This is a genomic window from Streptomyces sp. NPDC059373, assembly GCF_042751495.1.
Taxonomy (GTDB): Bacteria; Actinomycetota; Actinomycetes; order Streptomycetales; family Streptomycetaceae; genus Actinacidiphila.
Map to the genome: position 1 here is coordinate 1 of NZ_JBHYXC010000037.1, position 56,350 is coordinate 56,350.

Annotated in this window: 52 protein-coding genes (1 of these 52 cut by a window edge); 32 read left to right on the forward strand and 20 right to left on the reverse strand. The window is 71.6% G+C overall.

The genetic code is table 11. The features are described from left to right. Positions 1–304: 304 nt before the first annotated feature. Positions 305–1,135 carry an RNA polymerase sigma factor gene (locus tag ACFXJ5_RS32775; protein WP_384639270.1) on the forward strand — a complete coding sequence of 277 codons (831 nt, stop codon included), beginning with the start codon at positions 305–307 and terminating at the stop codon, positions 1,133–1,135. A gap of 16 nt (positions 1,136–1,151) precedes the next feature. Here the strand turns inward: ACFXJ5_RS32775 and ACFXJ5_RS32780 are convergent, their stop codons facing one another. Further along, positions 1,152–2,069, reverse strand: a complete 918-nt coding sequence (locus ACFXJ5_RS32780) for a LysR family transcriptional regulator (RefSeq protein WP_384639273.1) — start codon at positions 2,067–2,069, stop codon at positions 1,152–1,154. Positions 2,070–2,141: 72 nt separating this feature from the next. Between ACFXJ5_RS32780 and ACFXJ5_RS32785 the strand changes: the two genes are divergently transcribed. Next, positions 2,142–3,092: a DMT family transporter gene (locus tag ACFXJ5_RS32785; protein ID WP_384639275.1), complete on the forward strand. Its 951-nt coding sequence runs from the start codon at positions 2,142–2,144 to the stop codon at positions 3,090–3,092. Here ACFXJ5_RS32785 and ACFXJ5_RS32790 read toward each other — a convergent pair. Together ACFXJ5_RS32790 and ACFXJ5_RS32795 are read right to left on the reverse strand one after the other, a co-directional pair. Beyond that, a complete protein-coding gene (locus tag ACFXJ5_RS32790) occupies positions 3,040–3,852 on the reverse strand; it encodes a GH12 family glycosyl hydrolase domain-containing protein (protein WP_384639278.1) in 813 nt (270 codons plus the stop codon). The genes ACFXJ5_RS32785 and ACFXJ5_RS32790 overlap by 53 nt on opposite strands. Positions 3,853–3,973: 121 nt before the next feature. Beyond that, positions 3,974–5,104: a winged helix DNA-binding domain-containing protein gene (locus ACFXJ5_RS32795; RefSeq protein WP_384639437.1), complete on the reverse strand. Its 1,131-nt coding sequence runs from the start codon at positions 5,102–5,104 to the stop codon at positions 3,974–3,976. 140 nt (positions 5,105–5,244) lie between these two features. Here ACFXJ5_RS32795 and ACFXJ5_RS32800 point away from each other — a divergent pair, with 140 nt between their 5' ends. Further along, a complete protein-coding gene (locus ACFXJ5_RS32800) occupies positions 5,245–5,376 on the forward strand; it encodes a hypothetical protein (protein WP_384639280.1) in 132 nt (43 codons plus the stop codon). A gap of 27 nt (positions 5,377–5,403) precedes the next feature. Here ACFXJ5_RS32800 and ACFXJ5_RS32805 read toward each other — a convergent pair whose 3' ends face one another. Further along, entirely contained in the window at positions 5,404–5,808 is a 405-nt protein-coding gene (locus tag ACFXJ5_RS32805) for a hypothetical protein (RefSeq protein WP_384639283.1), read from the reverse strand. 157 nt (positions 5,809–5,965) lie between these two features. Between ACFXJ5_RS32805 and ACFXJ5_RS32810 the strand changes: the two genes are divergently transcribed. Next, entirely contained in the window at positions 5,966–10,399 is a 4,434-nt protein-coding gene (locus ACFXJ5_RS32810; protein ID WP_384639286.1) for an HAD-IC family P-type ATPase, read from the forward strand. On the opposite strand, the gene ACFXJ5_RS32815 is transcribed toward ACFXJ5_RS32810, so the two are convergent. Then, positions 10,380–11,132 (reverse strand): enoyl-CoA hydratase/isomerase family protein, encoded by a 753-nt coding sequence (locus tag ACFXJ5_RS32815; RefSeq protein ID WP_384639289.1) that lies wholly within the window; start codon positions 11,130–11,132, stop codon positions 10,380–10,382. The two genes, ACFXJ5_RS32810 and ACFXJ5_RS32815, sit on opposite strands and share 20 nt — an antisense overlap. A 137-nt stretch (positions 11,133–11,269) precedes the next feature. Here ACFXJ5_RS32815 and ACFXJ5_RS32820 point away from each other — a divergent pair, with 137 nt between their 5' ends. Continuing rightward, positions 11,270–11,917 carry an HdeD family acid-resistance protein gene (locus tag ACFXJ5_RS32820; RefSeq protein ID WP_384639291.1) on the forward strand — a complete coding sequence of 216 codons (648 nt, stop codon included), beginning with the start codon at positions 11,270–11,272 and terminating at the stop codon, positions 11,915–11,917. Positions 11,918–12,093: 176 nt separating this feature from the next. Then, positions 12,094–12,582: an ATP-binding protein gene (locus ACFXJ5_RS32825; RefSeq protein WP_384639294.1), complete on the forward strand. Its 489-nt coding sequence runs from the start codon at positions 12,094–12,096 to the stop codon at positions 12,580–12,582. Between the two features lie 11 nt (positions 12,583–12,593). Here the strand turns inward: ACFXJ5_RS32825 and idi are convergent, their stop codons facing one another. The 3 genes from idi to galE form a co-directional block, all read right to left on the reverse strand. Then, on the reverse strand, positions 12,594–13,202 hold the full coding sequence (idi, locus tag ACFXJ5_RS32830) for an isopentenyl-diphosphate Delta-isomerase (RefSeq protein WP_384639296.1): 609 nt from the start codon (positions 13,200–13,202) through the stop codon (positions 12,594–12,596). Positions 13,203–13,254: 52 nt separating this feature from the next. Continuing rightward, positions 13,255–14,193: a cation diffusion facilitator family transporter gene (locus ACFXJ5_RS32835; RefSeq protein ID WP_384639299.1), complete on the reverse strand. Its 939-nt coding sequence runs from the start codon at positions 14,191–14,193 to the stop codon at positions 13,255–13,257. Positions 14,194–14,345: 152 nt separating this feature from the next. Beyond that, positions 14,346–15,341 (reverse strand): UDP-glucose 4-epimerase GalE, encoded by a 996-nt coding sequence (gene galE, locus ACFXJ5_RS32840; RefSeq protein WP_384639302.1) that lies wholly within the window; start codon positions 15,339–15,341, stop codon positions 14,346–14,348. A gap of 191 nt (positions 15,342–15,532) precedes the next feature. On the opposite strand from galE, the gene ACFXJ5_RS32845 reads away from it, so the two are divergent. The 7 genes from ACFXJ5_RS32845 to ACFXJ5_RS32875 all read left to right on the forward strand — a co-directional run bounded on the left by ACFXJ5_RS32845 (position 15,533) and on the right by ACFXJ5_RS32875 (position 22,563). Further along, a complete protein-coding gene (locus tag ACFXJ5_RS32845; protein WP_384639440.1) occupies positions 15,533–17,335 on the forward strand; it encodes a DUF5941 domain-containing protein in 1,803 nt (600 codons plus the stop codon). Then, on the forward strand, positions 17,332–18,081 hold the full coding sequence (locus tag ACFXJ5_RS32850; RefSeq protein ID WP_384639305.1) for a sugar phosphate nucleotidyltransferase: 750 nt from the start codon (positions 17,332–17,334) through the stop codon (positions 18,079–18,081). Before ACFXJ5_RS32845 ends, ACFXJ5_RS32850 begins: the two co-directional genes overlap by 4 nt. Next, positions 18,069–19,130: an iron-containing alcohol dehydrogenase family protein gene (locus tag ACFXJ5_RS32855; RefSeq protein ID WP_384639308.1), complete on the forward strand. Its 1,062-nt coding sequence runs from the start codon at positions 18,069–18,071 to the stop codon at positions 19,128–19,130. The genes ACFXJ5_RS32850 and ACFXJ5_RS32855 overlap by 13 nt, the downstream gene beginning before the upstream one ends. Beyond that, positions 19,108–19,893 carry a CDP-alcohol phosphatidyltransferase family protein gene (locus ACFXJ5_RS32860; protein ID WP_384639311.1) on the forward strand — a complete coding sequence of 262 codons (786 nt, stop codon included), beginning with the start codon at positions 19,108–19,110 and terminating at the stop codon, positions 19,891–19,893. The genes ACFXJ5_RS32855 and ACFXJ5_RS32860 overlap by 23 nt, the downstream gene beginning before the upstream one ends. 50 nt (positions 19,894–19,943) lie before the next feature. Beyond that, positions 19,944–20,789, forward strand: coding sequence for a glycosyltransferase family 2 protein (locus tag ACFXJ5_RS32865; RefSeq protein ID WP_384639443.1), 846 nt, complete (start codon positions 19,944–19,946; stop codon positions 20,787–20,789). Positions 20,790–20,864: 75 nt separating this feature from the next. Continuing rightward, positions 20,865–21,794: an ABC transporter permease gene (locus ACFXJ5_RS32870; RefSeq protein WP_384639313.1), complete on the forward strand. Its 930-nt coding sequence runs from the start codon at positions 20,865–20,867 to the stop codon at positions 21,792–21,794. After that, complete coding sequence (locus ACFXJ5_RS32875; protein WP_384639316.1) at positions 21,787–22,563, forward strand: ABC transporter ATP-binding protein; 777 nt, start codon at positions 21,787–21,789, stop codon at positions 22,561–22,563. Before ACFXJ5_RS32870 ends, ACFXJ5_RS32875 begins: the two co-directional genes overlap by 8 nt. Before the next feature lie 37 nt (positions 22,564–22,600). On the opposite strand, the gene ACFXJ5_RS32880 is transcribed toward ACFXJ5_RS32875, so the two are convergent. The 5 genes from ACFXJ5_RS32880 to ACFXJ5_RS32900 all read right to left on the reverse strand — a co-directional run bounded on the left by ACFXJ5_RS32880 (position 22,601) and on the right by ACFXJ5_RS32900 (position 28,717). Then, positions 22,601–23,422: an ABC transporter permease gene (locus ACFXJ5_RS32880; protein WP_384639318.1), complete on the reverse strand. Its 822-nt coding sequence runs from the start codon at positions 23,420–23,422 to the stop codon at positions 22,601–22,603. Positions 23,423–23,428: 6 nt separating this feature from the next. Then, positions 23,429–24,247: an ABC-2 family transporter protein gene (locus ACFXJ5_RS32885; protein ID WP_384639321.1), complete on the reverse strand. Its 819-nt coding sequence runs from the start codon at positions 24,245–24,247 to the stop codon at positions 23,429–23,431. Further along, positions 24,244–25,245 carry an ATP-binding cassette domain-containing protein gene (locus ACFXJ5_RS32890; protein WP_384639324.1) on the reverse strand — a complete coding sequence of 334 codons (1,002 nt, stop codon included), beginning with the start codon at positions 25,243–25,245 and terminating at the stop codon, positions 24,244–24,246. Before ACFXJ5_RS32890 ends, ACFXJ5_RS32885 begins: the two co-directional genes overlap by 4 nt. A gap of 70 nt (positions 25,246–25,315) precedes the next feature. After that, positions 25,316–26,758, reverse strand: a complete 1,443-nt coding sequence (locus tag ACFXJ5_RS32895) for an RICIN domain-containing protein (protein ID WP_384639326.1) — start codon at positions 26,756–26,758, stop codon at positions 25,316–25,318. A gap of 156 nt (positions 26,759–26,914) precedes the next feature. Then, the gene (locus tag ACFXJ5_RS32900) at positions 26,915–28,717 is read right to left on the reverse strand and encodes a TIGR03767 family metallophosphoesterase (RefSeq protein ID WP_384639329.1); all 1,803 of its coding nucleotides are present in this window, start codon (positions 28,715–28,717) and stop codon (positions 26,915–26,917) included. Positions 28,718–29,198: 481 nt separating this feature from the next. On the opposite strand from ACFXJ5_RS32900, the gene hpnC reads away from it, so the two are divergent. From hpnC to ACFXJ5_RS32960, 12 genes are all read left to right on the forward strand, one after another. Next, a complete protein-coding gene (gene hpnC / locus ACFXJ5_RS32905) occupies positions 29,199–30,065 on the forward strand; it encodes a squalene synthase HpnC (protein WP_384639446.1) in 867 nt (288 codons plus the stop codon). 7 nt (positions 30,066–30,072) lie between these two features. After that, a complete protein-coding gene (gene hpnD / locus ACFXJ5_RS32910; protein ID WP_384639331.1) occupies positions 30,073–30,999 on the forward strand; it encodes a presqualene diphosphate synthase HpnD in 927 nt (308 codons plus the stop codon). A gap of 448 nt (positions 31,000–31,447) precedes the next feature. Beyond that, positions 31,448–32,872, forward strand: a complete 1,425-nt coding sequence (hpnE, locus tag ACFXJ5_RS32915) for a hydroxysqualene dehydroxylase HpnE (RefSeq protein ID WP_384639334.1) — start codon at positions 31,448–31,450, stop codon at positions 32,870–32,872. Beyond that, positions 32,869–33,990 carry a polyprenyl synthetase family protein gene (locus ACFXJ5_RS32920; RefSeq protein ID WP_384639336.1) on the forward strand — a complete coding sequence of 374 codons (1,122 nt, stop codon included), beginning with the start codon at positions 32,869–32,871 and terminating at the stop codon, positions 33,988–33,990. The genes hpnE and ACFXJ5_RS32920 overlap by 4 nt, the downstream gene beginning before the upstream one ends. Before the next feature lie 101 nt (positions 33,991–34,091). After that, positions 34,092–36,149 (forward strand): squalene--hopene cyclase, encoded by a 2,058-nt coding sequence (gene shc / locus ACFXJ5_RS32925; RefSeq protein ID WP_384639338.1) that lies wholly within the window; start codon positions 34,092–34,094, stop codon positions 36,147–36,149. Further along, positions 36,149–36,757, forward strand: coding sequence for a phosphorylase family protein (locus ACFXJ5_RS32930; RefSeq protein ID WP_384639341.1), 609 nt, complete (start codon positions 36,149–36,151; stop codon positions 36,755–36,757). Before shc ends, ACFXJ5_RS32930 begins: the two co-directional genes overlap by 1 nt. A 5-nt stretch (positions 36,758–36,762) precedes the next feature. Further along, a complete protein-coding gene (gene hpnH / locus ACFXJ5_RS32935; protein ID WP_384639344.1) occupies positions 36,763–37,788 on the forward strand; it encodes an adenosyl-hopene transferase HpnH in 1,026 nt (341 codons plus the stop codon). 2 nt (positions 37,789–37,790) lie between these two features. Beyond that, positions 37,791–38,945 (forward strand): flavodoxin-dependent (E)-4-hydroxy-3-methylbut-2-enyl-diphosphate synthase, encoded by a 1,155-nt coding sequence (gene ispG, locus ACFXJ5_RS32940; protein WP_384639347.1) that lies wholly within the window; start codon positions 37,791–37,793, stop codon positions 38,943–38,945. A 36-nt stretch (positions 38,946–38,981) separates the two neighbouring features. Next, complete coding sequence (gene dxs, locus ACFXJ5_RS32945; protein ID WP_384639349.1) at positions 38,982–40,859, forward strand: 1-deoxy-D-xylulose-5-phosphate synthase; 1,878 nt, start codon at positions 38,982–38,984, stop codon at positions 40,857–40,859. Between the two features lie 151 nt (positions 40,860–41,010). Next, complete coding sequence (locus ACFXJ5_RS32950; protein ID WP_384639352.1) at positions 41,011–42,408, forward strand: aspartate aminotransferase family protein; 1,398 nt, start codon at positions 41,011–41,013, stop codon at positions 42,406–42,408. Between the two features lie 62 nt (positions 42,409–42,470). Then, the gene (locus tag ACFXJ5_RS32955) at positions 42,471–43,040 is read left to right on the forward strand and encodes a helix-turn-helix domain-containing protein (protein ID WP_384639354.1); all 570 of its coding nucleotides are present in this window, start codon (positions 42,471–42,473) and stop codon (positions 43,038–43,040) included. Between the two features lie 29 nt (positions 43,041–43,069). Then, complete coding sequence (locus ACFXJ5_RS32960; RefSeq protein WP_384639356.1) at positions 43,070–43,183, forward strand: DUF6126 family protein; 114 nt, start codon at positions 43,070–43,072, stop codon at positions 43,181–43,183. A 30-nt stretch (positions 43,184–43,213) separates the two neighbouring features. Here the strand turns inward: ACFXJ5_RS32960 and ACFXJ5_RS32965 are convergent, their stop codons facing one another. Next, entirely contained in the window at positions 43,214–44,032 is an 819-nt protein-coding gene (locus tag ACFXJ5_RS32965) for a tyrosine-protein phosphatase (RefSeq protein ID WP_384639359.1), read from the reverse strand. A 148-nt stretch (positions 44,033–44,180) separates the two neighbouring features. Between ACFXJ5_RS32965 and ACFXJ5_RS32970 the strand changes: the two genes are divergently transcribed. Both ACFXJ5_RS32970 and ACFXJ5_RS32975 read left to right on the forward strand, forming a co-directional pair. Further along, positions 44,181–46,292: an alpha-galactosidase gene (locus tag ACFXJ5_RS32970; RefSeq protein WP_384639362.1), complete on the forward strand. Its 2,112-nt coding sequence runs from the start codon at positions 44,181–44,183 to the stop codon at positions 46,290–46,292. 79 nt (positions 46,293–46,371) lie between these two features. Next, the gene (locus tag ACFXJ5_RS32975; RefSeq protein WP_384639364.1) at positions 46,372–47,166 is read left to right on the forward strand and encodes an SGNH/GDSL hydrolase family protein; all 795 of its coding nucleotides are present in this window, start codon (positions 46,372–46,374) and stop codon (positions 47,164–47,166) included. A gap of 27 nt (positions 47,167–47,193) precedes the next feature. Here ACFXJ5_RS32975 and ACFXJ5_RS32980 read toward each other — a convergent pair whose 3' ends face one another. Next, positions 47,194–47,631, reverse strand: a complete 438-nt coding sequence (locus ACFXJ5_RS32980) for an ATP-binding protein (RefSeq protein WP_384639366.1) — start codon at positions 47,629–47,631, stop codon at positions 47,194–47,196. A 136-nt stretch (positions 47,632–47,767) separates the two neighbouring features. Between ACFXJ5_RS32980 and ACFXJ5_RS32985 the strand changes: the two genes are divergently transcribed. From ACFXJ5_RS32985 to ACFXJ5_RS32995, 3 genes are read left to right on the forward strand one after another with little or no spacing between them, the layout of a single operon-like run. Beyond that, on the forward strand, positions 47,768–48,640 hold the full coding sequence (locus ACFXJ5_RS32985) for a helix-turn-helix domain-containing protein (protein ID WP_384639369.1): 873 nt from the start codon (positions 47,768–47,770) through the stop codon (positions 48,638–48,640). A gap of 3 nt (positions 48,641–48,643) precedes the next feature. Further along, positions 48,644–48,895 carry a DUF397 domain-containing protein gene (locus tag ACFXJ5_RS32990; RefSeq protein WP_384639372.1) on the forward strand — a complete coding sequence of 84 codons (252 nt, stop codon included), beginning with the start codon at positions 48,644–48,646 and terminating at the stop codon, positions 48,893–48,895. 19 nt (positions 48,896–48,914) lie between these two features. Next, positions 48,915–49,727: an SAM-dependent methyltransferase gene (locus tag ACFXJ5_RS32995; RefSeq protein ID WP_384639375.1), complete on the forward strand. Its 813-nt coding sequence runs from the start codon at positions 48,915–48,917 to the stop codon at positions 49,725–49,727. Here ACFXJ5_RS32995 and ACFXJ5_RS33000 read toward each other — a convergent pair. The 3 genes from ACFXJ5_RS33000 to ACFXJ5_RS33010 form a co-directional block, all read right to left on the reverse strand. Then, complete coding sequence (locus ACFXJ5_RS33000) at positions 49,715–50,629, reverse strand: carbohydrate kinase family protein (protein WP_384639378.1); 915 nt, start codon at positions 50,627–50,629, stop codon at positions 49,715–49,717. The genes ACFXJ5_RS32995 and ACFXJ5_RS33000 overlap by 13 nt on opposite strands. A 98-nt stretch (positions 50,630–50,727) precedes the next feature. Then, entirely contained in the window at positions 50,728–52,194 is a 1,467-nt protein-coding gene (locus ACFXJ5_RS33005; RefSeq protein ID WP_384639381.1) for a hydrolase, read from the reverse strand. A gap of 116 nt (positions 52,195–52,310) precedes the next feature. Continuing rightward, complete coding sequence (locus tag ACFXJ5_RS33010; protein WP_384639384.1) at positions 52,311–53,336, reverse strand: acetamidase/formamidase family protein; 1,026 nt, start codon at positions 53,334–53,336, stop codon at positions 52,311–52,313. Between the two features lie 109 nt (positions 53,337–53,445). Here ACFXJ5_RS33010 and ACFXJ5_RS33015 point away from each other — a divergent pair, with 109 nt between their 5' ends. After that, positions 53,446–53,676 (forward strand): DUF5302 domain-containing protein, encoded by a 231-nt coding sequence (locus tag ACFXJ5_RS33015; RefSeq protein ID WP_384639387.1) that lies wholly within the window; start codon positions 53,446–53,448, stop codon positions 53,674–53,676. 413 nt (positions 53,677–54,089) lie between these two features. Further along, positions 54,090–55,199, forward strand: coding sequence for an LCP family protein (locus tag ACFXJ5_RS33020; protein WP_384639390.1), 1,110 nt, complete (start codon positions 54,090–54,092; stop codon positions 55,197–55,199). Between the two features lie 24 nt (positions 55,200–55,223). On the opposite strand, the gene ACFXJ5_RS33025 is transcribed toward ACFXJ5_RS33020, so the two are convergent. Then, positions 55,224–56,279 carry a maleylacetate reductase gene (locus ACFXJ5_RS33025; protein WP_384639392.1) on the reverse strand — a complete coding sequence of 352 codons (1,056 nt, stop codon included), beginning with the start codon at positions 56,277–56,279 and terminating at the stop codon, positions 55,224–55,226. Continuing rightward, positions 56,276–56,350, reverse strand: partial view of a dioxygenase family protein gene (locus ACFXJ5_RS33030; RefSeq protein ID WP_384639395.1) — the end only. Its footprint extends 798 nt past the window's final position; 75 of the gene's 873 nt are visible here — the last part of the coding sequence; its start codon lies off the right edge, out of view; its stop codon occupies positions 56,276–56,278. The genes ACFXJ5_RS33025 and ACFXJ5_RS33030 overlap by 4 nt, the downstream gene beginning before the upstream one ends.

The window sequence follows — 56,350 nt, forward strand, 5'->3', positions numbered from 1 at the left end:
CCAGCCCCCAGGGCTGGGGGAGCTCGCGGCGTTGTCGTCAGTCAACGACGTCCCCCAGCCTGGCGGCTGGGAGGTGCCCCCACCGCGTCGCTTCCCTCCTCCGCCTTGCGATCACAGGCGCCAGACCCCGCTCCTTCTCCCACGGAGATCCACAAGACAGACCCTAGAGCCTGTCCGGCGCCGCGGGTGCACCGCCCGCGAGGTTGCCGACGCACTTTCTGTTATCCACTCCACGCCCTGTTCGTCTCCGACTCGGGGCCGGTTCATCAGGGGCGGGCCCAGGTGCACGGGAGAGGGTGACGGCATGCGCAGGGACGTACGACCCGCCGCCGCGACGGTCGAGGCGGCCCGCGAGGGGGACCGGCAGGCAGGGGACACCCTGATCGCCGAGAGCCTGCCGCTGGTCTACAACGTGGTCGGGCGGGCGCTGGACGGGCGCCCCGAGGTGGACGACGTGGTCCAGGAGACGATGCTGCGGGTCGTCCGAGGCCTGGGCGGACTCCGCGACCCGGCGGGCTTCCGCCCCTGGCTGGTCGGCATCGCCATGCAGCAGATCCGCGACCGCTGGCGCGCTCGGCAGGCCCAGCCGGTCTTCGAACTCACCGGGACGCCGGCCGGCCCGGCCGGCGCCGGGAGAGACTTCGTGGACCTGACGATTCTGCGGCTCGGCCTGTCCGGGCAGTGCGCCGAGGTCGCCGTGGCCACCCGCTGGCTGGAGCTCGCGGACCGCGACGTCCTGTCCCTGTGGTGGCTGGAGGCCACGGGCGAGCTCAGCCGCTCCGAACTCGCCGCCGGTTGTGGCGTCACCCCGCAGCACGCCGCCGTGCGCGTCCAGCGCATGAAGGCCCGCCTCGACGCGGCCCGCAGCGTCGTACGGGCGCTCGCCGCGACTCCGCGCTGCGGTGCGCTGGCGGGGCTGCTCAGTTCCTGGAACGGCGTGCCGTCCGCCCTGTGGCGCAAGCGGATCGCCCGCCACACCCGCGAATGCCCGCTCTGCGCGCGGCAGTGGGACGGGATGATCCCTGCCGAGGGACTGCTGGCCGGCCTCGGCCTGGTGCCGCCGCCGACCGGGTACGCCCCGCCGGGGCCGCCCGGTGCACCGGGTGTCGGCCATGCGGTGGCCGTGGCCGGCTGAGCGGGCGCAGGGCCCGTCATGCCAGGGCGCGTACGACCGTCGCGATCGGCGGCCAGGCCCACTGGCCGTCACGCGCCACCAGGAAGTGCCGCCGCCGCCCCACCAGCGGATCCAGCGGCCGGAACACCACGTCCTCGCGGGACCGCTCGACCCCCGACTCGGCCAGCAGCGCGACCCCGAGACCAGCGCCGACCAGCAGATTGACCAGGTGCAGGCTGTCCACCCGGTGGACGATACGGGGTGTGAAGCCGGCCAGCGCGCACACCCGCTGGACCAGCTCGTCGTCGTCGCTTCCCCGGGAGTTGGTGATCCATCCGGCGTCCGCGAGCCGCCGCAGCCGCGCGAGGGCGACGGTCGCGTCGGGCCCCGGGTCGTACGGATGCCCGGCGGGCAGCGTCAGCAGCATCGGCTGCTCGGCGATCTGCCGGACGCTCAGCCCGGTGGGCACGGCGCGCGGCACCAGGCTGTAGTCGTAGACCAGGCCGAGGTCCAGTTCCCCGGCGAGCAGCAGCTCCAGGATCTGCTCGGGCTCGTGCTCGTACATCCGCACGTCCAGGGCCGGGTGCTGCCGGCGCAGCCGTACGAGAGCCGGTACGACCAGCGGCTCGGCGGCGCTCGCGAAGCTGGCCAGCCGCACCCGCCCGGCGGGCCCGGCCGTGCCGCCGCCGCTCAGCTCTGCGCGAGCCTCCTCCACGCGGGCCAGAATGCCCACCGCGTGCTCCACCAGCCGCTCCCCGGCCGGGGTCAGCCGGACCCGCCGGCCCACCGGGGCGAGCAGCCGGGCGCCGACCTCCTGCTCCAGGACGGCGAGATGCTTGGAGACCGCCGACGTGCCGTAGCCGGTGCGCTCGGCGACGGCCGCCATCGTGCCGAGCCGGCTGAGCTCGACCAGCAGACGCAGCCGGCCGAGGTCGGGGAGCTGATCCTCAATCATCCACCAATAGTAGACATTGCATCCGCCAATGACGCGTGGACAGACATGGACACCAGGCGATCCAATGGCCCGGTGACGACGACAAGCACCGCTGTGACCTCCCCGAACGCCGCGCGCAGGATGCCCGCGGCGGTGCTCGTCCTCGCCGCCATGACCGTCCTGCACACCGGCAGCGCCCTGACCACCGAGCTCTTCGACGACATCGGCGCGGCCGGCACCACCTGGCTCCGGGTGACCTTCGCCGCGCTCCTGCTGCTCGCCTTCACCGGCCGCTCCCTGTGGCGGGCGCTGCGGGCCGCGCCGCACCGGGACGTGATCGCGGTGGTGCTGCTCGGCGCGGTCAGCGGCGGCATGATGCTGCTGTTCTCCGAGGCCGCCGCCCGCATACCGCTCGGCACCGCGACCGCCCTGGAGTTCCTCGGCCCGCTGGTCGTCGCCGTCGCCTCCCTGAGCCGCCGCCGCGAACTCGCCTGGCTGCTCCTTGCCGTCGGCGGCGTGCTCTGCCTGACCTCGCCGTGGCAGAGCGGCGCCAATGTCGCCGGCATTCTCTTCGGCATCGGCTCCGGCGCCTGCTGGGCGCTCTACGTGATCGGCACCCAGCACGTCGGCAGCCGCTTCAAGGCCCAGCACGGCCTGGCGCTCTCCCTCACCGTCGCCGCCGTCTTCACGGCGCCCTTCGGCGCGGCGGGTGTCGTCGCCGACCCGAAGTGGGGGGTGATCGCCGCGGTGGCCGGCATCGCCGTCCTGATGCCCCTGGTGCCCTTCCTGCTGGAGATGCAGGCCCTCCAGCGCATCGGCAAGACCGCCTACGGCACCCTCGCCGGCCTCGAGCCCGCCGTCAGCCTCCTCGCCGCCATGGTCCTGGTCTCCCAGACCCCGACCGCCCTCCAGGCCGTCGGCACCGCCCTCGTCGTCACCGCCGGCATCGGCGCCGCCCGGGGCGGGAGCCGGTCCACCGGAGGCCGTGAGGTCAGCCGACGTTCGTCGAGTACGCCGTCGTGTCCAACTGCGCCTTCCCCGTGAAGACTTCGGTGCCCGCCTCCACGCTGCTCAGGTAGTCGGTCTTCGAGACCAGACTCCGGCGCACCAGCGCCTGAAGGAAGTCGTCCAGGTTGAAGTCGACGGACGTGGTGTTGCCGACCCGTACGAACGAGTACACGTTCCAGCCGATGTTGCCGACGTACAGGTCCCAGTAGGCGCCCGCGATCTTCACCCGCTGCTTCTTCGTGCCGAGTGGGCCCGCGCCGCCGTTCTTGTCCAGCCAGACCATCACCTCGTGCTTCGGCGTGCTCTGCCAGTCCGTGTCGGCGGTGTCGTGCAGCCACAGGTCGTACGCGACGTTGTAGACGCTGTCCGTGGAATCGGTGACCTTGAAGGCCCACGTGCTCTTCACCGGAGTCCTCGCCGACAGCTTCACCGGGAGACCGGTGTCCTTCGACTTCCACCCCCAGTGCCAGCCCAGCACGCTGCTCGCGTACGACTTCACGGCGTTGCTCTGGCCCGACCACTCGTAATTTGTGCCCCAGCCGATGGTGTTCCCCGAGCGGTACGAGTCCCACACGCAGGACCAGCCGGTGCCCTTGTCCGAGCCCCATGTGTTGTTGTTGATCCAGTACTTGCCCATGGTGATCGACTCGTACGCCGCGCAGCCGCTCGCGGCCTGGGCGCTGTCGGCGGACGAGTCGATCGCGTACACCGTCCCGCCGCCCAGCGCGGCGAGGGCGACTGCGGCGGCGGTGAAGCGCTTACGGGTGACCCGGTGACGTCCGGCGGGGGCAGGCATGGGGTGGCCTTTCGGTTCGGTGACTTACGCCCCCAGGTCGCCGCCGGTCGCCGAAAGGTTGCTTCGCCCGGACGTGGTGCCGTGGCGACGTCGTGACGTGGTCGACCCGGACGTGGCCGGCTCAGACGTGGTCGACCAGCCGCCACGTCGCGTCGACCCCCAGGAACCGCGCGAGGTCGGCGACCTCCTCGTCCACCCCCGCCCGCGTGGCGGCGGACAACCGCCCGCCCAGCGGCTCCACCCGCACCTCCATGCGGCTCGCGCCGCGCCATTCGTGCCGCCAGGTCGCGGCCACGGCGCCGTCCGCCAGCACGCAGGGCATGAGCAGGCCGCCGCCCGTCGCGATCCGGGTGGCGAAGGACGGCGAGAGCAGCAGGTCGCGGTCCCGGTAGCCGAGCAGGTAGGGGTCGAAGTGGCCGGTCAGCCGGACCGGGAGCGGGCCGTCCGGCGGGGCCGAGCCGGCGCCGGCCCACAGCGGCTCGCCGCCGGGCCCGTGCACCGGGGTCAGCCGCCCGTCCCCGGCGGCCGCCCGGACACCGCGCCGGGCCTGGCCGAGGGGCAGTCCGGACCAGCGCGCGAAGTCGCCCTCGCCGACCGGCCCGTACGCCGCCGCATGCCGCGCCGCCAGCTCCGCGAGGGCCTCGTCGCCGGCCAGGTCCGGACCGCCGACCCCGCGCAGCCACTCCTCCCGCAGTACGTACGTCGCCTTGTCGCCGGCCGCCTCCGGGCCCCGGCACACCAGGCCCGACCCGGCCGCGTACAGCAGCAGGTGGGCGGGCGCCTGGCTGCGCGGGTCGAGGACGATCCCGAACTCGCCGAGCCGGGCAACCAGTTCGTCCCGGAGCATGGGCGGCTGCCCGGCCAGCGCCTTCTCCAGGGCGGGAAGCGCGCGTGCGCAGGTCTCGTCGTCCAGGCCGAGCTGCTGCCGCCTGCCGCGCTGCGAGTCGGCGACGCGCCGCCCGAGCAGCCCGGTCATCCAGCGCGCGTCCTGCGCAGGGACGGCGTGCAGGGTGCCGCGCATCAGCCAGGTCCGTACGACGGCCGGGCCGTCGGGTCCGGCCGCGCAGGCGGCATCCATGGCGGCGGCGGTGAGCCCGGCGCTGCGGACCCGCAGTTGCAGCCGGCAGGCCTTGGCGTCCTGCGCCTGGAAGGCCGCGGCCCGGCGCGTGGCCTCGGCGGCATCGCGTGGGCGTGGACCGGCGAGTCCTTGGGCCCGCAGCCGCATGGCCCGTACGTCGGCGGCGGTCAGCATCTCCACGACTGCCATCCTGCCGGACCGGGCCGCTTGTCACCGAGCGTTCACCGGGGCGTGGCCCGGTATCGGTACGGCGGACGCCGGCAGAGCGCAGAAAGGAGGAGAACGGAACAACAGCGAAAAGGAGGTGGTCCCCGATGGCGGACTTCTTCACTGCGATGCTCGGCAAGGCCGCCCTGGCGCTCCTGGAAGCGCTCGTCCTGCGCCTCCTCATGCAGCTCTGGACCGCCTACGCGCGCTCGCAGCGCGCCACCACGGCCGCCGCCTGACCCGGCGCGGCACCTGCTCTACGCCCTCTACGCCCTCTGCGCCCCGTCGCCCCGCCCCTTGCCCCGGGCCACGACGGTGGCCGCGCCGATGGCCAGCGCGACCGGCCAGTCGACCGCACCGGCCAGCGCCAGCGCACCCAGACCACCGTAGAAGGCGAGCTGCCTCGGCGGCGGCAGGGGCGGCAGGTGGGAGGTGATCACATGGGCGTTGGCGGTGAGGTCGCCGGGGGTGAAGTAGGGGATCGGCACGTCGGTGTGGGCGGTGTGCATCCGGACGGCAGGGGTGCCGCCGGACTGCGAGCGCTCCGTCCGGCGGGCTGTGGACGCCTTCCGGGCGGCCGTCTTCCTGCGCTGTGTCGTCTGGCTGCGCTGTGTCGTCTGGGCCGAACGACCCGAAGCGGTCCTCCGCCCGGTCTCTGCGGTGCTGGACATGTCGCCTCCTCGTTGCTGCCTCACGGAGGGCGGTATGCGGTCCGATGGGCTCCGCCTACCGCACGTGAAGTGCAATAAACCCCAGATATCAGGCATTTACTCCCAAAACTGGGGTAGCCGGACAGCTCTGCCACGAACCAGGAGCGGTGGTGAGGCGGTGCGAGTCCCGGGAGTCGGATTGCTGCGGGCCGCGGCACGGCCCGCGATGGGTGTGATCGGACTCCTGGCCGGGCCGGCGCCCGAGGGTCGGGCACGTGTACGGACCTTCGAGGGGCGCGCGCATGTCGCGATGCGCGGGCTGGGCGCGGACGGCGGGACCAGGGCCGCCGCTGCCGCCGAGGCCGTCGAGCAGCGCCTCAAGGAGCTGTCCGGTGTCCGCTGGGCGGCCGTGAACGCCGTTCTCGGCGTCGTCGTGGTCGCCACCGAGGGCGAGCCGGCCGACGAGGACACGCTGCAAGCGCTGATCGACGTCGTCGAGGCGGTCGAGGAGGCGCACGGGGCGGAGGGCCCGCTGCCCTCCCACCCGGTGTCCCCCGCACCGGCCGGGCGGGCCGCCTGGGCCCTGGCGACCCAGGCCGCGGCCCTGCCCTTCGCCGTCGCCGGGCGACTGGTCAGCATGTCCCCGCTCCCTGTCGAACTCGCCTCCCTCATCACCGTCATCGACACCCAGCCCAGACTGGTGCGCCTCGTGGAGAACGCCGTCGGCAAGCGGAACGCCGGCCTGGTGATCGCCGGTCTCAACGCGGCCGCCCAGGCAAGCTCCGGCGGCTTCCTCGGGCTCGGCGTGGACGCCGTCCGGCACGCCGTGAACACCGCCGAACTCGGCGCCCACCGCACCGCCTGGAGTGCCGCGGAACCGGACCTCGCGGGCGCCCCGCACCACGCCGGCGCCGCCTGGGAGGAGCCGCCGCCCCGCGAGACCCCGCTGCGGGACGGCCCGATCGAGCGGTACGCGGACCGGGCGGCCCTCGTGGCGGCGGCGGCGTTCGCCGGGGCCCTGGCCGTCACCCGGCGCCCGGCCGGCGCCCTGAGCGCGGCCCTCGCCGCGATCCCCAAGGCCCCCGGGCTCGCCCGCGAAGGCTTCAGCGCCACCCTGGGCGGAGCCCTCGCGCACAGCGGCACGATCGTCCACGACCCCGAAGCACTGCGCCGCCTGGACCGCATCGGCGTCGCCGTCCTCGACTCGGCGGCGCTCACCACGGGCTCGTACGTCCTCGCCGACCTGGTGGCCCTCGACGAGGACGCCCCCGGCGGCCGCCTCGCCGCCACCGCCCACCGGCTCTTCGACCCGGGCCGCCCGGACCGCGTGAGCGGGGACGGCGACTGGGCGCTCGGCCCGGTCGGCCGGCTCGGGCTGCGCGGCCGCACCGGCGCCCGGGCCCGGGCCCGGCTGGAGCGCGAGGGCGCCGCCCACGTGCTCGGCCTGGCGGAGGGCAACCGGCTGCTGGCGGTGGTCAGCGTGGTCCCGGAGGTGCACGACGCCGCCGAGGCACTGGTCGCCGCCGGCCACCGGGCCCGACTGCGGGTACTGGCGGCCGGGCCCGCCGATGCTGCCGCCGCCCTGGTGCCCGGAGCCGATGACGTCGTGCCCGGCGGGCCCGAACTGGCCGTGTCCGTACGGCGGCTGCAGAAGGACGGCACCGGGGTCCTGCTGCTGTCCCGGCACCGGGCGGCCCTCGCGGCGGCCGACGTCGGGATCGGCGTCAGCGCGGCGAACGGGGCTCCGCCCTGGGGCGCCGACCTGTACGCCGGGGACGATCCGGCCAGGGCGGTGGTGGTCGTCGAGGCCTGCGGCACGGCCCGCACCGTCGCCCGCCGCGGCGTCCGGCTCGCCCAGGGGGCGGCGGGGCTCGGCAGCGCGGCCACCCTCGCCCGGCGTTCGCCCCGGCTGTCCGCGCGCAGCCTCACCGCAGTCAACGCTGCCGCCGGGCTGGGCCTGGCCTACGGCGCCTGGTCGGCGGCGGAGCTGCTGCGGCGCCCCCCGGAGCGGCCTTCGGCGCAGCAGCCCTGGCACACGATGACCCCGGAGACCGTACTCGCCAGAACCGGCAGCACCGAACGGGGCCTGACCGACCGTCAGGCCGACGACCGCACCGGCCCGTCGGACGACCGGGACCGCCATCCCTCCTTCGCCCGCGCGGTGGTGAAGGAGCTGGCCAATCCGCTCACCCCGATCCTGGCCGGCGGCGCCGCCCTGTCCGCGGCGGTGGGCGGTGTCCTGGACGCCGGCATCATCCTCGCGGTGACCGGCCTGTCCGGGCTCATCGGCGGCACCCAGCGGCATGTGACCGACCGCGCCGTCGAACGGCTGCACCAGCGCTCGGCGGTGTCGGCCCGGGTCGTCCGCGACGGGCAGGGGCGCACCGCCGCGGCTGAGGACCTCGTCGTGGGCGACATCGTCAACCTGGCCACCGGGGACGTCGTGCCGGCCGACTGCCGGCTGCTGGAGAGCCACGGTGTCGAAGCGGACGAGTCCGCACTGACCGGCGAGTCGATGCCGGTCGCCAAGGCCGTCGAACCGGTCCTGGCCGCCGACCTCGCCGACCGTACGTCCATGGTCTACGAAGGCACGTCGCTGGCCGCCGGCCGGGCCCGCGCGGTCGTGGTCGCGACCGGCGAGGCCACCGAAGCGGGCCGGGGCGCTCGGGCCGGCCGGGGCGCGCCCCCGCAGGTCGGCGTGGAACGCCGGCTCGCGCAGATCTCCCGGTCCACGGTGCCGGTCGCGCTCGGCTCGGCCGGCGCGGTGGTGGTGGCGGGGCTGCTGCGTGGGCGTCCGGCCCGGGAGACCGTCGGCGCGGGCGTCGGCCTGGCCGTGGCCAGCGTCCCCGAGGGGCTGCCCTTCCTCGTCTCGGCCGCCCAACTGGCCGCCGCCCGGCGCCTGTCCGAGCAGGGCGTACTCGTACGGGACCCGCGCACCATCGAGGCGGCGGGCCGCGCGGACGTGCTGTGCTTCGACAAGACCGGAACCCTCACCAAGGGCCGTATCGATCTCGGCGCCGTGGCGGTGGACGGCCGCAGCGTCCCCCTCGACCGGCTCGGACCGCAGGAGCGGGCAGTACTGGCGGCGGGCCTGCGGGCCACCCCACGGCCGCGCGGCAACGCCAAGCTGTCGCACTTCACCGACCGCGCCGTGGTCGCCGGCGCCGAGACCGCGGGCGTGGCCCGTGACGCGGGGGCACGGGGCTGGCGGCGCAGCACCAGCCTGCCCTTCGAGCCGAGCCGCGGCTTCCACGCCACCCGGGGCCGCGGCGGCAAGAGGTCGCTGCTGTCGGTGAAGGGCGCGCCGGAGGAGGTGGTCGAGCGCTGCGCGACCCGCGGCGGCGGGCCGCTGGACCGGGCGGCCAAGGACCGGATCCTGGTCGAGGGCGAGAAGCTCGCCGCCGAAGGCCACCGGGTCCTGGCGGTCGCCGAGCGCGAAGGCGCACCCGGCGGCAAGCTCACCGACGACGCCGTGGACGGCCTGGACTTCCTCGGCTTCCTCGCCCTCACCGACCAGGTGCGGGGCACCGCCGCCCGCTCGGTGCGCCAACTCGCCGAGGCGGGCGTGCACATCGTCATGATCACCGGGGACCACCCGCAGACCGCCGAGTCGATCGCCCGCGAGCTGGACGTCCTCGACGGCGGCCAGGTGGTCACCGGCGCCGAACTCGACGCCCTGGACGACGACGCCCTGGACGAACTGCTGCCGCGCGTCGGCGTCGTGGCCCGCGGCACCCCCACCCACAAGGTCCGCGTGGTGCAGGCCTTCCAGCGGCTCGGCCGCACCGTCGCGATGACCGGCGACGGCGCCAACGACGCGCCCGCCATCCGCCTCGCCGACGTCGGGATCGCGCTCGGCGGACGCGGCGCACCGGCCGCCCGCGCGGCGGCGGACCTGGTGGTGACCGACGACCGGCTGGAGACCATCCTGGCCGCGCTGACCGAGGGCCGGGCGATGTGGGCCTCGGTACGGGAGGCGCTGGCGATCCTGGTGGGCGGCAACCTGGGCGAGATCGGCTTCACGGTACTGGGCGCCACCGTCACCGGCACCTCGCCACTGACGGCCCGTCAACTCCTGCTGGTCAACCTCTTCACCGACCTCGCCCCGGCCATCGCCGTCGCCCTGCGCCCGCCTGCCGAGGGCGCGGCCGAGCGCCTGCTGCGGGAGGGCCCCGAGGCCTCTCTCGGCACCGCGCTCACCGACGAGATCACCGTACGGGCCCTCGCGACCGCCCTCGGAGCCGGCCTGGGCTGGATCGCCGCCCGCGTCACCGGTCGGGCGGTCCGGGCCCGCACCGTCGCGCTGGCCGCCCTGGTCGGTTCCCAGCTCGGCCAGACCCTGCTGGTCGGCGGTCGCAGCCCGGCGGTGCCGGCCGCGTCGGTCGGCTCGATGGCCGCGCTGGCGGCGGTGATCCAGACGCCCGGCGTCAGCCAGTTCTTCGGCTGCACTCCGCTGGGCCCGGTCGCCTGGACCATCGCCCTGGGGGCGGCCACGGCGGCCACGGCGGGCTCGCTTCTCCTCCCGCCGGTGGCCGGGCGGGTCCGTACGGGGGTGGAGGCGCTGCGGTCCCGGGGCGTGGGCGTGGGTGTTGCTACCGCACCGTCCACGTGAAGCGCGCCTCGCGCCGCTCCAGGTAGGCGGCCACTCCCTCCGCCGTGTCCTTTGTGCCGTCCGCCTGGCGGGCCCAGTGTTCGACGCGGGCCGGATCGAGGTCCGGCGCGGCGAACTCCTTGGCGGCGGCCTGGGTGAGCAGGGACCGCGAGGCCAGCACCCCGGTGAACTCCTCGACGCGGTTGCCGAGAGCGCCGTCCGGCAGGACCTCGTCCACCAGGCCCGTGCGCAGTGCCCGCTCGTGGCCGATCAACTCGGCGGAGAACAGCAGGTACTTGGCGGCGGCGGGACCCACCAGGGCGACCAGCCGCCGGGTGGAGGACGCCGCGTAGACGATGCCGAGTCTGGCCGGGGTGACCCCGAACCGGGAGCCCTCGGCGGCGAAGCGCAGATCGCAGGCGGCGGCGAGCTGGCAGCCGCCACCGACGCAGAAGCCCCGGATGGCCGCGACCGTGGGCTTGGGGAAGGCGGCGAGCGCCTCCTCGGCCTCGACGGCCGCGCCCTGCGCGAGGGCGGAGCTCGCCGAGTCCCGCAGGTCCGTGATGTCGGCGCCCGCGCAGAAGGTGTCCCCGGCGCCGGTGAGTACGAGCACCCGCACAGCGGGGTCGGCCGCGAGCGAGTTGAGCAGGCCGGGCAGGTCGCGCCACATGTCCAGGGACATGGCATTGCGCTTCGCCGGATTGCTGATGGTGATCGTCGCGGTGGATCCGGTCACATCCAGCAGCAGAGGCATGCCCGAATCCTATCGGGCGATCTTGGAGGGCCGATGAGGGGCCGATGAGGGGCCTGCGAGGGGCCGATAAGGGGGTGAGCAGGGGCTTAGCTGAGTGAATCGGGGTATATCACCATAAACAAGGCAAGGAGACGGGCATGGCCACGTTGAGGGCGCATTACAGGCATCCCAAGCGGCCGGAGGCCCAGCTCAGCCGCAGCTTCGGCTGGGTGGCCGCGCTGGGCGTGATCCTGGTCATCGGCGGTGTGGTCGGCCTGCTGTACGTGGGGTTCGCCACCTTGACCACCATGATCCTTTTCGGCTGGCTGCTGCTGGTCGGCGGCATCGTCGGCCTGTTCCAGGCCGTGCAGAACCGCCACTCGAACTTCTTCTGGCTGGCCCTGGTGGTGGCGGCCCTCAACATCGCGGCCGGCGTCATCGTCATCCGGTTCCCCGAGGTCACGGCGGCCGCGCTCACCATGTTCATCGCGCTGCTCTTCCTCACCGGCGGGATCTTCCGGCTCTTCGGCGGCCTGGTGGTGCGGGGGCCGCAGATGGTGTGGACGATCGTGCAGGGCGCGATCGGCATCCTGCTGGCGGTGCTCGTGCTGGCCCACTGGCCGAGCAGCAGCCTGTACGTCATCGGGACGTTCGTGTCCCTCACGCTGCTCTTCGACGGGCTCGGGCTGATCTCGGCCGGAATCGGCGGACGGCGGATCGTGAGCATGGTGACCGAGGCGCGCACAGCCACCGAGGAAGGGTCCTTGCACACGGAACAAGGGCACCATCGGCGATCGGTGGAGTGACAGGTTCGCTCGGATGAGACCAAAGCCGGTCGAAACTTGCGGATTTCCGGTTAGGGGCTCGGGGATGTCCCCTTCGCTGCCGACACTCGATCTGTGAGGCGGATCCTGTCGTCGCCCGGAGGGGCGCGCGCGGGGACTGCGGGGAGCATCGCGCGAATGCGAGGGTGAATGCCGCCATGGAGGTCCGCGGGAGCGTCCCGCCCGAACCGGTGCCGACTGCGGCCCCGGCCAACCCGCGCCCGTACGAGGGTGCGTGGCGTTTCACCGCCCCCGCGCTGGACTCCTCGGTGCCGCAGGCCCGGCATGCCGTACGGGATCTGATCACCGACCGGGAGGTCCCGGTCGACGAGGTGCTCATGCACGGCCTGCTGCTCATCGTGTCGGAGCTGGTCACCAACGCAGTACGGCACGCGGCCCTGCTCTCCCCGGAGATCGTCGTCGAGGTGGCCGTCGGCACCGACTGGGTGCGGGTCGCCGTCGAGGACAACCACCCCTACCGCCCCAAGGCCCTGCAGGCCGACAGTGCCGACACCGGCGGCCGGGGGCTGCTGCTGGTCAAGGCGATCACCGCCGAGGCGGGCGGGATGTGCGACGTCGAGCACATCGCATCCGGCGGCAAGGTGGTCTGGGCCGCGCTCCCGCTACCGGCGAGCGCGACCCCGTAGGGCCGGCCGGACTACCAGCCCGCGTCCACCGTCAGCTCCCGGATCCCGGGCAGCGCGGCCTCCAGCACGGTCGGGAACCAGGCCGAGAACGGCCCGGTCTCGCGCAGCTCCTCCAGGTCGACCGGCGTGACGAAGGCGGTCTCGCCGATCTCACCCGGGTCGGGCCGCAACTGCTCGCGCACCAGGCCGACGAAGAGGTGGTTGTACTCCTGCTCCACCAGGCCCGACGCCGGGTCCGGGTGGTTGTAGCGGACCGTACCGGCCTCGCGCAGCAGCGCGGGCGGAGCGCCCAGCTCCTCGGCGGTACGGCGGGCGGCGGCGGCGAAGGGCGGCTCGCCGGGGTAGGGATGACCGCAGCAGGTGTTGGACCAGACCCCGGGGGAGTGGTACTTGCCCAGCGCCCGGCGTTGCAGCAGCAGTCTGCCCTCGTCGTCGAAGAGGAAGACCGAGAACGCGCGGTGCAACCGCCCAGGTGCCTGGTGTGCCGACAGCTTCTCGGCCGTACCGATCGTCACGCCGGTCTCATCGACCAGTTCGAGCAGGATCGGGGCGGAAGAGCCGTTGGCGGAGGGGTCTGCCGCGGGGGTACCGGGCCGGCCGGTGGCGGGACTGGTTGGCATGGCCATCCTTTGAATCGACGACAAGTCCTCAGTCTGCCTCACGCACCCGCTGTCAATGGCACAGCCGCGCCTCGTGCTCCGCGTGCCCGGCCGGCTCCAGCTGGAAGGTGCAGTGCTCCACGTCGAAATGATCGCCGAGGCAGCCCTGCAGGTCGTGCAGCATCTTCTCGTGCCCGACCGAATCCAGTGCGTCCTGCCGCACCACCACGTGCGCCGACAGCACCGGCATTCCCGAGGTGATCGTCCACACATGCAGGTCGTGCAGCCCCTCCACGCTCGGCAGCGCCAGGATGTGCGAGCGCACCTCGGCCATGTCCACGTCCTTCGGCGCCGCCTCCAGCAGGACCTCCACCGCCTCGCGAAGCAGCTTCCACGTACGCGGGACGATCATCAGCCCGATCAGCAGCGACGCCACCGGGTCGGCCTGCAGCCAGCCCGTCGTGATGATCACCACCGCCGCCACGACGACCGCGAGCGAGCCGAGGGCGTCGGCCATGACCTCGAGGAAGGCGCCCCGGACATTCAGGCTCTCCTTCTGGCCGCGCATCAGCAGGGTCAGCGACACCCCGTTCGCGACCAGCCCGATCAGTCCGAAGACGATGGTCAGCCCGCCCTGGACCTCAGCGGGGGCGATCAGCCGGCGCACCGCCTCGTAGAAGATGTACGCGCCCACACCGAACAGCAGCACCGCGTTGAGCACCGCCGAGAGGATCTCCGCCCGGGCGAACCCGAAGGTGCGGCGCTCGCTGGGCGGGCGGTTGGCGAAGTGGATCGCCACCAGCGACATGGCGATGCCGGCCGCGTCCGTGGCCATGTGACCCGCGTCCGCCAGCAGCGCCAGCGAGCCGCTGACCACACTGCCGACGACCTCCGTGACCAGCACCAGCAGAGTGATGCCCAGTGCCACCCGCAGCCGCCCCCGGTACGCCGCCGCGGCCGTCCCCGTCACGTCGGGCGCCGGTGCGTGCGTGTGCGAGTGCCCTGCCCCCATGCCTGTTGGCCCCTTCCGGTCCCGTCCCGGCGGATACCCGGCCGGGCGAGTCCCAGTTAAGCCCCGTCACTCGCCGTAGGCAACTCTGCAGTGAAGACCGTTGTCATGTGCGGTGACCTGCGGTGACCTGCGGTGATGAACGGTCGCCCGGCTCAGCCGCGGCGGGCCTGCGGGTGGTGGAGCAGCCAGCCCTGCCAGGCGGACTCGACCATGTCGCGCGGGCCACGCGCGGCGGACCAGCCGAGCTCCTTGCGGACCAGCTCGGAGGAGGCGACGACACGCGCCGGATCGCCGGGACGGCGGGGGGCGACGGCCGGCTCCACGTCCGCGTACCCCGTGACGTCGAGGATCAGGTCGATCAGTTCGCGCACCGACACGCCCTCGCCGCTGCCGATGTTGACCGTCAGGTCGGTGGCCGAACCCGGTTCGGCCTGCTCGGTCAGCTTCCGGGCGGCGGCGAGATGGGCGTCGGCGAGGTCCTCGACGTGGATGTAGTCGCGGATGCAGGTGCCGTCGGGCGTGGCGTAGTCGTCGCCGAAGATCTGCGGGACCTCGCCACGGGTTAGGCGGTCGAAGACGATCGGGACGATGTTGAAGACCCCGGTGTCGGACAGCTCGGGGGAGGCGGCGCCGGCCACGTTGAAGTAGCGCAGGCAGGCCGTGGAGATGCCGTGCGCCCTGCCCGCGGCGCGGACCAGCCACTCGCCGGCCAGCTTGGTCTCGCCGTACGGGCTGAGCGGAAGGCAGGGGGTGTCCTCGGTGACCAGGGACACGTCGGGCATGCCGTAGACCGCGGCGGAGGAGGAGAAGAGGAAGCGGCGGACGCCGGCCGCTGCGACGGCCTCCAGCAGGGTGCCGAGGCCGCCGACGTTCTCGCGGTAGTAGTACAGCGGCCGCTCGACGGACTCCCCGACCTGCTTCCTCGCCGCGAGGTGGACGACGCCGGTCACGCCGTGCTCCGCGATCACCGCGTCGAGCCGCTCCCGGTCGAGTGTGGAACCTGTGACCAGGGGCACTCCGGCCGGGATGCGCTCGGCGATGCCGGCCGAGCCGTCGTCGTACGCCACCACGTGCTCTCCGGCCCGGGTCATCGCCCGGACCACGTGCCCCCCGATGAATCCGGCCCCGCCTGTGATCAGCCACGTCATGCGGTCACCCTATCGGCGGGCGTGAGGCATCGTTTGTCCGGACGCTCCCGATCCCCCATGATGATCAACGCCGACCGCGCGACGATGAAGCGAACGGGTGGTGAACAGAAGTTCTCAGGAATCCGATAGCCTTCCCGCTCATGCCCGCCCATCTGGCGGAAAATCTTCGCAGTTCCAGGGAGTGAGTCCGTCTGTCGACCGCCATCCTCACCGGGCCGCCGGTCGCGGCGTCGCCGATCGAGGGCGACCTGCGCACCCTCGGCTTCGACGTGCTTCACGCGGACGGCCCCGGCGCCGTCGCAGCACAGCTGGCCGCGCTCCCGGCAGGGGAGCGCGTCGCGCTCGTCGACCCGCGCTTCGTCGGCCATGTCCACGCCCTGCGGCTGGCACTGACCGACCCCCGCTTCGACGCCGCCGCCGTCCCCGGAGCCCTGTCCGCCCAGCCCGCCGCCCGCCTCGCCCTCGCGCGGGTGCTGGCCGACCTGCCGGGTGACGCCCCGGTGGACGAGCTCGCGGCACGCCTGGACGCCGAAGGCACCCCCGTCCACCGGCCCGAGCTGGGTGTGCTGGTCGCCGCGGTGCCCACCGGTGAGGCCGAGCGCGAGAAGGCCGCGGCCGCGGTGGCGGACGTCGACGACGAGGCCGTACGGCTGCGCAGCGCCGTGAAGTCCCGGGACGGCTTCTTCACCACGCACTTCATCAGCCCGTACTCCCGCTACCTCGCCCGCTGGTGCGCCCGGCACGGCCTGACCCCCAACCAGGTCACCACCGCCTCCCTGCTGGTCGCCCTGGTCGCCGCCGCCTGCGCGGCCACCGGTACCCGCCCCGGCTTCGTCGCCGCCGGCGTGCTGCTCATCGCGTCGTTTGTGCTCGACTGCACCGACGGGCAGCTGGCCCGCTACTCCCTGCAGTACTCGACGCTCGGCGCCTGGCTCGACGCGACCTTCGACCGGGCCAAGGAGTACGCCTACTACGCGGGCCTCGCGCTGGGCGCGGCCCGCTGCGGCGACGACGTATGGGCCCTGGCGCTGGGCGCGATGGTGCTGCAGACCTGCCGCCATGTAGTGGACTTCGCCTTCAACGAGGCCAACCACGACGCGACGGCACTCGGTGAATCGGCGGGGTCCAGCCCCACCGCCGCACTGTCCGACCGGCTCGACAGCGTCGGCTGGACGGTTTGGCTGCGCCGGATGATAGTGCTGCCGATCGGTGAGCGCTGGGCGCTGATAGCGGTGCTCACCGCGACCACCACACCGCGCATCACCTTCTACGTCCTGATCGTGGGCTGCGCCTTCGCGGCCTGCTACACCACCGGCGGCCGCCTGCTGCGCTCCCTTGCCCGCAGGGCCACGCGCACCGACCGCGCCGCCCTGGCACTGGCCGAGCTGGCCGACTCCGGGCCGCTGGCGGAGGGCGTCGCAGCCGCGCTTCGGGGGCCCGCCCGGCGCCTGCCGGCCTTCACGGCCCCGGCGGTGGCGCTGCTCGGCGCCGGCGTGATCATCGCCACGTCGGCCTTCGCCCCGCGCGGCAGCTGGTGGCCGGTCCTGGCCGCGGCCGGATACGTACTCACCTCGGGCCTGGCCGTCGCCCGGCCCCTGAAGGGCCCGCTGGACTGGCTGGTCCCGCCGGTCTTCCGCGCCGGCGAATACGCCACCATCCTGGTACTGGCGGCCGTCTCCCAAGTGAACGAAGCGTTGCCCGCCGCTTTCGGGCTGGTGGCCGCCGTCGCCTACCATCACTACGACACGGTGTACCGCATTCGCGGCGGTACCGGGGCGCCCCCTCGGGCTCTGGTACGCCTTGTCGGCGGACAAGAGGGCAGGGCGCTGGTGGTGACCGCAGCCTCCGCCGCTCTGGCGGGCGGCTCGGGCCTCACCGTCGCCCTGACAGCCCTGGCTGTCCTGCTGACGGTGGTGGTGCTCACCGAGAGCATCCGCTTCTGGGTGTCCTCGCAAGCACCCGCAGTACACGACGAAACAGGAGAACCCGCATGATCGGCCTCGTGCTGGCCGCCGGCGCCGGACGGCGTCTGCGCCCCTACACCGACACCCTGCCCAAGGCCCTGGTGCCGGTGGACCCGGCGGGACAGGGGAGCACCACCGTCCTCGACCTCACCCTCGGCAACTTCGCCGAGGTCGGCCTGACCGACGCTGCGATCGTCGTGGGCTACCGCAAGGAGGCCGTGTACGAGCGCCAGGCGGCCCTGGAGGCCAAGTACGGCGTCAAGCTCCACCTCGTCGAGAACGACAAGGCCGAGGAGTGGAACAACGCGTACTCCCTGTGGTGCGCCCGGGACGTCATCAAGGAAGGCGTCATCCTCGCCAACGGCGACACCGTCCACCCGGTCTCCGTCGAGCACACGCTGGTCGCCGCCCGGGGACAGGGCCAGAAGATCATCCTCGCCCTCGACACGGCGAAGAAGCTCGCCGACGAGGAGATGAAGGTCATCACCGCCGACGGCGCGGGCGTCCGGCGCATCACCAAGCTCATGGAACCGGCCACCGCGACCGGCGAGTACATCGGTGTGACCCTCATCGAAGCCGACGCCGCCGCCGACCTCGCCGACGCGCTGAAGGCCACGTACGAGCGCGACCCGCAGCTCTACTACGAGGACGGCTACCAGGAGCTGGTCAACCGCGGCTTCCAGGTCGACGTCGCCCCCATCGGCGAGGTCTCGTGGGTCGAGATCGACAACCACGACGACCTCAAGCGTGCCCGGGAGATCGCGTGCCTGTACTGACGAGGCTGATCCCCTCGCCGGTGGTCGTCGACATCCGGGCTGGGGCCCTGAACGAACTGGCCATCCTGCTGGCCGACCAGCGGATCTCCAGCTCCGGCAAGCTCGCCATCGCGATCAGCAACGGCTCCGGCGCCAAGCTGCGCGAGCGGCTCGCCCCCGCGCTGCCCGGCGCCGACTGGTTCGAGGTCACCGGCGGCACGATCGACGGTGCGGTCAAGCTCGCCGACGCCATAAGGGGCCGGCGGTACGACGCGGTCGTGGCGCTCGGCGGCGGCAAGATCATCGACGCGACGAAATACGCTGCCGCCAGGGTCGGCCTTCCCATGGTCGCGGTCGCGACGAACCTGGCACACGACGGCCTCTGTTCGCCGATCTCGACCCTGGACAACGACAACGGGCGCGGCTCCTACGGCGTGCCGAGCCCGATCGGCCTGGTCATCGACCTGGAAGTGATCCGCGAGGCACCGGTCCGCTTCATCCGCTCCGGCATCGGCGACGCGATCTCCAACATCTCGGCCATCGCGGACTGGGAGCTGTCCCACCGTGAGAACGGGGAGCCCATCGACGGCCTGGCCGCCGCCATGGCCCGCAGCGCAGGCGAGGCAGTGCTCCGGCACCCCGGCGGCGTGGGCGACGACTCGTTCCTCACGACGCTCGCCGAGGCCCTGGTGCTCACCGGTATCGCGATGTCGGTCAGTGGCGACAGCCGCCCCTCGTCCGGCGCCTGCCACGAGATCAGCCACGCCTTCGACCTGCTCTACCCCAAGCGGGCCGCCGCCCACGGCGAGCAGGTCGGCATCGGCGCGGCCTTCGCGATGTTCCTGCGCGGCGCCAAGGAAGAGGCCGGCCTGTTCGCCGAGGTGCTGCACCGCCACGGGCTGCCGACCACGCCCGGCGAAATCGGCTTCACCGAGGGCGAGTTCGTCAGGGCCGTCGAGTACGCCCCACAGACCCGCCCAGGGCGCTTCACCATCCTGGAGCACCTGGACCTTTCCACCGACGAGATCAGGGACGCATACGCCGACTATGCCAAAACCATCAGTAGCTGAGCTGCGCCCGGTCGTTCACCCCGGCGGTATCAAGGACCGGCGCAACGGTGAGCACTGGGCCGGGCGCCTGTACATGCGAGAGATCTCGCTGCGGTGCACCCGGCACCTGTTGAACTCCCCGCTCAGCGCCAACCAGTACACCGGCCTGATGATCCTCGCCGGTATAGCGGCCGGCGCCGCACTGCTGATCCCCGGCCTCGCGGGGGCGGTGCTCGGCGCCCTGCTCATCCAGCTGTACCTGCTCCTGGACTGCGTGGACGGCGAGCTGGCCCGCTACCGCAAGCAGACCTCGATCACCGGCGTCTATCTCGACCGGGTGGGCCACTACCTGTCCGAGGCGGCTCTGCTGGTCGGGTTCGGCATGCGCGCGGCGGACATCTTCCACCAGGACGGCGGCTCCACCCACTGGGGCTGGGCCTTCCTGGGCACGCTCGCCGCGCTCGGGGCGATCCTGATCAAGGCCGAGACCGACCTGGTGGACGTGGCCCGCTCCCGCAGCGGTCTGCCCGCCGTGGAGGACGCGGCGTCCGCGCCCCGCTCCTCCGGCCTGGCGCTGGCCCGCAAGGCCGCCGCCGCGCTGAAGTTCCACCGCCTGGTGGGCGGCGTCGAGGCCTCCCTGGTGATCCTGGTCGCCGCCATCGCCGACACGATCCACGGCGACCTGCTCTTCACCCGGATCGCCGTCACCGCCCTGGCCGCGATCGCCGTACTGCAGACCGTGCTGCACCTCGTCAGCATCCTGGCATCGAGCAGGCTGCGGTGAGCGCGCCGTCGGGGACCCAGCAGCTCAGGCTCGGGGCGGTGATCATCACCATGGGCAACCGTCCCGAGGAGCTTCGTGACCTGCTGGACTCGGTCGCCAAGCAGCACGGACCCGCGATCGAGATCGCCGTGGTCGGCAACGGCTCCCCGCTGCCCGAGCTGCCGGCCGGCATCCGCACCGTGGAGCTGCCCGAGAACCTGGGCATCCCCGGCGGCCGCAACGTAGGCATCGAGGCCTTCGGGCCCGGCGGACGGGACGTCGACATCCTGCTCTTCCTCGACGACGACGGGCTGCTCCCCAACGAGGACACCGGCGAGCTGGTGCGCCAGGCCTTCGCCGCCGACCCCGAGCTGGGCATCATCAGCTTCCGGATCGCCGACCCGGAGAGCGGCACCACCCAGCGCCGGCACGTCCCCCGGCTGCGCGCCGCCGACCCGATGCGCTCCTCGCGGGTCACCACCTTCCTCGGCGGCGCCAACGCAGTCCGTACGTCGGTCTTCGCGCAGGTCGGCGGCCTGCCGGACGAGTTCTTCTACGCTCATGAGGAGACCGACCTGGCCTGGCGGGCCCTCGACGCCGGCTGGTTGATCGACTACCGGTCGGACATGGTCCTGAACCACCCCCTAACCGCCCCCAGCCGGCACGCCGTCTATCACCGCATGGTGGCCCGCAACCGAGTGTGGCTGGCCCGCCGCAACCTGCCCTGGCCGCTGGTCCCGGCCTATCTCGGCACCTGGATGCTGCTCACCCTGCTCCGCCGCCCGTCCAGAGCGGCTCTGAAGGCGTGGTTCGGCGGATTCCGGGAAGGATGGACCACCCCGTGCGGTCCTCGCCGGCCGATGAAGTGGCGTACGGTGTGGCGCCTCACCCGACTGGGCCGACCCCCGATCATCTGACAAGCTCGATCAGAGAGCATCGGCGCGAACCCGGGCCCGTACCGGACGCGCCACTAGAGGACGAAAGTGTCAACTGTGAGCGAGACAACGCACGACGGTGCGGTCGCCGTCGGTGCCGAGCCGGCGCCCTCGGCCGACACCGGACCGTCGTCGGCCGAGCTGGCCGCCAAGTACGGCCTCGCGGTCAGCGGCGCCAGGCCGGGGCTGGGCGACTACGTACGGCAGCTTTGGGCGCGACGGCACTTCATCTCCGCCTTCGCGCGGGCCAAGGTGTCCGCCCAGTACACCCAGGCCAAGCTGGGTCAGCTGTGGCAGGTCATGACGCCGCTGCTGAACGCGGCCGTCTACTACCTGATCTTCGGCCTGCTGCTCCACACCGACAAGGGCGTCGACAACTTCATCGCCTTCCTGGTCACCGGCGTCTTCATCTTCACCTTCACCCAGACCTCGGTGATGTCCGGCGTGAAGGCCGTCTCGGGCAACCTCGGGCTGATCCGGGCGCTGCACTTCCCCCGGGCGTCGATGCCGATAGCGTTCACCCTGATGCAGCTCCAGCAGCTGCTGATGTCGATGCTGGTGCTCTTCTCCATCGTGCTCATGACCGGCGAGGTCCCCACCTGGTCCTGGCTGCTCACGATCCCCGCCCTGTTCCTGCAGAGCGTCTTCAACGCCGGTCTTGCCCTGGTCGTGGCCCGGCTCGGCAGCAAGATGACCGACCTGGCCCAGCTGATGCCGTTCATCCTGCGCACCTGGATGTACATGTCCGGCGTCATGTACAGCATCAGCCACTTCGCGGCCGGCGCACCGTACTTCGTCAAGCTGCTGCTCGACGTGAATCCGGCCGCCGTCTACATCGACCTGATGCGCTTCGCGCTCATCAGCACCTACACGGCGGCCCAACTTCCCCCGCACATCTGGGTCATGGCCATCGGCTGGGCGCTCGTCGCGGGTGTCGGGGGCTTTGTCTACTTCTGGAAGGCCGAGGAGCAGTACGGTCGTGGCTGAGTCCCCGAACGAGAAGATCCCCACCGTCATCGTCGACGACCTCCACATCGTCTACCGGGTCCATGGCGCCGGCGGTGCCAAGGGCGGCGCGGTCACCGCGCTCCGGCGGATCGTCACCCGCCAGGGCAACCCCAACGTCCGCAAGGTGCACGCGGTACGCGGGGTCACCTTCACCGCGTACCGAGGCGAGGCCGTCGGCCTCATCGGCTCGAACGGCTCGGGCAAGTCGACGCTGCTGCGGGCCGTCGCGGGCCTGCTGCCCGCCGAGAGTGGCAAGGTCTACACCGAGGGCCAGCCGTCGCTGCTCGGCGTGAACGCGGCCCTGATGAACGACCTGACGGGCGAGCGGAACGTCATCCTCGGCGGCCTCGCGATGGGCATGACCCGGGAGGAGATCCGCGACCGCTACGACGACATCGTCGACTTCTCCGGCATCAATGAGAAGGGCGACTTCATCTCCCTTCCCATGCGCACCTATTCGTCCGGCATGGGGGCCCGCCTGCGGTTCTCCATCGCCGCGGCGAAGAACCACGACGTCCTCATGATCGACGAGGCCCTCGCCACCGGCGACCGCAAGTTCCAGAAGCGCTCCGAGGAACGCATCCGCGAGCTCCGCAAGGAGGCCGGCACGGTCTTCCTCGTCAGCCACAACAACAAGTCGATCCGTGACACCTGCGACCGCGTCCTCTGGCTCGAAAAGGGCGAACTCCGGATGGACGGCCCCACGGAAGAGGTCCTCGAGGCGTACGAGGAGTTCACCGGCAAGTGAGGGCCTCTTTTTCGAGGGCCCGGTTCGCCTCCGAGAGCTACCCGTTGACGCCGGTGTAGTGGCGCAGGCTGCGGTTCCACAGCAGACGTGAGGCGATGAAGGCCACCAGCCCGATCAGCGGCGAGACCGCGGCGACGAAGCCGGGCACGCCCAGGCCGGAGGTGTGGCCGGTGAGGACGGCGGCGGGCAGGTAGGCGATGAAGGCCAGGGGGAGCAGGAAGGTGAGGGCGCCGCTGATGACGCCGGGGAGGATCTTCAGCGGGTAGTTGCCGAAGGTGGCGAGCAGTTCCTCGGTCCAGATGCTCCAGGCGTTCGCGGCCGGGAAGTGCAGGTGCAGGCTGGAGATCGCGGTGAAGACAGCGGCTTCGGTCAGCATCCCGCCGAGCAGCCCGGCGATCACGTACGCGATCCGCAGCGGGGTCCAGTGCAGATCGATGCTCCACACCGCGCCGGTGAACATCGAGACGCCCACCAGCAGGTCGCCGATCGCGTTGGCCGGGAAGTACGTCAGCTGGACCTGCCGGTACACCGGCATCGGCCGCAGCAGGTAGCCGTCGATCCGGCCCTCCTGGACCAGGGTCGCGAGCATGTGGACGCGGCCCAGGCAGAGCACGAACAGACCGTGGCTGAACATCCGCATCGCCGCGATCAGCAGCACCGCGTCGCTCGGCCAGCCGCCCATGCCGGGGAACCGGCCGAGCAGCACCGTCGCGAAGACGATGATCGAGACCTGCCAGACGATGCCGATCCCGATGCCCATCAGGAACTCGCCCCGGTACTCCAGGCGGGCGCGGAAGGTCATCCCGACGATGCGCCGGGCCAGCCCCCAGGCGGCGAAGAACGCGCGCACGGATCCCATGCCGGCTCAGCCTCCCTGCGACACGACTCGGGCCGCCGCCTTGCGCCACAGCAGGCGGGTGCACAGGGCGAGGACGAACACCCAGCCGGCCTGCACGGCGACCTGCGCCGGCAGGTCGGAGAGCGGGATACGGCCGATGTAGAACGAGAGGGGGACGTTCAGCGTCGACTGGAAGGGCAGCACCGCGCTCATCGCCACGAACCAGCCGGGGAAGTACCACAGCGGCGCGTAGGCGCCGGAGAGCAGATTCTGGGCGAACTGGAGGATGAGCAGGGCGGAGCTGTTCTGGATGGTCCAGAAGCAGAGCAGATCCGTCAGCAGCGTCAGGTAGTACAGCACCGCCTGGCCCAGCAGCAGGCTCACGACGAACGCGATGGCAGCCCCGGCCGAGGCGGGGGCCTCCAGCACGCCGACGAGGCGGCAGATCGCGTACGCGGCCACCGCCCAGGCGAAGCCGTACGCCTGGTCGCCGAGCGCGCGGTACAGGTAGTAGCGGCGGGGCGGCAGCGGGCGCAGGAACCAGTAGACGATCGTGCCGTAGTAGATGTGCTGGATGACGGTGTCGCGGGCGGTGTATCGGTCCAGGCCGCGGATCCGGGTGGCCAGGGCGGCCAGCACCGCGTAGCTGACGGCCTGTTCCTTCACCAGGCCGGCGCTGCTGCCGGTGTTCGCGTACAGCGCCCGCCACAGGCAGGTGACCAGGAAGACCTGTACGGCCAGGCGTATGGCGGTGGCGGCGATCCGGCCGGGGGCGAGGATCTCGGCGAGCGGGGTGATGCGGGCGGTGCGCCAGGCGCGGGGGAGGGGCAGGGCGAGGTCGGTCATGCCGCCTCGCGCAGGTAGGCGGCGCGCATGACGTCCTCCAGGTCGCTCTCCTCGACGCGGATGTCCGCGACGTCGTAGCGCTCGATGATCCGCTTCAGCGCCTCGTGCGAGGTGAGCCCGCCCGCCGTACCGTCCGGGCCGAAGACCAGCCGGGGGCCGTCCTGGCGGAGCAGTTTGAGCCCCTCCGGGCAGGACAGGGCACCGGCGCCGGGCACGGACTCGGGGACGGTGACGTGGACCCGCCAGCCGCCGCCGAACAGCCGGCGGATGCTGTCCAGCGTGCCGTCGAGCACGATCCGGCCGTGGTTGATCAGCACGACGCGTTCGGCGAGCCGCTCGACCTCGGTCATGTCGTGGGTGGTGAGCAGTACGGTGCGGCCGCGCTCCTCGACCTGGTGGCGGAGGAAGCGCCGTACCTGCTCCTTGACGACGACGTCCATGCCGATGGTGGGCTCGTCGAGGAAGACGACGGGTGGGTCGTGCAGCAGGGCGGCCGCCAGGTCGCAGCGCACCCGCTGGCCGAGGGAGAGGTGGCGGACGCGGGTGTCCCAGAAGGCCGACAGGTCGAGAAGGTCGTCGAACTCCCGCAGGCGCCTGGCGTGTTCGGCCGGATCGACGCCGTAGATGTCGCGGAGGACGGTGAAGGACTCGCGGGCGGGCAGGTCCCACCACAGCTGGGAGCGCTGGCCGAAGACGGCACCGATGTTGCGGGCGTTGCGCTCCCGCTCGCGGTACGGGACGTTGCCGGCGACCGTCGCCTCACCGGAGGTGGGGGTGAGGATGCCGGTCAGCATCTTGATGGTGGTCGACTTGCCGGCGCCGTTGGGGCCGAGCAGGGCGACGAGTTCGCCCTTGGCGACGCTGAAGGAGACATCCTGGACCGCCGTGACCGCCACCCGCTGGGGCGCGACGAGCGAGCGCAGCGCGCCTTTCAGTCCGGGTTGCCGCTTGGTGGTGTAGAAGGTTCTGGTCAGTCCCCGGGCTTCGATCGCGGCCATATGGTCGAGCCTGACGTGCCGCAGGGGGTGCGGGCAAGCGGTTTCTGCCGGACGGCCCTGACGTGATCCGTCACTTGAGCGCGTCGTCGAGGGCGAAGTGACCGGTGGCGCCGTCCGTGGCGGGGACGAGCACGACGGGGCTGTCCTTGCCCTTGTTCTGGAGACCGAGCTGCAGTCCCGGGTTGGTCTTGCACACGGCCACGACGTACCCCGAGTGCCGGTAGACCTTCAGCAGCCACATCTGGTCCTGCTCGCCGATGGCGCAGGGGCGTTGGGAGATCGCGGCGCCGGCGGTCCGGTTGCCGCCGATGTCCAGGCACATGCTGCTGGCCGCGTTGCGCAGCTTCACGGCGTCGCCCTCGACGTCGAGGACCTTCCACTGCTGGGCGGTGGAGGAGTCGCAGCCGGCCTGGACCGGCTTCGCGCCGAACGCGGCGGAGCCGCCGGCTATCTCCAGGCACCGTCCGTTGGCCGAGCCGGCCAGGGTGATCGCCGTGTCCCCGGTGGCGGTCGACGGGCTCTCGGCGGGGGACGCGCTCGACCGCGACGCGGAGGCGGACGCGCTCGGCCCGGCGCTCGTACCGCTGCTGTGCGCGCCGGAGGCGCCCACGTCACCGGCGCCGCTGTCGGTGGTGAGCGCCGGCACGATAGCGGCGGCCACGCCCGCCACGGCCGCCGTGGCCAGCACCGCCCCGACGGCGAGGCCGCCCACCGGGAACCGCCGCCGCCGGGGCGCGGCGGCGGGCTCGTCCGGGCCGTCGTACACCTCGAGGGCGGTGGAGTACGGCGGCGTACGGAACCGGGCGGACTCGGCGAGATAGCCGGTGTGGCCCCACAGCAGCAGCCGGGCGGCCAGCGCGTCCCGGCGGCCGTTGTCGGCGCCGGTGATCAGCTGGAGGTCGCGCAGGGCCGTGGAGCAGGTGGGGCAGACGGCGAGGTGCTGCTCCAGATCCTCGCTGGTGCGCTGGTTGGTGCCCCGGAGCACCGCCCCGAGCATCCGGCTGTAGTGGTGGCAGTCCGGGCCGGGCGCCCGGTCGGTGAGGCGCCGCAGATAGCTGTCGCGCAGGCCGTCGATAGCGGCCTCCGCCTCTCCGGCCGGATCGGGATCACCTTCGACGACCTGGTGCCAGACGGTGTGCCGGGCGCGGTCCGGCAGGGCGTTGAAGGCCTGCAGCACGGGCGAGGCCTCTTCGCACCGCCGCATCGTGTCGTCCGGGCCGAAGACGGCGACCAACTCGCCGTACCAGCCCCGGAAGTCCGGTGCGAGCGCGCCCGACCGTTCCTCTTCGGCCGCCCAGGCGCCGGCGGTCCGGCGCACTTCGGCCAGCAGGAAGGGCCGCCAGGCGGTCTCCGGCCGCCCGCCGTAGTAGGCGCTCGCCAGCCCGGCGCGGGTCAGCGCCTCCATCACCAGGTCGGAGGCCGCCTCGGGGCCGGGGCAGCAGAGCCGTGCGTAGGCGTCCATCGCGTCCCGATGCTGATGGATGACCGCGCCATCGGTCTCGGCCTGGCTCATCGGATCCCCCAATAACTCTGCGTATGCTTTGAGTTCGCAAGGGGTTCATAACAGTCCGTTACCGACCGGTACCGCTCGAATACTGAGAGATTCACAACGGATTCACAGTGTGTGTGGAGAATGCCGGGCCTCCGGCCTGGGTATCGCGAGGCCGGATCACACGCCGTGGACGAGGAGTTCGGTGTTGCGGTCCGCCGCGCCGCCCGCCCAGCCGGCGTTGACGTCGCCCGTCATCCCGGAGGCGACACCGGGGGAGTTGTACGCGAGCTCCCGGTAGAGGGAGGCGAGGCCGTTCGGCGACAGGTCGTCGAAGTTCGTGCGGTGCGGGGCGGCGGACTCGATGAGCGTGGTGAGCAGTGACAGGGTCCCGTCGTGGTTGTCGACCAGCTCGATCACCCGCGCGTGGTGCGGATAGTCCACGTGGGAGGCGGTGTTGACCTCCCAGAAGGAGCGGGCCGGCGTCGGGTGGCCATGCGCGGTGATGCGGTTGATGTGGCTGTGGCCGTTGATCCACGCCACGACGTTCGGGAAGCGGCTCAGCAGGGCGATCAGCTCCTGGCCGTCGTGCCGCGGTTCGTCGGAGCGGGCGGCGTCCGGACGCCGGGTCATGGTGGGGCTGTTGTGGTGGCTGAAGACCAGGATGTGGGCGTCGTCGGCGCCAGGGTTGCGCACCTCGCGGCCGTCCGCGTCGTAGGAGCGGGAGCTGTGGGCGGCCAGCGTCCGCTCCAGCCAGCCGAGTTGGTCGGAGCCGAGCGAGCCCTCGTAGTGGCCGCTTCGGTACGTGGTGTCGATGCTGATGCCGACGACCTCCTCGGCCACCTTGAACGCGTAGTACATCCGGTCGCCGTCCAGACTGTCCTGGGTGTACCCGTGGCCCACCGGCCCGGCCCCGGCGTACTTCGGGTCGAGGTGTGCGGTGATCTGCTCGTGCGGGGTGAGCAGCCTGCGGCGCTCGTCGGCCGTGACGGTCCGCGCCTGGGCGGCGTGCCTGGTGAGGATGGCCTTGAGCACCTCGCTCTTGGGGTCGTCGCCCGTGCCCAGCGCGTTCGCGTACGCCGCCAGCTCGGAGTCCGGGACCGACAGCAGCTTGCGGGAGCCGGTCACGATGCCGCTCAGCGCCGGGTCCGCCGGGGCCAGGCAGCCACCGGGCAGCTCGTCGTGGTTGCCGGGCGTGGAGTACCACGGGATGTTCAGGCCGGGGCTGGTGACCGGGCGGACGGCCGCGTCGAGGTAGCCCGGTATCCGCGGCAGGCCGCGCTGCTTGTCGAGGTCGCGCAGGGCGTCGTCCGGATGCCAGTACAGGGGCAGGCCGGAGTTCTGCGCGCCCTCGTACGCGGCGGGGTCACCGGTGTTGGGGGTGATCAGGCCGCCGCTCATGGCGGTCAGGAACCACTCCAGCTCGATGGCGGAGTTGTTGTCCGTGTTGTCGCCCGTCGTCATCACGAACGCCGGACGCTTCCCCGTGTGCGGCCCGCCGCCGAGCGCGTTCACCTGCTCCACCAGTGACACCGCCCCCGCGACGGTGAGCGCCTCCTGCGTCCGCCATGCGGCCGTCGACCGGGCCCGCAGGAACTCCGTACGCAGCGGATTCTGCACGTCCGCCAGATGGAGGTCGGTGAACTGGACGAAGCACGCCAGCGCGCTCCGCCGGTCCTCCCGCCCCGACCGGGGCGCCGCGATCTCACCCCGCACGGCCATCGGCCACCCGGCCCCCGACACCAACCGCCGGTATCCGCTCCCGCCGCTGCCCCCGCCCCCGATCCGGGCCGCGGTCTCCAGGGTCGTGAACCCGTACGGCTCGGCCCGCCGCACCACCGGCGTCGCGCTCGGGCCGGGCAGCGGAACGCCGCCCTGGCGCTGCCCGGGGATCAGACCCAGTGCCGCCCCCGATCCGGCCATGGCGGCACCGGAGGCGAGCAGAAAGCGCCGACGATTGATGGCGGATCCGTTCCCGGCCATGGGGCCCCTCCGTACGATTGCGGAATCACTCGTTCCGCACCCTGGGCGGCAGGAATGGCCTGAGTGTGAACGAAGCCGTAACGCGGCACACCTGGAAACGGTCCATGCGTGCGGCATCGTCGGCCTCGATCACGTCGGGTCCGTGCGCCCCCCGAATTCCTTTGCCTTAGGGGAAGATTCGGGGCCAGTGTGGTGTTGGAGCCCTCAAGTGGAGATCATCCGCACCCCGGCGCACGCCGGAGCACCTCTGCGCCGTAAGCTGGGTCGGTACTCAATCGCCGCTTCTCGGGTGATACGTCCGTGCCCCGGTTCGGTCGATCGAACGAGCGGCGTGTCCGAAATAGTGTGTTATGGCCAATCGGTGTAGAACGGGGGATGTGACGGCAATGGCTGGGTGGACCCCTCAAAGACACGGTGCGTCCGCCGCTCGCGTGCCGGGAAGTACGCGGTGACCGCGGCATCAGACGCGCAGTCGCGTGCGGTGCTCGACAAGGCCGCGCGTGAGAACTTCCCCGTCGCGCCGTTCTTCGTGCCCCGCGCCTGGCGCGGCGACCTCATGGCCGTCTACGGATACGCCCGGCTCGTCGACGACATCGGCGACGGCGACCTCGCCAACGGCGGCCGCGACGACGCGCTCCGCCTCGGCCTGCCCGCCGAAGCCGCCGGCGACCGCCTCGCCATGCTCGACGCCTTCGAGGCCGACCTCCAGCGGGTTTTCGACGGAGCCGACGGCCCCCGCCACCCCCTGCTGCGCGCCCTGCAGCCCACCGTACGGCGCTGCGGGCTCACTCCCGCGCCCTTCCTCGGCCTGATCGAGGCAAACCGCCAGGACCAGCACGTACGCCGCTACTCCACGTACGACGACCTGCTGGCTTACTGCGAGCTGTCCGCCAATCCGGTCGGCCGGCTCGTGCTCGGCATCACCGGCACCGCGACCCCGGAGCGGATCCGCCGCTCCGACGCGATCTGCACCGCACTGCAGATCGTCGAGCACCTCCAGGACGTGACCGAGGACCTCGGCCGCGACCGCATTTATCTGCCCGCCGAGGACATGAAGCGCTTCGGCGTCTCCGAAACCGATCTCACCACCCCGACCGCCGGCACACAGGTGCGTGCGCTGGTGGCATTCGAAGCGGAACGCGCACGTGACCTGTTGAATGAAGGCACCCCTCTGGTGGGTAGCGTCCACGGCAGGCTCAGGCTGCTGCTCGCCGGCTTCGTGGGGGGAGGCCGCGCCGCCCTGAAGGCGGTGGCGGACGCCGGCCACGACGTGCTGCCCGGACCGCCGAAGGCCACCAAATTCAGCCTGCTGCGCGAGGTGGGGTCGACATTGCGAAGAGAGGGGTGAGCCGTACGTGAACGGCTCCGACCACACGTCCGGCGCGGTGCTCGCGGCCTACCGCTACTGCGAGACCGTCACCGGCCACGAGGCCCGCAACTTCGCCTACGGAATCCGTCTCCTGCCGACCGCCAAGCGCCAGGCCATGTCGGCTCTGTACGCGTTCTCCCGCCGCGTCGACGACATCGGCGACGGCGACCTGGCCCCCGACGTCAAGCAGGAGCGCCTCGACGAGACCCGCACAGTCCTCGCCCGCGTCCGGGCCGGCGAGGTGAGCGAGGACGACACCAACCCGGTGGCCGTCGCCCTCTCCGATGCGGCACGGCGCTTCCCCATCCCCCTCGAAGGGCTCGACGAGCTCATCGACGGCGTCCAGATGGACCTGCGCGGCGACACCTACGAGACCTGGGACGACCTCGCCGCCTACTGCCGCTGCGTCGCCGGCGCCATCGGCCGGCTCTCGCTCGGCGTCTTCGGTACGGTACCCGGCGCACCCGGCACCGAGCAGGCCGACGACTACGCCGACACCCTCGGCCTCGCCCTCCAACTCACCAACATCCTCCGGGACATCCGCGAGGACGCCGACAACGGCCGCACCTACCTCCCCGCCAACGACCTCGCCAAGTTCGGCTGTTCGGCCGGCTTCCACGGCTCCACCCCGCCCTCCGGCGCGGACTTCACCGGCCTGATGGAGTTCGAAGTCCGCCGCGCCCGCGCCCTCTTCGCCACCGGCTACCGCCTCCTCCCCATGCTCGACCGCCGCAGCGGCGCCTGCGTCGCCGCCATGGCCGGCATCTACCGCCGCCTCCTCGACCGCATCGCCGCCGACCCCGAAGCCGTCCTCCGCGGCCGCGTCTCCCTGCCGGGTCGCGAGAAGGCCTACGTAGCCGCGCGCGGCCTCGCCGGCCTGGACTCCCGCCGGGCAGCCAGGGGGCGAGTATGAGAACCCGCACTACCGGTCCCCGTCCGCCATGGATCTGCGGTGCCGGGTCGGCGGCTGAGCCAAAGCGGAGCGGCCGCTGTCGAAGGGGAGAACGCGCGCTGTCCGAGAGGAACGAGCGGGCGAGCACGATCGACCGTCGACAGTGGCTGAGCGCAGCGGCGGCGAAGCCGCCTAAAAAAAAGAGGAAGGACAGCACCAGTCCGGCGCGCCGAGCCCCCGGGTCCTGCGGCACGCGTGCGGCGCGCCGAGCCCCGGAGTCCTGCGGTACGCATCCGGCGGCCCGAGCCCCCGGGTCCTGCGGCACTCGTCCGGTGCCCCGGACCGTCACAATCAGCGACCACGCAACCGCCGCCGCCCCCCGCGCGTCCCTGCCTGCATCGGCGCGCCGCGCCCCGTGCGCTTCCGCCGGTGGGGTTCCCCAGGCCAGACGCTTGGGTAGGGAGGGCGCATGAACGTGCACGACGCCGCAGGCCGTCCCCCGGGGGCGGCCGCTGTGGTGGTGGGGGGCGGCCTGGCCGGCACGTCCGCCGCCCTCGCCCTCGCCGACGCCGGCCTCCGGGTCACCCTTCTCGAAGGCCGCCCCCGCCTCGGCGGGCTCGCCTTCTCCTTCAAGCGCGGCGACCTGACCGTGGACAACGGTCAGCATGTCTTCCTGCGCTGCTGCGTCGCCTACCTGCGGTTCCTGGACCGCATCGGCGCCGCCGACCTCGTCACCCTCCAGGACCGGCTCGACGTACCCGTGCTCGATGCCGAGGGCCTGCGGCTCGGACGGCTCCGCCGCACCGCGCTGCCGGTGCCGCTGCATCTGGCGGCCAGCCTGGCCACGTACCCCCACCTCTCGCTCACCGAACGTGCCTCCGTCGGCCGGGCGGCCCTCGCGCTGCGCGGGCTGGACCCCAGGGATCCCGCGCTGGACGCGGTGGACTTCGGGAGCTGGCTGCGCGACCACGGCCAGTCCCCGCGCACCGTGGAGGCCCTCTGGGACCTGGTCGGCATCGCCACGCTCAACGCCGCCGCCGCAGACGCCTCCCTCGGTCTGGCGGCCATGGTCTTCAAGACCGGCCTGCTGTCCGACCCCGGCGCCGCCGACATCGGCTGGGCCTCGGCTCCGCTCGGCGAGCTGCACGACGGCCGGGCGCGCGAGGCCCTGGACAAAGCAGGCGTACGGACCGTGCTGCGGGCCCGCGCGTCCCGCGTCGCACGCGAGGGTGACGGGCCCTGGGAGGTCGACGCCGAGACCGGCCCCGGCCGCACCGAGCGGATCACGGCCGACGCCGTCGTACTGGCCGTGCCCCAGCGCGAGACGTACGACCTCCTCCCCGAGGGCGCCCTCGAGGACCCGGAGGCGCTGCTGCGCATCGGTACGGCGCCCATTCTCAACGTTCACGTCGTCTACGACCGCAAGGTCCTGCGGCAGCCCTTCTTCGCGGCGATCGGCAGCCCCGTGCAGTGGGTCTTCGACCGTACGGAGCACTCCGGGATGCCGGCCGCTGACGGGCAGTACATCGCGCTGTCCCAGTCGGCCGCGCAGGACGAGATCGACCTCTCCGTCGCCGCCCTGCGGCAGCGGTATCTGCCCGAGCTGGAGCGCCTGCTGCCCGCGGCACGCGGCGCGACGGTACGGGACTTCTTCGTCACCCGGGAGCGGACGGCGACCTTCGCCCCCACGCCCGGGGTCGGCGCCCTTCGCCCAGGTCCGCGCACCCGCGCGCCCGGGGTGTACGTGGCGGGCGCGTGGACCGCCACCGGCTGGCCCGCGACCATGGAAAGTGCAGTACGCAGCGGTTTGCAAGCCTCCCGAGCAGCTTTGACCGCACTAGGCCACCCCTTCGACCCTCATCCCTTCGACATCGAAGGTCTGGAGCCGGCATGAGCATCACCAGTGCAATCAAAGGAGAGAACGTGACCGCTGCCAAGGAGCAGACGACCGCGGGCGTCGACTCGGCGAGCGTGACCGAGCTGCTGGAGCGCGGCCGCACACTGTCCACGCCCGTGCTGCGGGCGGCCGTGGACCGACTGGCAGCCCCGATGGACACCGTGGCCGCCTACCACTTCGGGTGGATCGACGCGGCGGGCAACCCGACCGCCGGTGACGGCGGCAAGGCCGTACGCCCCGCCCTGGCCCTGCTGTCCGCCGAGGCGGCCGGCGCCACCCCCGAGACCGGCATCCCCGGCGCGGTCGCGGTGGAGCTGGTCCACAACTTCTCCCTGCTGCACGACGACCTCATGGACGGCGACGAGCAGCGCCGGCACCGCGACACCGTCTGGAAGGTGCACGGCCCCGCCCAGGCCATCCTGGTCGGCGACGCGCTGTTCGCCCTGGCCAACGAGATTCTGCTGGAGCAGGGCACCGTCGAGGCCGGCCGGGCCACCCGGCGACTGACCACCGCCACCCGCAAGCTGATCGACGGTCAGGCGCAGGACATGTCCTTCGAGCACCGCGAGCGGGTCACCGTCGAGGAGTGCCTGGAGATGGAGGGCAACAAGACCGGCGCTCTTCTCGCCTGCGCCTCCTCGATCGGCGCGGTGCTCGGCGGCGCCTCCGAGGCCGACGCCGACGCCCTCGAGGAATACGGCTACCACTTGGGACTGGCTTTCCAGGCCATCGACGACCTGCTCGGCATCTGGGGCGACCCCGCCTCGACGGGCAAGCAGACCTGGAGTGACCTGCGGCAACGCAAGAAGTCCCTCCCCGTGGTCGCGGCCCTCGCGGCGGGCGGCGAGGCCTCGGAACGGCTCGCGGAGCTTCTCGCAGCGGATGCGAAGGCCGCGGATTCGTTGGACCGTAATGATATTGAGTCCTTCGACGAGGAAGAGTTCGCGATGAGAGCGGCGTTGATCGAAGCGGCGGGGGGCAGGGAGTGGACATCCCAGGAAGCCCGCCGACAGTACGCCACCGCTATCGCCGCGCTCGACAAAGTGGACATGCGGGACGAAGTTCGCCGTAAGCTCGTGGGCCTGGCGGATTTTGTGGTGGTTCGCGAGAAGTAAACAGAGCAGCAGTGGAGCGCAGTACGTCGCCGGCCGGGCACGTGTGACGGCCGACGGCAGCCCCAACACCGCAGACACAACGACTGTGCAAAGGGGAAGCCATGACAGCGACGACCGACGGCAGTCCCGGGGCAGGGGCCCAAGGGACACCCTCGGCCAGCACGACGACAGCAACCGACTCCGATGCACCGAGCGCAACCCGTAAGACAGGCGCAACCGGCACAACCGGCACAACCGGCACGGCACGCACCACACCGACGACCAGGGAGACGGCGGAGCGCGCGGCACAGCGCGCCGCCGACCACCTGCTGGCCCGTCAGGACCCGGACGGGTGGTGGAAAGGCGACCTGGAGACCAACGTCACCATGGACGCAGAGGATCTGCTGCTGCGTCAGTTCCTCGGCATCCAGGACGACCGCACGACCGCGGCCGCCGCCCGCTGGATCCGTTCCCAGCAGCGTGACGACGGCGCCTGGCCCACCTTCCACGGCGGCCCGGGCGACATCTCGGCCACCGTCGAGGCCTACGTCGCCCTGCGGCTGGCCGGCGACACACCCGACGCGCCCTGGATGGCCTCGGCCTCCGCCTGGGTCCGCGAGCGGGGCGGCGTCGCCCGCACGAGGGTCTTCACCCGGATCTGGCTGGCGCTCTTCGGCTGGTGGCGCTGGGAGGATCTGCCCGAGCTGCCGCCCGAGATGGTCTTCCTGCCCAAATGGGTCCCGCTCAACATCTACGACTTCGCCCAGTGGGCCCGGCAGACCATCGTGCCGCTCACCATCGTCGCGGCCCACCGCCCCGTACGGCCCGGGCCCTTCGCCCTCGATGAGCTGCACACCGACCCGGCCCGGCCCAGCCCGCCCCGCCCGCGGGCCCCGATCAGCAGCTGGGACGGCTTCTTCCAGCGCCTGGACAAGGCCCTGCACGCCTACCGCAAGGTGCAGTTGAAGTCGCTGCGCCGGGCAGCACTCAGGGCCGGCGCCCGCTGGATCATCGAACGGCAGGAGGCCGACGGCTGCTGGGGCGGCATCCAGCCCCCGGCCGTCTACTCGGTCATCGCCCTGCATCTGCTCGGCTACGACCTCGACCACCCCGTGCTGCGGGCCGGCCTGGAGTCGCTGGACCGGTTCGCCGTGTGGCCCGACGAGGACACCCGCATGATCGAGGCCTGTCAGTCCCCGGTCTGGGACACCTGTCTGGCCACCATCGCCCTCGCCGACGCAGGACTGCCCGCCGACCACCCGGCGCTGGTCAAGGCGGCCGACTGGATGCTCGACGAGCAGATCACCAGGTCCGGCGACTGGGCCGTGCAGCGGCCCGGGCTCCCGCCCGGCGGCTGGGCCTTCGAGTTCGAGAACGACGGCTACCCCGACATCGACGACACCGCCGAGGTCGTGCTCGCCCTGCTGCGCGTCGACCACCCCGACCCCGGCCGGGTGAAGTCCGCGGTCGAGCGCGGGGTCCGCTGGAACATCGGCATGCAGTCGAAGAACGGCGCCTGGGGTGCCTTCGACGCCGACAACACCAGTCCGTTCCCCAACCGGCTGCCCTTCTGCGATTTCGGCGAGGTCATCGACCCGCCGTCCGCCGACGTCACCGCCCACGTCGTCGAGATGCTGGCCGCCCTGGGCCTGGAGCACGACGAGCACACCCGGCGCGGCATCGACTGGCTGCTCGCCGAACAGGAGGACAGCGGCGCCTGGTTCGGGCGCTGGGGCGTCAACTACGTCTACGGCACCGGCTCCGTCGTCCCCGCACTCACCGCCGCCGGGCTGCCCGGCAGCCACCCGGCGATCCGACGGGCCGTCAACTGGCTGGAGTCCGTGCAGAACGAGGACGGCGGCTGGGGCGAGGACCTGCGTTCGTACTCCTCCGTCGAATGGATCGGGCGCGGCGCCTCCACGGCCTCGCAGACCGCCTGGGCGCTGCTCGCCCTGCTGGCGGCCGGCGAGCGGGACAACGCGGCCGTCGAACGCGGCGTGCACTGGCTCGCCGACACGCAGGCCGAAGACGGGTCCTGGGACGAGCCGTACTTCACGGGTACGGGCTTCCCCCGGGACTTCTCCATCAACTACCACCTCTACCGGATGGTCTTCCCGCTCACAGCCCTCGGGCGCTATGTGCACGGAGAGCCCTTCGGGGGCGTACGGAAGGGGGACTGATGGGCCAGTCCGGCCCACCACTGCTCATCGTCTGCGCTCTGCGCTTCGAACAGTTCGCACTGCGCGCAGGCCGCCGCCGCATGGACGCGGCGGCCGGCCCGGTGCGTGTGATCCGTACGGGCATGGGAGCACAGGCCGCCGAGCGCGCCGTCACCGACGCGCTCAGCACCCCGGAGATGAAGAACGCCGCGGTTCTCACCACCGGCCTCTGCGCCGGGCTGGCTCCCGGAATGCGGCCCGGCGACGTCGTGGTCGCCGACGAGGCCCGCGACAGCGACACCCTGGCCGCCGCGCTCAAGGCGGCCGGACACACGGTGCACATCGGCCGGCTGGCTCAGTCCGACCATGTCGTACGCGGTGCGGAGCGGGCTGCGCTCCGCACCACCGGTGCCATCGCCGTCGACATGGAATCCGCCGCGATGATGCGCGCCGCCCTTGCCCTGGGCGCGCATCCCGTAGCGGCAGCTCGCGTAGTCGTCGACACCCCTGAGTACGAACTGGTGCGTGTCGGCACTCTGCGTACCGGAATCACCGCATTCCGCGTGCTAAGGGATCTTCTTCCTGCCTTTCTCAACTGGCACCGCTCTACTGCGCTCCCCTGGAGGTGAGCTAGATGGCCATGCCGCTTCGTCAGACCATCCGGGTCGGGACCTATCTCATGGAACAGAAGCTGCGCAAGCGTGAGAAGTTCCCGCTGATCGTCGAGCTGGAACCGCTCTTCGCCTGCAACCTCGCGTGCGAGGGCTGCGGAAAGATCCAGCATCCGGCCGGGGTGCTCAAGCAGCGCATGCCGGTCGCCCAGGCCGTCGGCGCCGTCCTGGAGTCCGGCGCCCCGATGGTCTCCATCGCCGGCGGCGAGCCGCTGATGCACCCCCAGATCCACGAGATCGTGCGCCAGTTGGTGGCGAAGCGGAAGTACGTCTTCCTCTGCACCAACGCCATGCTGCTGCGCAAGAAGCTCGAGAAGTTCACGCCCTCGCCGTACTTCGCCTTCGCCGTGCACATCGACGGACTGCGCGAGCGGCACGACGAGTCGGTCGCCGAGGAAGGTGTCTTCGACGAGGCCGTCGAGGCCATCAAGGAGGCCAAGAAGCGCGGCTTCCGGGTCACCACCAACTCGACGTTCTTCAACACCGACACCCCGCAGACCATCATCGAGGTGCTCAACTACCTCAACGACGACCTTCAGGTCGACGAGATGATGATCTCCCCGGCGTATGCCTACGAGAAGGCGCCCGACCAGGAGCACTTCCTCGGCGTCGAGCAGACCCGCGAGCTGTTCAAGAAGGCCTTCGCGGGCGGCAACCGCAAGAAGTGGCGGCTGAACCACTCGCCGCTCTTCCTGGACTTCCTGGAGGGCAAGGCCGACTTCCCCTGCACCGCGTGGGCCATCCCCAACTACTCGCTCTTCGGCTGGCAGCGCCCCTGCTACCTGATGAGCGACGGATACGTGACGACGTACAAGGAGCTCATCGAGGAGACCGACTGGGACAAGTACGGCCGCGGCAAGGACCCGCGCTGCGCCAACTGCATGGCGCACTGCGGCTACGAGCCGACCGCCGTCCTGGCCACCATGGGCTCGCTGAAGGAGTCCATCCGGGCCGCCCGCGAGACCGTCTCCGGTAACCGGGCCAAGTAGCCATGGAACCGGTCGATCTGGGGCTGCCCGCAGTCCCCTCGACGCTCGCCCCCCGCCGCCGGTCCCGACAGATCCAGGTCGGGCCGGTGGCGGTGGGCGGCGACGCTCCAGTGTCGGTGCAGTCGATGACGACGACGCCGACGGCGGATATCAACGCCACCCTGCAGCAGATCGCGGAGCTGACGGCCTCGGGCTGCCAGATCGTGCGCGTCGCCTGTCCTTCGCAGGACGACGCGGACGCACTGCCGGCGATCGCCAAGAAGTCGCAGATCCCGGTGATCGCGGACATCCATTTCCAGCCCAAGTACGTCTTCGCGGCGATCGACGCCGGATGTGCGGCGGTCCGGGTGAACCCGGGCAACATCCGGCAGTTCGACGACAAGGTGAAGGAGATCGCGAAGGCGGCGGCTGGGGCGGGGGTGCCGATCCGGATCGGCGTCAACGCCGGTTCGCTGGACCGGCGGCTCCTGGAGAAGTACGGCAAGGCCACGCCGGAGGCGCTGGTGGAGTCGGCGCTGTGGGAGTGCTCGCTGTTCGAGGAGCACGGCTTCCGGGACATCAAGATCTCGGTGAAGCACAACGACCCGGTGGTGATGGTCAACGCCTACCGGCAGCTCGCGGCGAAGTGCGACTACCCGCTGCACCTGGGGGTGACGGAGGCGGGTCCGGCCTTCCAGGGCACGATCAAGTCGGCGGTGGCCTTCGGGGCGCTGCTGAGCGAGGGGATCGGTGACACGATCCGCGTCTCGCTGTCCGCGCCTCCGGCGGAGGAGGTCAAGGTCGGCATCCAGATCCTGGAGTCGCTGAATCTGCGGCAGCGCCGGCTGGAGATCGTCTCCTGCCCGTCCTGCGGGCGGGCCCAGGTCGACGTCTACAAGCTCGCCGACCAGGTGTCTGCGGGCCTGGAGGGCATGGAGGTGCCGCTGCGCGTCGCGGTCATGGGCTGCGTCGTCAACGGTCCCGGTGAGGCCCGTGAGGCGGACCTCGGCGTCGCCTCGGGCAACGGCAAGGGACAGATCTTCGTCAAGGGGGAGGTCATCAAGACGGTGCCCGAGTCGAAGATCGTGGAGACCCTCATCGAAGAGGCCATGAAGATCGCGGAGGAGATGGAGGCCGACGGCGCGATGTCCGGCGAGCCTCAGGTCAGCGTGAGCTGAACGAAGCAATCCCGGTAGGGGGAACGAGGTCCGAACGTGTCGATGCTCGAGAACATCCGAGGCCCGCGAGATCTGAAGGCGCTGCCAGAGACGCTACTGCCTGAACTCGCCGACGAACTCCGCCACTTCCTGGTCCATGCCGTCGCCCGCACCGGCGGCCATCTGGGGCCGAACCTCGGCGTGGTCGAACTGACCATCGCCCTCCACCGGGTCTTCGACTCCCCGGCCGACCGCATCCTGTGGGACACCGGCCACCAGTCCTACGTACACAAGATCCTGACCGGTCGTCAGGACTTCTCCAAGCTGCGCATCAAGGGCGGCCTGTCCGGCTACCCCTCGCGGGCCGAGTCCGAGCACGACGTCATCGAGAACAGCCACGCCTCCACCGTCCTCGGCTGGGCCGACGGCCTGTCCAAGGCCAACCAGGTCCTCGGCCGGTCCGATCACGTCGTCGCCGTCATCGGTGACGGCGCCCTCACCGGCGGCATGGCCTGGGAGGCGCTCAACAACATCGCCGCCGCCAAGGACCGGCCGCTGATCATCGTCGTCAACGACAACGAGCGCTCGTACGCACCGACCATCGGCGGCCTCGCCAACCACCTGGCCACGCTGCGCACCACCGACGGCTACGAGCACTTCCTCGCCTGGGGCAAACAGGTGCTCCAGCACACCCCCGTCATAGGCAAGCCGCTCTACGAGTCCCTGCACGGCGCGAAAAAGGGCTTCAAGGACGCCTTCGCCCCGCAGGGCATGTTCGAGGACCTCGGCCTGAAGTACGTCGGCCCGATCGACGGCCACGACATCCCGGCCGTCGAGTCGGCCCTGCGTCGCGCCAAGCGCTTCCACGGGCCCGTCCTCATCCACTGCCTCACGGAGAAGGGGCGCGGCTACGCCTTCGCCGAGCAGGACGAGGCCGACCGCTTCCATGCGGTCGGCGCGATGGATCCGCTGACCTGCGAACCGCTCACCCCGTCCAACGGGCCCAAGTGGACCTCGGTCTTCGGCGACGAGATGCTGAAGATCGGGGCCGAGCGGCCGGACGTCGTCGCCATCACGGCGGCGATGCTGCAGCCGGTCGGCCTGGACAAGTTCGCCAAGGCCTTCCCGGACCGGGTCTACGACGTGGGCATCGCCGAGCAGCACGCGGCGGTCTCGGCGGCCGGCCTCGCCACGGGCGGGCTGCATCCGGTGGTCGCGGTCTACGCGACCTTCCTGAACCGCGCCTTCGACCAGGTCCTGATGGACGTCGCCCTGCACAAGTGCGGCGTCACCTTCGCCCTGGACCGCGCCGGGATCACCGGCGACGACGGCGCCTCGCACAACGGCATGTGGGACATGTCGATCCTCCAGGTCGTCCCCGGCCTGCGGATCGCCGCCCCGCGCGACGCGGACGCGCTGCGCGCGCAGCTGCGGGAGGCGGTCGACGTCGACGACGCCCCGACCGTCATCCGCTTCCCCAAGGAGACGGTCGGCGAGCCGTTGCCCGCCATCGACCGCATCGGCGGCCTCGACGTCCTGGCCCGCGGCGACACCCCCGACGTCCTCCTCGTCTCCGTCGGCGCCCTCGCCCCCGTCTGCCTCGCCGCCGCCGCGCTTCTGCGCGAACGCGGCATCGGCGCCACCGTCGTCGACCCCCGCTGGGTCAAGCCCGTCGACCCGGCGCTCCCGCCGCTGGCGGCCGACCACCGCATGGTCGCCGTCGTCGAGGACAACGGCCGCGCGGGTGGCGTCGGCTCAGCCGTCGCCCAAGCCCTGCGCGACGCGGAAGTGGACGTCCCCGTACGGGACTTCGGCATTCCGCAGCAGTTCCTGGCGCACGCCAAGCGGGGTGAGCTCCTGGCCGAGATCGGGCTCACGCCCTCCGAGATCGCGGGGCGCATCGGCGCGACGCTCGCCCGAATCGGGCCGACGTGAGCGCCACGTCCGGGGCTGCCGCCCCAGACCCCGGGTTGCCCCCACCTCCAGCCTTCGGCCGGGGGGACCCCCACCTCGCTTTCGCCGCCTCAGGCGGACGGCCTACCCACAACCCGGAATCGACGCGAATCACGAAGGGAACGTCCACACCATGACAGCGGCGGAGCCGAAGGGTTTTGATCTGGCGGGGCTGCTGGCCGAGCGCGGCGGCGAGCGGTACGAGCTGCATGCCAAGTACCTCAACCATCAGTTGCCGCGGATGCTCCACACGATCGGCTTCGACAAGGTCTACGAGCGGGCGGAGGGCGCGTACTTCTGGGACGACGAGGGGCAGGACTACCTCGACATGCTCGCCGGCTTCGGGGTGATGGGCCTGGGCCGGCACCACCCGGTGGTACGGAAGGCGCTGCACGACGTATTGGACGCCGGGCTGGCCGACCTGACGCGGTTCGACTGCCAGCCGCTGCCGGGGCTGCTGGCGGAGAAGTTGCTGACGTACGCCCCGCATCTGGACCGGGTGTTCTTCGGGAACAGCGGTACGGAAGCGGTGGAGACGGCTCTGAAGTTCGCCCGGTACGCCACCGGGAAGCCGCGGGTGCTGTACTGCGGGCATGCCTTCCACGGGCTGACGGCCGGCTCGCTGTCGGTCAACGGCGAGGACGGCTTCCGCGACGGCTTCGCCCCGCTGCTGCCGGACACCGCGGTGCCGCTGGGCGATCTGGATGCACTGGACAGGGAGCTGAAGCGCGGCGATGTCGCGGCGCTGATCGTGGAGCCGATCCAGGGCAAGGGCGTGCAGAAGGCGCCCCCCGGCTATCTGCTGGCGGCGCAGGAGCTGCTGCACCGGCACAAGGGCCTGCTGATCGCGGACGAGGTGCAGACCGGAATCGGCAGGACCGGCGACTTCTTCGCCTACCAGCACGACGACGGCGTCGAGCCGGACCTGGTGTGCGTGGCGAAGTCGCTGTCGGGCGGTTATGTGCCCGTGGGGGCGACGCTCGGCAAGGACTGGATCTTCAAGAAGGTCTACTCGTCCATGGACCGGGTCCTGGTCCACTCGGCGAGCTTCGGCTCGAACGCGCAGGCCATGGCGGCGGGCCTGGCGACGCTGTCCGTCATGGAGGACGAGCAGGTGGTCGCCAACGCCCGCGCCACCGGTGACCTCCTGCGCACCCGGCTCGCGGCGCTCGTGGACCGCTATGAGCTGCTGCACGAGGTGCGCGGCCGGGGTCTGATGATCGGCATCGAGTTCGGCCGGCCGAAGTCACTGGGGCTGCGCAGTCGATGGACGATGCTCCAGGCGGCCCGGAAGGGGCTGTTCGCGCAGATGGTGGTGGTGCCGCTGCTTCAGCGGCACCGGATCCTCACGCAGGTGTCCGGCGATCACCTGGAGGTGATCAAGCTGATCCCGCCGCTGGTGATCGGGGAGCGGGAAGTGGACCGCTTCGTGGAGGCGTTCACAGCGGTGATGGACGACGCCCACGGCGGCGGCGGACTGATGTGGGACTTCGGGAAGACACTGGTGAAGCAGGCGGTGGCCAACCGCTGAGGCATTTTGCCTGAGAGGCAAGAGTTTTGCCTCTCAGGCCCCCCGTTTTGTATACCTGGCGTATGAGCGAAACCCTGCCCGAGGTCGCGCCCCGCCTGCGTGAACTGCGCCGCGACGGCGGTCTGACCCTGGAGACGGCGGCCGCCCGCGTCGGGCTGTCTCCCGCCCACCTGTCCCGCCTGGAGACCGGGCGGCGGCAGCCCTCGCTGCCCATGCTGCTGGCCCTCGCGCGGGCCTACGGAACGACCGTGTCCGACCTGCTGGGGGAGACGCCGGCCGACCGCGACCCGGTGGTGCGGGCGGCCAGGATGGAGCCGGTCGAGGCCGGGGGCTGGACGTACTGGCAGGCCGGCGGACCGGGCAAGGCGATGCAGACGCTGCGGCTGCATGTGCCGGCGGGCCCGCAGGAGGCGCTGGTACGGGTCCATCCCGGCGAGGAGTGGCTGTACGTCCTCAAGGGCGGCCTGAAGCTCACCCTGGGCGAGGCCGTGCACCTGCTGGCGCCGGGCGACAGCGCGCACTTCGACTCGCTGACCCCGCACCGTATCGCCGCCGGGTCGCCGGCCGGGGTCGACCTTCTGTTCGTCCACACGCTGCTGCGCAGCGGCATCGCCGATCTGTGCATCGGCTGAGCCGGGCGCTAGGGAAGGAGACCGTCGTGATGTCGGAGAAGGCCCCCATGGGGTTCAAGGTCCGCGCGTTCATCTACCTGGTGGGGGTGCACTTCTTCGCGGGCTTCTTCTTCCTGATCTTCCACCTCGCCGGGGCCAGGTAGCCGGGGCCCGGAAGCAGCTGGGCGGGTCGGTCAGGACGCGTCCTCCAGGAACAGCTCGCGCAGCCGCTCGCGGCGGGCGGGGGTCAGGCCCAGGCCCTCCGAGAGGTAGGCGTCGACGGAGCCCCAGTGTGACTCGATGGTGTCGAAGGCGGACGCCAGGTACTCGGCCCTGGCCTCGAAGAGCGGGCTGAGCAGCTCCATGACCTCCGGGGTGGCGGCGGGCTCGGCGTTGTCGCCGCGCTTGACGCGGTAGCGGCGGTGGGCGGCGTTGCTGGCCAGGTAGTCGGCCTCGATGGCGGCGCGCTCGACGCCGAGGGCGAGCAGGATGATCGCGATCGAGGTGCCGGCCCGGTCCTTGCCCGCGGCGCAGTGCAGCAGGGCGGGCACCGACTCCTCCTCGGCGAGCAGCTCCAGCATCCGGCCGTGCTCCTCGGTGCGGTCCAGGATGATCCGTACGTATGCGCCGACCATGCGCTGGACCGCCTTGCCGTCGCCCAGGACCTTCCGCAGGGCGTCGAGGTCGCCGTCGCGCACGATGCCCCAGAACTCCGCGCCGGAAGCCGGGTCGCTGAGCGGCATGTTGATGTTGCGTACGCCCGGGAGCGCGACGTCGGGGCCCTCCAGCTTGATGTCGGAGGCGTTGCGGAAGTCGAAGATGGTGTGCAGGCCGAGCGAGGCGAGGAACTCGGCGTCGGTGTCCGTCGTGTGAGCCAGGTGCCCGCTGCGGAAGAGCCGCCCGTGCCGTACCCGGCGGCCGTCGGCCGTGGGGAGCCCGCCGACGTCGCGGAAGTTGCGTACGCCGGTGAGCTCGGGCTCGGTCGAGGCGGTCTGCGGACTCTGCTGGGTCACCGGCGCTCCTTGGAATCGGGTCGGACTCCTGCTGACCATACGACAAGCATGCGAATCCCGTACCGGGCGGTATGTGTGCCTGAGGTCATTGCCATTCGCCCCCCGCCATCCGATGATGTTCGAGCCTGATCGGAAAAGGGGAAATTTGATGATTGACGTTGGTGGCGACGGACGGGTGTGGCTGCTGTCAGGCACCGGCAGCAGCTACGCGCTGCGGCTGACGGAGCGGGACGAGCTGCTGCACCTCCACTGGGGGCCGCGCATCACCCTCGCCGACGCCGAGGCGCTGGCCGCCGAACCGCTGCCCGGTCACCGCGGGTTCGAGTCCGTGCTCGACGGCCGTGAGGAGTACCCGGTCGAGGGCGGCCCCCGCTTCGTACGGCCCGCGCTCACCGCCCGTACGGAGGCCGTGCGCGGCACCGAGTGGATCTTCGAGGAGTACGAGGTCCACGTGGGCGAGGCCGGCGGCGACGAGCTGCGGCTGCACTTCCACGACGCCGTCCACCACGTCGACATCGCCCTCCACTACCGGCTGCGCACCGGCACCGACGTCATCGAGCGCTGGGCCACCGTCAGCCATGGCGGCGGCGACCGGACCGCCCCCGTCGAGCTGCTGCGCGCCGACGCCGCCGCCTGGTCGCTGCCGGTACGGGACCACTGGCGGCTGTCGCATCTGCACGGCCGCTGGGCCGCCGAGTCCCAGCTCGCCCGCACCGATCTCAGCCACGGCGAGCACGTCATCGGCAGCCGGCGCGGCCACACCAGTCACGCTCACCTGCCCTGGATCGCCCTCGACGCCGGTGACGCGGGCGAGGAGCACGGCGAGGTCTGGTCCGCCGCGCTGGCCTGGTCCGGGTCGTGGCGGATCGCCGTACAGCTGCTGCCCGACGGCCTGGTGCAGGCCGTCGGCGGCGCCGGACACGACGACGCCGGGCTGGTGCTGCTGGCGCCGGGGGAGTCGTACACCACCCCGGTCTTCGCCGGCCTGTGGAGCGACGGCGGCTTCGGTGCGAGCAGCCGCGCCTGGCACGCCTACCAGCTCGCACACGTCATCCCCGGCGCCGAGCAGTCCCGGCCGGTGCTCTACAACTCCTGGGAGGCCACCTACTTCGAGGTCAGCGAGGCCGGGCAGCGCGCGCTCGCCCGCCGCGCGGCCGACATGGGCGTCGAGCTGTTCGTCGTGGACGACGGCTGGTTCGGGACCCGTACGCACGACGCGGCCGGGCTCGGCGACTGGACACCCAACCCCGACCGCTTCCCCAACGGCCTCAAGCCGCTCGCCGACGACGTCCACGCGCTCGGCATGCAGTTCGGCATCTGGGTCGAGCCGGAGATGGTCAACCCGGACAGCGACCTCTACCGGGCCCACCCCGACTGGGTGCAGTACCAGCCGGGGCGCCGCCGCACCGAGTTCCGCAACCAGCTCATCCTCAACCTCGCCCGCGAGGACGTCCGCGACCACCTCTGGCAGCAGCTGGACGCCCTCCTGCACAGCGCCCCCGTCGACTATGTGAAGTGGGACTTCAACCGCTGCTTCACCGACGCCGGCTGGCCCGGCGAGCCCTACCCGCAGCGACTGTGGGTCGACCATGTGCACGGGCTGTACGCGCTCCTGGACCGGCTGCGCGCCGCCCACCCCGGCGTCGCCTTCGAGTCCTGCTCGGGCGGCGGCGGCCGCATCGACCTCGGCATTCTGTCCCGTACCGACCAGGTGTGGACCTCCGACAACACCGACCCGCTGGACCGGCTGGCCATCCAGGACGGATTCAGCCAGATCCACCCGGCACGCGTGATGGCCGCCTGGGTCACCGACAGCCCCAACGAGCAGCTCAACGACCGGGTCAGCTCCCTGCGCTATCGCTTCGTGTCGTCCATGGCCGGCGTCCTGGGCATCGGCGGCGACCTGGTGAAGTGGAGCGAGGACGAGCTCACCGAGGCCCGCGCGTGGATCGCCCGCTACAAGACGATCCGCCCGGTCGTGCAGCACGGCGAGCTGTACCGGCTGCGGCCGCCCGGCGAGGAGCTCAGCGCCGTCCAGTACGTCCGCGACGGTGAGACGGTCGTCCTGGCCTGGCTGCGCCACCAGCGCCACGGCGAGCCCCAGCCCGCGCTGCGGCTGCGCGGGCTCGACCCGGCGGCGACGTACACCGACGTGGCGACCGGCGAGGTCCACCGGGGCGCTGTGCTGCTGCACCACGGACTGCGCACCGGGCTCCGGGGCGATCTTGACGCCGCCGTATTCCACTTTCGGCAGAACTGACCGAGTGGGATAGATCACGGTACGTCAACCCTTGGTTACGGTGGCGTAGGTCACTTGACGAGGTGAAGGATGTGCTGCTGTGGCAGACGATTCGAAGACACACACCACCGGCACCATCGGGTCGTACGCGGCGATCGGCGACAGCTTCACCGAGGGCGTCGGCGACCCCGGTCCCGACGGCGCGTTCGTCGGCTGGGCGGACCGGCTGGCCGTGTTGCTGTCCGACCGCAGGCCCGAGCACGACTTCCGCTACGCCAACCTCGCCGTACGGGGCCGGCTCCTCGACCAGGTCGTCGCGGAGCAGGTCCCGCGCGCCCGGGAGCTCGCCCCGGACCTGGTGACCTTCTGTGCCGGCGGCAACGACATCCTGCGCCCGGGCAGCGACCCCGACGCCGTCGCCGAACGCTTCGAGGCCGCCGTCGCCGACCTCAGCGCCGCCGTCGGCACGGTGCTGGTCACCACCGGCTTCGACACCCGGGGCACCCCGGTGCTCGGCCTGCTGCGCGGCAAGATCGCCACGTACAGCGTGCATGTGCGGGCCATCGCCGACCGGTACAACTGCCCGGTGCTCGACCTGTGGTCCCTGCGCTCGGTCCAGGACCGCCGCGCCTGGGACGCCGACCGTCTTCACCTGTCACCCGAGGGCCACACCCGCGTCGCCCTGCGCGCCGGCCAGGTGCTCGGCCTGGACGTCCCCGCCGACCCTGACCAGCCCTGGCCGCCGGAGCCGGTGCGGGCCCCCGGTGCGGTGCGCCGGGACAACATCCAGTGGGCCCGCGAGTACCTCGTACCGTGGATCGGGCGGCGGCTGCGCGGTGAGTCCTCCGGCGACCACGTCGAGCCCAAGCGCCCGGATCTGCTGCCGCTGGACTAGGACCGGCGGCCGGGCGGGCCGGTCGGATCAGGACAGCTCGGCCCACACCGTACGGCCGCGGCCGGTCTCGCCGGGGCACACGCCCCAGGAGGTGGCGAGCGCGCCGACCAGCAGCAGCCCGCGGCCGCCCTCCTCGTCGAGCCCGGGCGCGCGTTGCTGAGGCTGCGTCAAAAAGCTTCCCTGGTCGGTGACTTCGACGCGTACGATGCCGCGCGTGAAGCTCAGTCCGCAGGTGATGCGCTCGCTGGTGGTGTGGCGTACGGCGTTGGTGAACAGCTCGGAGACCACCATCTCGGTGTCGTCGCGCACCTCGTCGGCCGCGCCCCAATCCCGCAGCCGCGTCCGCACACGCCGCCGTGCCTCCGCGACGGAGGAGCCGACGGCGGGCAGCCGGAAAGAGACCTGGCAGGCGGCGTCGAGGACGCCGCGGCGCTCTAACCGGAGAGCGTCTTGGGAAGCAGCCACTCCGCAACTATGCGGGCCCTGTTCGAGCTTTGGCAAGATGCGATCTGTAAATTACAGAATCGACGTGACAGGCTGTGCCTTGCGCTGATGGCATGACACACTGCCGTGCTGTGAAGGCAGTTGGAGGGAGTGGGTCGTGACGGACGGGCGACCGGCAGGCGGTGGTGCCCCCACCGTACTGCGAGTGGTGCTCGGCAAGCGGCTCCAGGTTCTGCGCGAGAAGGCCGGGCTCTCCTACGAGCAGGCGGCGCAGGCCCTGTACGTCACCCATGCCACGATCCGCCGCATGGAGAAGGCCGAAGTCGGCCTGAAGATCCCGTATGTGGAGAAGCTGCTCACGACCTACGGGGTCACCGACCCCCAGGAGGTCGAGGCCTTTCTCTCCCTCGCGCGCGAGGCCAACCAGCCCGGCTGGTGGCACCGTTACCGCGACGTCCTGCCGGAGTGGTTCAGCGCCTTCGTGAGCCTGGAGGGCGAGGCCGCCGTCATCCGCGCGTACGAGCCGCACTACATACCGGGGCTGCTGCAGACCGCGGACTACGCCCGCGAGGTGCTCAAGGCCGGCCGGCCGCAGGCCTCCTGCGAGGAGATAGAGCGCGGCGTCGCACTGCGCATGGAGCGCCAGTCGCTGCTCACCCGCCCGAACGCACCGCTGCTGTGGGTCGTCCTCGACGAAACGGTCCTGCGAAGACCCATCGGGGACGCCGGCATCATGCGCGCCCAGATCGCCAGGCTGATCGAGGCCTGCGCACTGCCGAACGTACAACTGCAGATCATGCCCTTCAGCGCGGGACCGCATCCCGCGATGTACGGGCCCTTCCATATCTTCCGGTTCCAGGTTCAGGAACTCCCTGACGTCGTCTACACCGAGAGCCTCGTCGGGGCGGTGTACTTCGACGACCGCGACGACGTCACGGCCTTCCTCGAGGCACTGGACCGGATGTGCGCGCAAGCCGCGCCGGCGCTGAGCACCGAGGCAGTCCTCGGTGGGATCCACGGGGAGACCTGACCGATGAGCAACACGACGAACAAGCGGATCTACAACGGCATGCCCGCCAAGGACCTGGGCAGCGAAGGCTGGACCAAGCCCTGGAGCGGCGGCAACGGCGGATCCTGCGTCGAGGCCATGAAGCTCAACGACGGCCGGGTGGCGCTGCGGCAGTCCACCGACCCGGACGGCCCCGCCCTGATCTACACCAACCACGAGATCACCACCTTCATCCAGGGCGCCAAGGCCGGCGAAGCCGACTTCCTGCTGTCCTGACCCAGAGACGGAGCACGGCGTGAGCGACCAGGAGAACGGCCTTCCGGCCGACCGGATCGACACCAGCAAGCCGCATCCCGCCCGGATGTACGACTACTTCCTCGGCGGCCGGGACAACTACGAGGTCGACCGCGCGGCCGCCGACCGGGTCATCGAGCTCATCCCCGAGATCCGTCCGTCGGCCCGCGCCAACCGCGGCTTCCTGCAGCGCGCCACCCGCTTCGTGGCCGACCAGGGCATCCGGCAGATCATCGACATCGGCACCGGCATCCCCACCTCGCCCAACACGCACGAGATCGCTCAGGCCGTCTCGCCCGACGTCAGGGTCGCCTATATCGACAACGACCCGATCGTCGCCGCCCACGCGGGCGCCAGACTCGTCGGCACCGGCAACACCGGTTTCTTCCTCGGCGACGTCCGCGAGCCCGAGACGATCCTGCGGCACCCCACGATCAGCGAACTGATCGACTTCGACCAGCCGGTGGCGCTCCTCCTCGTCGCACTCCTGCACTTCGTCACCGACAAGGAAGAGCCCGCCCGGCTGGTCCGCACGCTCGCCGAAGCCCTCCCCCAGGGCAGCTACCTGGTGCTCTCGCACACCACGGCCGACTTCCACGAGGGCGGCTTCCCGGACGTCATCAAGGTGTACGACAGCGCCACCGCCACCATGAACGTCCGCACCCACGCCGACATCCTGCCGTTCTTCGACGGCTTCGACCTCCTGGAGCCCGGCCTGGTCCAGGTGCCGCTGTGGCGCCCCGACGGCCCGCTGCCGGATCCCGGGGAACTGCGCCGGATCGGCTTCTACGGCGGCGTGGGCTACAAGGGCTGAGCCGACTCGAGAGCCTCCGCGCCGATCAGCGCGGTGCTCCCGTCGCCCGTGCAGGCGTACGCGCCGGCGACCGCGCCCAGCCGGGCGCAGTCCTCCAGGCCCCGGCCGGTCCGCCGCCCGTACAGAAAGCCCGACACGAAGGCGTCCCCCGCGCCGTTGGAGTCCAGCACCGGCCCCGGCGGCGGCACGGCCGGGATGTGGCGCGGCGTGCTGCTGCCCTCCCGGGTCAGCAGATACGAGCCTCCGGCCCCCGCCGTGGCGATCACCGCCTCGGCCCGGCCGTCGCGCAGGATGTTCCGCATCACCCCGGCGATCCGCTCCTTGGCCCCGGCCGCGCTGAGGAAGACCAGGTCGGAGCGGAGTGCGAACTCCTTGTGGTGGTCCGCCGTTCCGTCCCAGTCGTGCAGATCCGTCGAGACCGGGATGCCGAGCGCCTCGATGTCGTCGTACAGGAAGCGCGCGAAGTGGGTGATCGACAGGTGCACATGGCGGGCGCGGCGCAGATGCGGCAGGTAGAACTCGCGCGGCATCCGCAGGTCGAGCGGATCGCGGCCGTCGTAGAAGGACATCCGGTGTCCTGAGGCGTCCACGAGATTGACCGACCGCCGGGTGCCCGCCGCCGAGATCAGCGGCTCGAAGTCGACATCGGCCTTCGCCAGCCGCTCCCGCACCATGGCGCCGATCCAGTCCTCACCGATGAAGTCCAGGAACTTCACCGTCCCGCCGAGCGCCCGGCTGCCCAGCGCGACATTCCCGCCGGTGTGACCCGCCCACTCCCGGATCGGCGGCACCCCCACCGAATCGGCCAGCGGCACCGGCAGCGCGTCCACCCTGACGATCGTGTCGACCCCTGACCCACCGACGACGAGCACGTCGTACGACGGCTCCTGTTGCGTGGTCATAGCCACCTCCGCTCCCACCCCGGCGCACATGCTACGGGCCGGTGGGGTCTTCTGTCAGAGAAGACCCCACCGCGTGCGGCTCTGCTGTAAGACAGGCCCTAACTCACGTTGAGCGCCGTGTCGTCGAGGACGAACGACGTCTGGAGGGTGGACCCTTCGGTGCCGGTGAACTTGAGGGTGACGGTCTGTCCGGCGTAGCCGGCGAGGCTGAAGCTGCGCTGGGTGTAGCCGGTGGCGGCGTTGAGGTTGGAGTAGGTGGCGAGGGTGCTCAGGACGGTGCCGGAGCTGTTGAGAACCTGGGCCTTGAGGGTGTCGTACGCGGTGCTGGTGGAGGTCTCGGCCGTGTCGACGTGCAGGTAGAAGCTGAAGGTGGCCGTGGTGCAGCCGGAGGGGATGGTCACCGCCTGGGAGAGAGTGTCGGTGGTGGCGGAGCCGTAGCCGTCCAGCCAGGCCTTGTACGAGCCGGTGCGGGCGGCCTCGCTGGTGGAGTTGGTGATGACGCCGCTGGAGGCGGTCCAGGTGGTGCTGCCGGACTCGAAGCCGGGGTTGCCGATGAGCTGGGCGGCGGTGCAGGTGCCGGTGCCGCCGCCGGAGCCGCCGCCGCTGTCGGTCGCGCCGGAGAGCCATTCGGTGGCGTTGAGGGCGAGGGCGGCGTTGGTGGCGGTGCTGTCGTTCCAGCCGTCGTACAGGGTGTTGCCGGACTGGCCGGTGCCGTCGTCGATGGGGGAGCTGTCGCCCCAGAAGGCGACGCGGCCGCTGCCGAAGGTACTGGTGGCGAAGAAGGCGCCGGTGTTGCCGGAGTAGCCGGAGCGGTACAGCAGTCCCTTGACGCCGGCGTTGTCGGCCGGCTTGAGGGTGGCGGTGGTGCCGTTGGCGAACAGGCTCTTGGTCACCGTCCCGAAGGAGCCGTGGAGCACGGGGTCGGTGCTGTCGCTGATCGCCGCCGGGTTACCGGAGCTGATGTTGAGCAGGTCGACGGAGAAGCCGAACGGGTCGGTGCTGTCGACGCTGTTGTTGGTCATCAGGTCGTTGATGATCACGGGGGAGTCGGAGCCGTCGTTGTTGCGGTCGCTCCCGGTGTGGTCCGAGATGAGGAAGAGCCCGCCGCCGTTCTGCACGAACTTCATCACGGCGGTCTTCTCGGCCGTGGTGAGCAGCACGTTCGGCTCGGGCAGCACGAAGGTGTCGAAGTTCGACAGGTCGGTGGCGCTGGAGGTGCCGTAGGTGATCGAGCTTCCCGAAGGCAGCGTCTTCAGGCTGTAGTTGCCGGTCTTCTGCAGGGCCACGCCCCACGAGGAGATGGCACCGGTCCAGGAGGTCTCCGAGGACGGCGAGGAGTTCTGGCCGAGCGGGTCGGGCTGACTGGTGGAGATGATCCAGTCGGCGTTGCCGGCCGTCTCGGCGTGGGCGTTGTCGAAGAGCACGCGGTTCGTGGTCGCCGCGGCGGCGGTCGTGGGTGCTGCTGCCTGGACGGCCGCCGTGCCTGCGACCAGGACCCCGAGCACTGCTGCCGCGCCGGCGATGCGGCGGGCGTGTCTGGCGCTGGACCTGGTGGATCCGAGCATCCGGCATTCCTCCTTGTGGGGGGTGTGGAGAGGCGGTGCGGGCGCCGATTCTTCGCGCGTAGACTTGCGGTAAGCCAACAGCGCGGTGACAAGCTTTTGAACGGTACATGGCAATATCAGGGCCTGGCAACGGGCAAACCGGCCGCCACTTCCCGCAGTTGGGCGTGCAGCCCCCGGTAGGGAATGCCCGGCGGAAGCCATGCCTTGCGGAACTTCGCGAGCGCCGTGTAGTTGGTGTCGCAGACATTGGCCAGCGGTGACTCGACGCCCTGTGAGACCAGCTGGTACGCGTCCATCTCCGACAGCCCGTAGTCGCTCGCCAGCCACCGCACCAGGTCGAGTTGGGCGATCCGGAAGGCGTCCTCCAGCGGCCGCGCCGAACCCGTCGACATGATGTACGTGTCCGATTCCAGCCGGGGCCACGGCGTGGCGAGCCCCTTGAGCAGCTCGACGACCACCACCGTGTTCATGGCGCACTCGACCGCGACCCCGCAGGTCTCGCCCTCGCCCTGCCGGGCGTGCCCGTCGCCCAGGCTGAGCAGGGCGCCCTCCACGTTGACGCCCAGATAGCAGGTGACGCCGGCCCGCATCTCGGGCGTGTCCATGTTGCCGCCGTGCGCGTCGGGGACCAGCGCCGAGCGCACCTCCAGGTTGGCCGGGGCGACCCCGACGGTGCCGTGCATCGGGTCCATCGGCAGTTCGATGCGGATGTCGCTGTCGCGGGCGGCGAATTCGCAGGTCCGCCGCTCCCGGTCCAGCTGCCACATCCACACCAGCTCGGGGAGCGGCGGCTGCAGCGTGGCCGTCGTATGGGTCGAGGTCAGGGCGCCGAACAGCGGCACGGTGGTGGACGCCGCCCAGTCCCGGGCGGGCTCGATCGACACGAAGTGCACCGCGACCGTGTCGCCGGGCTCGGCCCCCTCGACGTGGAAGGGACCGGTCTGCGGATTGAGGAAGGGGAATTCGCACACCTCCGACACCAGGTCGTTCACCGACCGCACCCGGCCCGCGAAGCAGTCCTCGGTGAAGAGGTCGAGCACCGTGCCGGGCGCGATCCGCGCCACCGGCGGCGCGCCGCCGAATGTCCAGGCGTACTCGCCCGCCTCGGGCCTTACCGTGATGATCCTCGGGTCGTCGCTCATGCGTCGTGCTTACCCCATCGGCGGACTCGCTGAGCGCCCCATGACGTTTCTGACCGGCCCGTGGACGTGCGAGGCTGTCCCTATGACTCACCCAGACCAGGAGGCGGCCATGGAAGCGGAAGCTTCGGACCAGACGCGCGAGGTGCCCGAGGTCGAGGAGGCGGCGGCCGAGGCGCCGGAGGAGGACGACGTCAAGCGCAAGTTCAGGGAGGCCCTGGAGCGCAAGCGCAACCACAACGCGGCGGGCGGCAGTGGAGCCGGGGGACAGGACCACAACAAGATCCACGGCGCTCACGGGCGGGCCGGCGGCCAGCGCGAATTCCGCCGCAAGAGCGGCTGACGACCGGTCCGGGTCACGGCCCCATTCGCCCTCAGGGCGGGTGGGGCCGTTGTCATGGACGCCGGATCCTTCACCGAGACCGACGCCTTCGTACGGCCCCGGCCCCGGCCCACCGGCGGGAACGGCGACGAAGACCGGCCCTACGGCGACGGCGAGCAGCCCCGCGATCGCGGCGCTGCGCCACTTCGGACGTCTGTTGCGGCTCGTAGTCATGTACCGGACAGTAAGACCGCGCCGGACGCGGATTCAGGCGGCGCTGAGCAGCTTTCGTACGACGCGCCACGCCTTTGTCGGCTGCGGACAGTCCCGGGCACGGGGGCCCTTTATGAGAGCTTCCCAACGATTATGAGATCTTCCCAAGAAAGAACGCTCTGTGGCGCTGAATGCAACAATCCGCACTTAAGTTCGTCCGCATGACGGAAGACCACAAGGTGCCGCCGGGCGACGAGGCCGGCGGCATTCTCATACGACGCCGACGCAGAACCCGCGCTCTGATCGCGGCCGGTGTCGCCCTCGGTTGCACGCTCGCCCTCGGCGGCACGGCGGCCGGCATCGCCTACTGGCACCTCGACAACAACATCAAGAGCGTCGACATCAACGGCGCGCTCGGTACCGACCGCCCCAGCAAGGCCGCCGCCGCGACGCCGTCCACCTCGGCCTCCGCGTCGCAGTCTCCCGTCGCCACCGGCGCGATGAACATCCTGGTCCTCGGCTCGGACTCGCGCAGCGGCAGCAACGCCAAGCTCGGCGGCGGCCACACCAGCGGCGCCCGCTCCGACACCGCGATGGTGGTCCACATCAACGAGGCGCACACCAAGGCCACCGTCGTCAGCATCCCCCGCGACACCCTCGTCTACCGTCCCTCCTGCCCCACCTCCAGCGGCAGCACCTCCGCCGCGTACAACGCCATGTTCAACACCGCCTTCTCGGTGGGCGGCGCGGTCTGCGCGGTCAAGACGGTCGAGACCCTCACCGGGGTACGCATGGACCACTACATCGAGATCGACTTCACCGGCTTCGCCAAACTCATCGACTCCCTCGGCGGGGTGACCGTCACCACCACCAAGGACATCAACGACGACAAGAGCCACCTCCACCTCAAGGCCGGTACGCACCACCTCGACGGCAAGACCGCGCTCGCCTTCGCCCGCACCCGGCACGGCGTCGGCGACGGCAGCGACCTCGGCCGCATCGAGCTCCAGCAGCAGCTCCTGCACGCGATGCTCAAGCAGGTCTCGGCCGCCGACCTCCTCACCAACCCGGCCAAGATCTACGGCATGGCCGAGACGATCACCAGCGCCATCACCACCGACACCGAACTCGACTCCCTGAGCGAGCTGGTCGGCTTCGGGTCGAGCCTCCGCAAGATCGGCTCGGACAACCTCACCGCCATCACCATTCCGGTCGTCACCGCCCCCTCCGACCCCAACCGGGTCGTCGAGGCGAGCTCCGCGGGCAAGGTCTGGGAGGCGCTGAAGAACGACACCGCCCTGCCGAAGAGCGTCCTCGACGCCCAGAAGTGACGCCGTCCGCGCCGGGCGGCCCGGTCACAACGCGGGCGCGGGCGGGGCCCCTTCGTACGCTGCCGTCAGGATGGCCCGCAGGTCGTCCGGTGAAGCCTCGCGCGGGTTGGCGTACGGCGTCGCCGCGGCGAGGTCGACCGCGCGCTCGATGCCCGCGCGGGGCAGGCCCAGCGCGGCCAGGGAGCGGGGGGCGCCGAGCCGGCCGGCGAGGTCGTGGAGGCCGAACACCGGGTCGGGGGTGCCGAGGGCGCGGCGGAGCGCCGCCAACGCGGTCGGGACGGCAGGGGAGTTGAAGGCCAGGACGTACGGCAGGACGACGGTGTGGGTGTCCGCGTGGGGCAGGTCGAAGGTGCCGCCCAGCACATGGCAGAGCTTGTGGTGGAGACCCATGGTGGTCGCGCCGAGGCAGGCGCCGCAGAGCCAGGCGCCGTACAGGGCCTCGCTGCGGGCGTCGGCGACGACGGGCAACGCGGCGGCGAGAGAACGTACGCCCTCTTCGGCCATGAGGGAGATGACGGGCGACGCGTCGGGGGCGTAGAGGGCCTCGACGGCGTGGGCGATGGCGTTCATGCCGCTGGTGCCGGAGAGGGCGGGCGGCATGGAGAGGGTGAGTTCGGGGTCGTAGACGACGCTGCGGGGCAGGACGGCGCGGTCGCGGCCGGTGCGCTTGACGCCGTTCTCCGTGAGGCCCCAGACCGGGGTCATCTCCGAGCCCGCGTAGGTCGAGGGCACCGCGATGAGCGGCAGGCCGGCGCGCAGGGCCAGTGCCTTGCCGAGGCCGATGGCCGAGCCGCCGCCGACCGCGACGCAGCCGTCGGCGTCAAGCTTGCGGGCCACGTCGACCGCCTCGTCGGCGACCTCGACGGGGACGTGCATGACGGCGCCGGGGTGCACGCCCACGCACGCGTCGCCCAGCGAGTCGGCCACGGCCTGGGCGACGTCGCGGCCCCGGGAACCCGAGAGCACCAGCACCCTGCGCAGCCCGAGGCGTTCGGCCTCCGCGGCCACAGCGGTGGTCGCGGCGCCGGGCCGGAAGACCACCCGCATGGGCAGCGCCTCGTAGACGAACCCGGTGCTCATGACGACTGCAGCACGATGTCGAAGTTCGCGAGCCGGAAGGGATTCGCCACCCCGTACGCCGCCGCCCGCGC

Bases quoted from the DNA above. Each gene is read 5' to 3' on its own strand.
- ACFXJ5_RS32775 (WP_384639270.1), top strand. From the start codon at position 305: ATGCGCAGGGACGTACGACCCGCCGCCGCGACGGTCGAGGCGGCCCGC.
- ACFXJ5_RS32780 (WP_384639273.1), bottom strand. From the start codon at position 2,069: ATGATTGAGGATCAGCTCCCCGACCTCGGCCGGCTGCGTCTGCTGGTC.
- ACFXJ5_RS32790 (WP_384639278.1), bottom strand. From the start codon at position 3,852: ATGCCTGCCCCCGCCGGACGTCACCGGGTCACCCGTAAGCGCTTCACC.
- ACFXJ5_RS32795 (WP_384639437.1), bottom strand. From the start codon at position 5,104: ATGCTGACCGCCGCCGACGTACGGGCCATGCGGCTGCGGGCCCAAGGA.
- ACFXJ5_RS32800 (WP_384639280.1), top strand. From the start codon at position 5,245: ATGGCGGACTTCTTCACTGCGATGCTCGGCAAGGCCGCCCTGGCGCTC.
- ACFXJ5_RS32805 (WP_384639283.1), bottom strand. From the start codon at position 5,808: ATGTCCAGCACCGCAGAGACCGGGCGGAGGACCGCTTCGGGTCGTTCG.
- ACFXJ5_RS32815 (WP_384639289.1), bottom strand. From the start codon at position 11,132: ATGCCTCTGCTGCTGGATGTGACCGGATCCACCGCGACGATCACCATC.
- ACFXJ5_RS32820 (WP_384639291.1), top strand. From the start codon at position 11,270: ATGGCCACGTTGAGGGCGCATTACAGGCATCCCAAGCGGCCGGAGGCC.
- ACFXJ5_RS32825 (WP_384639294.1), top strand. From the start codon at position 12,094: ATGGAGGTCCGCGGGAGCGTCCCGCCCGAACCGGTGCCGACTGCGGCC.
- idi (WP_384639296.1), bottom strand. From the start codon at position 13,202: ATGCCAACCAGTCCCGCCACCGGCCGGCCCGGTACCCCCGCGGCAGAC.
- ACFXJ5_RS32835 (WP_384639299.1), bottom strand. From the start codon at position 14,193: ATGGGGGCAGGGCACTCGCACACGCACGCACCGGCGCCCGACGTGACG.
- galE (WP_384639302.1), bottom strand. From the start codon at position 15,341: ATGACGTGGCTGATCACAGGCGGGGCCGGATTCATCGGGGGGCACGTG.
- ACFXJ5_RS32850 (WP_384639305.1), top strand. From the start codon at position 17,332: ATGATCGGCCTCGTGCTGGCCGCCGGCGCCGGACGGCGTCTGCGCCCC.
- ACFXJ5_RS32860 (WP_384639311.1), top strand. From the start codon at position 19,108: ATGCCAAAACCATCAGTAGCTGAGCTGCGCCCGGTCGTTCACCCCGGC.
- ACFXJ5_RS32865 (WP_384639443.1), top strand. From the start codon at position 19,944: ATGGGCAACCGTCCCGAGGAGCTTCGTGACCTGCTGGACTCGGTCGCC.
- ACFXJ5_RS32880 (WP_384639318.1), bottom strand. From the start codon at position 23,422: ATGGGATCCGTGCGCGCGTTCTTCGCCGCCTGGGGGCTGGCCCGGCGC.
- ACFXJ5_RS32885 (WP_384639321.1), bottom strand. From the start codon at position 24,247: ATGACCGACCTCGCCCTGCCCCTCCCCCGCGCCTGGCGCACCGCCCGC.
- ACFXJ5_RS32890 (WP_384639324.1), bottom strand. From the start codon at position 25,245: ATGGCCGCGATCGAAGCCCGGGGACTGACCAGAACCTTCTACACCACC.
- ACFXJ5_RS32895 (WP_384639326.1), bottom strand. From the start codon at position 26,758: ATGAGCCAGGCCGAGACCGATGGCGCGGTCATCCATCAGCATCGGGAC.
- ACFXJ5_RS32900 (WP_384639329.1), bottom strand. From the start codon at position 28,717: ATGGCCGGGAACGGATCCGCCATCAATCGTCGGCGCTTTCTGCTCGCC.
- hpnE (WP_384639334.1), top strand. From the start codon at position 31,448: ATGAACGTGCACGACGCCGCAGGCCGTCCCCCGGGGGCGGCCGCTGTG.
- ACFXJ5_RS32920 (WP_384639336.1), top strand. From the start codon at position 32,869: ATGAGCATCACCAGTGCAATCAAAGGAGAGAACGTGACCGCTGCCAAG.
- shc (WP_384639338.1), top strand. From the start codon at position 34,092: ATGACAGCGACGACCGACGGCAGTCCCGGGGCAGGGGCCCAAGGGACA.
- ACFXJ5_RS32930 (WP_384639341.1), top strand. From the start codon at position 36,149: ATGGGCCAGTCCGGCCCACCACTGCTCATCGTCTGCGCTCTGCGCTTC.
- hpnH (WP_384639344.1), top strand. From the start codon at position 36,763: ATGGCCATGCCGCTTCGTCAGACCATCCGGGTCGGGACCTATCTCATG.
- ispG (WP_384639347.1), top strand. From the start codon at position 37,791: ATGGAACCGGTCGATCTGGGGCTGCCCGCAGTCCCCTCGACGCTCGCC.
- ACFXJ5_RS32950 (WP_384639352.1), top strand. From the start codon at position 41,011: ATGACAGCGGCGGAGCCGAAGGGTTTTGATCTGGCGGGGCTGCTGGCC.
- ACFXJ5_RS32955 (WP_384639354.1), top strand. From the start codon at position 42,471: ATGAGCGAAACCCTGCCCGAGGTCGCGCCCCGCCTGCGTGAACTGCGC.
- ACFXJ5_RS32960 (WP_384639356.1), top strand. From the start codon at position 43,070: ATGTCGGAGAAGGCCCCCATGGGGTTCAAGGTCCGCGCGTTCATCTAC.
- ACFXJ5_RS32970 (WP_384639362.1), top strand. From the start codon at position 44,181: ATGATTGACGTTGGTGGCGACGGACGGGTGTGGCTGCTGTCAGGCACC.
- ACFXJ5_RS32990 (WP_384639372.1), top strand. From the start codon at position 48,644: ATGAGCAACACGACGAACAAGCGGATCTACAACGGCATGCCCGCCAAG.
- ACFXJ5_RS33000 (WP_384639378.1), bottom strand. From the start codon at position 50,629: ATGACCACGCAACAGGAGCCGTCGTACGACGTGCTCGTCGTCGGTGGG.
- ACFXJ5_RS33005 (WP_384639381.1), bottom strand. From the start codon at position 52,194: ATGCTCGGATCCACCAGGTCCAGCGCCAGACACGCCCGCCGCATCGCC.
- ACFXJ5_RS33010 (WP_384639384.1), bottom strand. From the start codon at position 53,336: ATGAGCGACGACCCGAGGATCATCACGGTAAGGCCCGAGGCGGGCGAG.
- ACFXJ5_RS33015 (WP_384639387.1), top strand. From the start codon at position 53,446: ATGGAAGCGGAAGCTTCGGACCAGACGCGCGAGGTGCCCGAGGTCGAG.
- ACFXJ5_RS33020 (WP_384639390.1), top strand. From the start codon at position 54,090: ATGACGGAAGACCACAAGGTGCCGCCGGGCGACGAGGCCGGCGGCATT.
- ACFXJ5_RS33025 (WP_384639392.1), bottom strand. From the start codon at position 56,279: ATGAGCACCGGGTTCGTCTACGAGGCGCTGCCCATGCGGGTGGTCTTC.